Below are 49,306 nucleotides of genomic sequence, written 5' to 3' on the forward strand. Positions count from 1 at the left end.
GATTAAATCACTTTCAAAACTCCATCAAGCCCCGGCAATTGGGGCTTTTTGCTGTGCTATGGTGAAAATAGAATTTTGCGAAATTAAACGATATTAAGAACTTTAGACTTGATTTAATTCGGGAAGCGATTAAGCTTTTGATTGACAATCCATCCCTCTCTAATAGGGAGATTGCCAAACAATTGAACGTGACCGAGGCAACCATTAGATACTGGAAAAAACAATCATTCTGGGAGGTTGAGAGGGTAAAAATGTTAGATGATATGGCTGAGGCATTAAATTTAAAGGATGAACGGCGGCGGGAAGAATTTAAGGAATCTATCAGAGAGGGCAGGAGGAAATTAGCAATTCTACGCGAACAAATTTATGCAAATACCGCTAGGAGTATTAACATTTCCAGCAAAGCCTACGCCACAGCTTCTATGATGAATGATGCTCTAAAAGCCTGCGGTATGTTGACAAAAGCAGGAGCGCATACACACGGAAAACAGGCACTAGATGGCATCAAAACTATAATGGCTGTGGATGAACACCTCTATCAATTTGACCTTTTAATTGACCTTATGGACAGGCAGGATGAGGATGATGAGGAGGAATAGCGATCGCTCTCAAACTCGCTGTTATTCGTTATTAAAATTTTCGTGGGAAATTTTCCCACGAAGGCAGGGGGTCTGACCCCCCATGTCCCAATTAACCCTTGATCAACTTAGCTTTGTCTCTATGCAAGGATGAGCTTTGCAGAAATCCATTAACAATTGATAATCATTGGGATACCGCTCAATGATTTTAGGTGATAAATTTCTGAGTCGCTCCCGTTCCTCCTGGGTGCGTCGGATTGAATTAATAAGGTCTAATTTGTCCTCTTCAGAGTTTTCATCGGATTTTAATTCATCAATTATTATTCCGATGGCATCAATTATTTTGTCATCAGTATCGGGTTCCGGTTCCGGTGTCGGTTGTGGTGTTGGTTCAACGTACCCAACACAAGCAATGTGGGTCAAAGGGGGTAATGGTTCGGCACTGGTTAGCTCTGCAAGTGTGGGTCGGCAATCATCGGGAAGGGGTTCCGGGGTTGGTTCTGGTGAGTGCTCACCGGAAACTGTAGAGGAATTCAAAACTGTAGAGGAATTTGTAGAGGAAACTGTAGATGAATTTTTCCCGATTTCATCAGGGTTATAGCTATTTGTAGAGACTGTAGAGGAATTTGCTACCTCTTCAACTGTAGGAGGGGAAGCTTGCGCCTCTACAGTTTGATATTGAGTTAGATCATCCAATGGTGATGAATGTAGATGATTGGTTTCAAAATTATTTTTTTTATTTTCCTCTACAGTCTCTACACTTGGCTGAAAGTCTTGTGGTTGATGGATTTCTCCCTCTACAGTTTCCTCTACAGTTCCTCTACAGTTTGCAAAATCCTCTACAGTTTGACTTTTTTTGGATGAATTGGATGAAAATTTTAACCGTGACCCAGAACCCTCTGTTGACCCGTACCCTAGTTCAGCCAATTGGATGAACATACCCCTAACTTGATCAGGAGAATCCTTTTTAAACGCCCAGTCAAACTGCTTTACATCCCTTGCACTGATAGCAGTCTGGCGTTTTTCGGCTAATTCGATAATCTTCACCAACTTAGGAGCCAATTCATCTTGAGAGCATTCCCCATAGAGGTTCTCGGCTTCACCGATGTAGAAGCGTACCAGTTTAGCTGCGAGGTTTAGGGTTTTTTTACTGACAACAACATCCTCTACAGTTCCTCTACTCTCTACTTGATGGATGATGTGAAGTAGTCCTGCTATCCTGCCGATTTTGCCCGGTGCTTTCCCCCATAACGCTTGCACAGCTTGAGTTTTGGCTTCTATCCGGCGCATTTCACAAGTATTGTAGAGCCGTCTCATTGCCTCCTTAGCTTCTGGAGATAATCTCAAGTGAAGTTCTGGGAGCGTGGCGATCGCTTTATAGAATCCAGCCAGTAGAGGTGTAAGGTCAATTCTTGCGCCTGGGTTCTTTGGAATTATCATTGGGGCGAGGGGCTGGCTTATCAAGTTGTATCGAGCCCATCGTCCATTAAAATCGGAACCGTCGTTAAATTGCGAAAATACTTTAGGCTGAATTCCCCCAATAATAGACAATAAAACATCCTCCTCAGTCGATGCCATATCGTCTTTTAATGCTTCTCGTTTGCCGTCCCCTTCATAATAAGAAAGCTCATCCTCCTCTAGTCCGATGTTGTAGGTTGTACCCTTGTTCTTAATGTTGCCCGCTAATTCATCAGCAATGATAAGCACTCCCCAGCCGTGTTTCGCGTGCTTATCTAACATATCCCTCAACCCCGCTCTCGATCCTCCTGAAATAGATAATTGACGTAAAATAGGTTTATCCTTGGGTTTATCCTCTTCTGGGAGCGATTCATATTCAAGCATTTCCTGTTTATATTTTTCCTTTAATTCCCGTTGGTAAACCTTTAAAGGTTCTGATACAATTTTTTTAATTAACGGTGATTTCTTTTGACTTGGTTCGGCAACAATTGCATTAAATACAATTAATGGTTGTCTGAAGTCCGTATAGTCCAATAAATCAATGTCACTCCTAACATTTTGCAAACCTGAAACCGCCGACAAAAATACAGATATAGCCAACTCTGGACGCAAACCAAATCGCTTTGAAAGTTCGGTTATTTTAGATAAGTTACCAGATAGATATTCTGATGAATCAAGCTGTCTATTTTTGTTCTCGAAAATTTTCTCGATATCTGATTTAGTATCAGCTTGTGATTCCTTGTCCTCGATTTCCTCACAATATTCTCGGTAGGCATTCTGAATCTCTTTAGGATTAGCATTGCATTCTCTAGCAATATTGTTGAGTTCTAATCTTAGCTTAGATTTAGATAGGGTTTGTTCGCTTAATTGTTTGAATTTCTCCTCAATATCCTCAGTATTCAATTGTTGTTGTTGCCCTTTGAAGGGGATTACATTTGATGGAGGTTCAGGTTTTAACGCTGCGGTTCCTGATGTTTGGTAGGTAGATTTTGAGCTATTTCTTAATGATGTTTCTGCGTCTTGAATACTTTGAATTGCTCCCTCCAATAGCTTCAGTAATTCGGTTTGGGTTGTTTCAGGATGTTCTCTAATAAAATCTACGATATCGCCACGTTCCGGGGCTTCACTCCAAAAATCCTTTGTAGAAATAACAATTGTATTGAGTCCAACCTCTGAAGCCCATTCAGAAAACTCCTTACACTCCTCTAGTCCTACACGATCATTGTCCGCAATTAGCACAACCCCAGAAACCGAAGCATTTTTTAACGCTGTAAAATTTCTCTTAACAGATTCCTCTCCCTTCTCACTTCCCATCCGAGACAACCCTACTATCCCCAATGCTCTAAGAGCTTCTACACAATTCTCACCCTCTACCATTAACGCCCATTTATTTTTACCGAACTCTACAGCCTCGTTTTGTCGGTAGAAGTCCCAAGGTTTATTGCCTTTTTTCTTAATAGTATTCCCGTTATCGTCAACATGATATGGGAATAGGTGTTTGTGATCTGGTTTCTCTCTATGGGGAAGAGTGAATTTAATTCGATTATTATTAGCATTATAACGCTCAATACGCTCTACCCGTTGCGTTTCGGAATATCGATAAATCGTTTTTACTTCAGTTATATCGTCGGCAATTTTACTTATCTTAACCTCGACATTATCAGGAGGATTATCAAATGTCGCTATTGTTAATTTAGGTTTTGCTAGGGGGATGATTCGTTGCTGTTGCTGTTGTTGAGGGTTGTCATACTCGATAGGAATATTAAACATTCCAGCAAGCCCCTCGACTGATTCCCTAAAATTTTCAATCCCAGTAAGCTTTTGATAAAGCTTGATATTATCTCCACTTTTACCACAACCAAAACACTTAAATCCTTTACCATTAGTCAAGTGAAAGCTAGGTGTTTTTTCTTGATGAAACGGACACAGAGCAACGAATCCACTCCCTGACTTCTTCAGTTCTAATCCTAAGTTTTCTGCTATTTCAGTGATAGGAATTTCTCTAATTATATCAACTGTGTTTTGATGAATCCGGGCGTTAACTGTTGCGTCGTTTGTGCTATAATAGCTCATAGTAAGATTCACTCCTGTAGTTAGTCAACAATTGACAATTAAATAAAACCAAACCCACCAAGCCGCGACGCTTCGGTGGGTTGTTCGTTGTTATTGGTGATGGTGAACGTAGCGATCGCCATTTCCGTTAATCCCCATAATTCCGGTAGGGATTGTGGAAATTGTGTTACAATCTGAATTATCAAGGGAACATGAAAAACCTGATCTAGTCCGCTAGTATCCGGTAGATAGCCCAGAATATCGGATAATTTGCCAAAGGGAGCTAAATTCTTAATATGAGAATCATTCCCGTTTTTAAAATTCCCATATATATTTGATTTTTTTTTCCCAGAGAATGCCACTCTGAGTAATAATAATATTATCATGTGTTGAAAAGGCGTACTACCTTGTACGCGGTAGTCCTAAACCCCTGAAACCCTTAAGCATCGAAGTTTCCAGACCAGAGTGCTTAAGTAGTATGGGAGTTAGGCTTAACAAGATAAACGAAATTTAGAAGCCGTGTAACTATTTTAGTAGTTATGCGGCTTCTTTATCGAGAGTTTTAATTAAATCCCTAATCAGTTGGGATTTTGACTTCCTAGTCTCGATTTGATTTTTTTTGAGAATCTGATCGAGATCATGTGAAATTTTTAGTGAGAGGTTGATAACGTGGTTGACTTCTTTTCCGACCGGATGTGGCATAGTAACAACTATCCTAAATAATTACTACTTGGATTATAAACCAAGCTTTATCAATTCAGGTAGTATTGCATCATTTTTTGTGGCGAGTGATCGTATAGAGGTCATAAGATGAACGAAAAATATCCGTTTGATGCGCGATTCATGAGCAAAAAATTTCGCTTTATAAACCGTTGCAGAATGTCTGGGATGGCGACCGCCAAAAGCATGGATGAGTTGGTGAGCGATTCAATATACACAGAATATATACAGATTAGTGCATGATTTGAAATTAGTGATCGCCTTCACCCTCATTCATGCTCAGTGGCGGTCAATGTTCGGTCGAGATACACAATTTTGTAAATTTTTTGCACGCCATTAACCAATAGCCAATAATCGCCATAAATAGCCAATAATCGCCGATCCAAAAAAAAAGGCAAAAGCCGGAAACCAGTGCAAATAAAGGTATTTTGACTTTCTATTTAAAGGTGTCTACAAAACTACGGTTATTGTTCATAATTCCTGAAATACCCTTGCCACAGTGGTTTAGGGATTTCAGCAATTGAGATCCCATCTGTGCAATTGTTAACAACTTAAGCTACTTTTGCTGATAGCTTTCTCCTCAAATATTCAGCCAATAGCAACGCCTCAGCCCTAAAGGGTTCCCCTAGAGCAAACAAAAAAACCTGACAAATCACAGTTGCCCAGTGTTTGGGGTGATTTTGTCAGGTTTTCTTCTGTGGTTAATCATAGCATCTTCTTCCTCAAATCATCAAGCTCAAATGATCAAAAAAAATCTCCCGTAGTTACGGAACAGAATGTCTAAAAACTCGCAATCTGAGGCGATACCTAGCGATCGCACCCGACAATCCGGGGTCAATGCCAATAAAGTTTTGATAGGTAGTCATAGAGTTTTGGGAGTTTGCGGAGTTTGCGGAGTTTGCGGAGGAACCTAATAGAGTCAAGTTGGGAAAATTTCCCAGCTTGACCGTATGGTTGATTTATAAAATTTCCTTATAGTTTCACTACATTTTTGCTCATGTTTTGGTTAGATTTACTGATATCTCTAAAAGCACTTTAAAAGCAGTTTGAACGGCCATTGAGATACCTCCCACAGTCTCCACTTCTAACCCCATATTGAACAAGATAATCTTCATAGGTTTTCTGAGGTCGAGGGGGTGTAACAATCTTGTAATTCGGTGCAAACCTCTCACGGTCAAGACAACCATCACCGCCGTTATTGTTAAGGCAAAACCAAGCTTCTGATCCTTCCTCAACGATGATAGGCTTCTGAGGTTTCCTGATAACAACTAAAGGCTGTTCCGATGGTTGAGTAGGTGTTATCCCCTTCTCAGGTTTTCCTGTGGCTTGTGACTGCAATCTAACCCCGTTTTGATAATTGGTGAAGGTGAAGACTCCAAAACCTATTAGGGCTAAACCAACGCACCCGATAACAGAGAATTTTAATATTATTAAATCCTGACTAGATTGTGTATTCGACTTCGACAAATCTATTCCATTCATATTAATTAATCCTGTATTTTCAACCTGTCACAGCATGACCGGGCGTAGTGTCATGCCTTGTCATAAGCCCGGTCATAGGGGTGTTTTTTGGGGTATCCAGTGACACCGGGTGACAACCGGACAACCCACTGTGAAAGGGTGACAACGTATGACAACGGATTGTGACAACCGGACAACTAAGTGGGAAACCCGTATACAAAAGACACTCTGACCCTTCCCCCAACTCGTTCATAAATGGTCATCCCGTGACCATTTTTTTCTAACCATTCAAAGGCATATTTGACCGCATCGGATGACAAATCACGCCCAACCGATGAACGTTGGATATCACGGATTGATGCTGATTTATTGACCTTGCAAAACTCCAATATCTGCATAAAACGGTCATCTGGGTTGGTATTGTTCTCTGGAGTTTTCTCTAGTTTCCTGATGTCAAACGAGGGTGAAGGCGTGGCAGTTTTGGGGGATTGCTTGGGTGTTTCTTGTTCCCTCTCAACATAATTCTCTACGGTTTCAAAGTCGGGTATTGATGTTTTATCAAGGAACCTAGGAGCGATTAAACTTGATGGAGCATTGCCTTTTTTGCGGTATTGGGAATGATGCGAATGAGTTGGGTGTTGTGCGATGGTGTGAGGGTTTGACCCTGAGATAACAACCGGGTAAGCTGTGTTCTGAATATAAAGAAAGCGGGGGTCGTCATGTTTCCAAATATTTTGTATCTCACCCCTAGCACTTGCACCGCACAACACTAATAAAAAGTTATTTCTGAACTTCCCATCAATCCCTATGGCTTCTGTGTTGTGGCTTTGCATGAACCCAACTAAACAGATATCAAACTTCCGGGCGTTGGATAACTTTCTGATTGCATAGGAGAAGGTTTTAACCCGTTTTTCCTTGCCGGGTAACGGGTTAATTGTGTCCAGTTGGGATAACTCGGATATGGTGTCATTAATTTCATCCAGACAGATGATCATCGGGTTGCCGTCTTGGTTTTTTCGGCGCTCTACCTCGTCAATAAGCCAGCATAGAATCTGATAAATGCTTTCAACATCCGACTCAATCCTTGGGAATCCCATCTGTTGCCAGATAGGGTTTTTACTGGCATGGATATCTAAAACAATCACTTCCGCAGGACGGACGGCGGTTAACTTCCCGACAACAAACCCGGCTCCGAGTGAAGTCTTGGCGCTCCCGCTATTCCCACCAATTAGAATTCCAGAAGCTTCGTCGCTCAAACCTTCCCAGTTGTAGAAGTCCAAAGCCTCTGATTCTGGAGAATCTGACATCATCCCCATGATGTGATTGTGGATGTTTAAGTCTGGCATTCTCGGAACTGGAAACACAGCCTGCTTATAACGCTCAATGATTGCAGCTTCCCCAATATCGAATATCTGATCCGCCGTGTCTTGTCGAAGTGTTGACCGTTCCGAACGTTTCATCGCAGGGTAGGAAAGGATTGTTCCGATGGTTGACGCGATCGCACCAACACCAAAACCATAAAATTTGTTGGGACTAGGGAATGGTTGCGACAATCCCCAAATCATGCCCACTGTTCCAGTCAGTGTCCAGAGTGCGCTACTAATAAGAATGGGATTAGACATAAGCTGCAACACCTCCTAAAATGCAGCCAACAAACATAATGATTAAAATGCCAAACATAACCGCCTCTGATGTATTGAGTAAACCCACATAAGCCCTTCTCCCATAAAAGGAACCCAAGCCAATTAATGTTAAGAGGAATACAATAAAAAATACCCAGTACCAAGGGGTTAGAACTGGGTTAGAGCGACTGATTAAACCACATAACGAAACGGTACAAATTGACCCCACGAAGTACCCGACAAAATTTAATATCCTAGCCATAAATTAATCACCTCCCTTTTAATTTGTCTCGTTTAGATTGCAGTCCATTCAATGATTCATTTACCCTTTGGTTTGATTGTTTTAAAGCTTCTTTGTAATTAGCTTTAATCGTTGTGTAGGCTGCGGTTTGAGCATCTAAAAGGCTTTGAGTTTGGGTGACAATTCCGTACTTCTGGGAATCAGTAGAAGCAGTCAAACTGACAACTTTTTGCATTTCCTTTGCTGTTAATAATTCAGCTTTGGACAATACCTTTAAATTTTTGCCGAACTTCTTAACGTTCTTAGCGTTCTGTTTGGCGTTCTTAGCAATTTGACTGCTTTGTTTTACCAGTTCATTGTCGATAATCCAGCCCCTATCATTGGCTTCTCGGACTAACTGGGAACTGGTGTAAAGGTTGTTATCATTGGGGGTGAAATTATCCGGTGTAAGAGCGTTCTCATTAAGGTTAGGGAGGCGATTATTTTCACTTTCACCTCCCATGAAAAAACTTTTAATTGCAGAAAATATTCCCATGATTTACCACTCATCTCTAGGCGGGTTAGGTGTTTCTGTTGGCTGTGGAGTTGGCTGTGGAGTTGGCTGTGATGTTGTTGTTGATGTTGATAATTGAGTGTTGAAAATTGACAACGCAACCATCAGACCGAGAAAGAACAAGATTATATTTTTCATAATTAAAACTCCTAAAAGGGTATGGGGTCAAAGTCGGTGTCAACGTTTGGTTTTTTCTTGGGGATAGGACGTTTTCGTTTGAATTCCCATAGAAAAATATCATCAGAATCAAAATAATCAGCATTCCATCGGGAGATACAAATAAATCTGGGATTGATTGAAATCGAATACTTGCAAATACGGAGATAAAAATCAAGGTAAATCATCTTAAAAACTCCCTAAACACTGCATGACCAAACCATCATAGTAGTCGGGTGTAATGGCTTCTAATTGCTTCAAAATGCGCTTGAACTGTGTTAAAATGTGTCTCATCGATAATTCCTCAAAATTATTGTTTTGGCAGTCAGAGAGACGGTTCTCAATCAGTTGAACCGCCTTTCTTAATTGTTCTATTTCTGCTTTGAGACTTTCGACTTCAGCCCGACTAAATCCAGTTTGTTGTGTCGAATTGTTGTCGATTTCTGACTGCTTTGTTGGGCAACTGTTGCCTGTTTTCCCAAGTCCTTTATCAGTTCGTTTGGACGTTCCTTCCCCCGTTTTCCCAGTTCTTCAATGCGTTGTTGAATTGAAGTTTGGAAGTCTTCAGCTAACAAATTTTGAAGTCCTACAACTTGCTTAATTCCCTCCATTTGTCCCTGTAATAAAGTTTTAGCAAATTCAATATTTCCGGCATCTGCAAGGGCTTGAGCATTGTCTCGTTGTTGTCGGATATATTCATCGACTAAACCATTAGATAAACCACCAACGGCAGAGATATGGTTCATCATGTCTTCTGCAACTGGATTACTTAGAGCGAGTTCCTTTAATGCCGCCAAATCAGAACGGGTAATCGCTTCGGGTTCTAATCCGAGTTCGTTCACCAAGGCTAAAGCCCCGTCCCCTAACTCGTTTTCGATATCCTCCCAATTAATAAAATCCTCTGAGTCCTCAATGCTGAATGATTCCGGTGCTTCTGTTTTGGGGACTGTTCCGTTAAGCTTTTGGGGTTTGTTTCCGGTTAGGTGTTGCGCGATTGCCACGCCTTCACCTTCCGTTAAATTGTCCGGGTCAAGTCCCAAGTCAATAGCGGTCTTAATTAACATTTTTTCGTTAACTTTAAGCTGCTTCGATAAGCTTTGCAGAGTCGATAATTGAGTCGGTTTGGTGTTGTTGTTGGATGACATTTTTATAAGCCTCTAAAGTGAATAATTGACTGTTCTCGGTGATGTAATTCTGGTAGGCATCCGGTGGTAATTTTCGAGTTTTGATGCCATTTCTCCAGTCGTTAATAATCTCTAAGCAATAAGCTTGAAAGTCATTCCAGGGGGAACCCGGATTGTAGAAGCGTCGGAAGTCTGGGGAGTGTTTTATCAATAACTCCTCCCACTGGCTTAAGGTTGTTCGACTGCGGTTTAATTCGGTAGCTAGTTCCTTTTTGTCGATGTAAGGAATGTCACCCCGTCTAGTGGTTTTGAGTTTAACCCGCCTTCCTTTGGGAATGATTTCGGGTTCTATTGTTGCGGTCAAATTAAGTCACCTCCTATGGGTGATTAGTGGTGAATAAATGCCCTTTACCATCCCCCACAGGGTAAGGCTAGGTTTGCTATAGGTTTGTCGAGGTTCGGTGTCTCAGTGGGTTCTGAGTGTTCTCTGAGAGTGCATTCAGTGGTATCTCAGAGTGCTAGTTAAGCTATGAATTAAAACATATCACATAATTGTATGTTGTGTAAGTAACTATGTAAGTTGTAATAAATGTTTACACACTCATGCTCTAGGTTGCGTGGTGAGGTGATAATAAAGGGGTAGATATGTTAACTGTGCTATGTCTGATAACCCATTCTCAAGAGTCCGTCTCACCGTATTTTTACCGTTATGGGTTAGGGATGCCCTTAAGCAGTATGTTGTCCCGTTGCGGGTGTCGATGTCCCAGTACATTGCCGATCACATTGAGGAGGTGGTAGTCAACGCTGGATACAAAGCCCCCAAACCTCTTACTTATGAATCGATAGCCCAATTAGTATTAGATAATTTTGAAATTTTAGAGGATTCAAAAATATCTAAAAAACGATTAAAGGAACTTGCTAACGGTGAACATCCATCAGAAATAGAACTTTTAAGAATTGCCAATACAATCGGGTCAACAGAGGATGAACTGATAGAACTTTGCAAAAAATGTCCCAAAAAGGAGAAGACAACCAATGGAACTTAAGGATTATTTACCCTGTGGGATGACTTTAGATTTAAGCAAATCAATTCCGGTTATTTGGGCTAAAACGAGAAATGATGCTGAGGATTTCTTAGAAGAATCTATTAAAGATTTAATTAAAAGTGCGGTCAACCTTGGGCAACCTATACAACTCCGATGGAAAGGGTGCAAACGACCCTTTAATATATCACCCAAACTCGCTAATTTACATAATGAAGAAAAGCAAGTAAACCCATTAAAATTAAACGATAAGCTTATGATTGAATTGGCTTCTAAGCAGGACATTGATAACGCAACTAACCGAGACTTGTTAGTAGCAATAGAGGACTGTTCTGAGTCCGCAGCAATCACCCGTATTAGAGAATCTAAAGTATTAGCTTGTTCAAATCTTATACAGTCAACCAACGGGAAGCCACCGGATGAGGTTATAGGAAGTAGTTTAGATTCACTCTGGCATCCAGACCAATTAGACCGACTGATGAACTTTTTGGAACAGGACGGCAGGGTAGAAAATTATGAGTATTGGTGTTGGAAATGGCACTTGGAAAACGGATTATGGGTTCGTAAACGCCAAGATTTAGCGGCTAAAATATTTCAACTCGTTCAATTTAAAGGTGTTCAGTGTCGTCTATCGTTGGGTGTCACTCCTGTATGAATCTGCGACTAGAAGGAACTGAACCGGAACTAGAACGGGCTAAACAGTTCTATGAGTCGTTGCAGTCTCAGGGAATGGTAAAGCTTAACCAATGGTCAAAGCCTTACCCAAACCGCAAAAGTCCAGGCTTCAGAGTCTACATTGAACTAGAGATATTAAGCGATCGCCCAATCAGAACCCAAGACGGCGGCTACATCATCCGGTGAGGAGAGTAAACCGCCAAAGTGTAGACCTGATAAGCATTCTATCCGTTTTTGAAAAGTTGACTTTTGTTATATAGGACATTAATAGCAAAAGTCAACTTTTTTTCTAAAAATTTAACCATTACTCAACTTGTGTAATTGATTCAAGTCGGGGTTCCCTCTCCAGTTAAATTTTAAAAGTATAATTCCACCATTACCGTCAGGAATCTCACGCTCGTCTTCACCATTAAGCGGATACTTGATATCATACCATTTCCCCCTATCCTCCAATTGTTTCATTTCAATTGAAATTCTTCTAAAAAAATCCCTTGATTTTGGGCTTGGGGTCGATTCTACATCATTAGCCAATTGAATAATCGTTTGATGTAATGAGTACATCACTTTAGTCCCTCTAAAAAATAGATGTTCAATCCTAAAATAACAAAATTTCTGGCACACTCAAGCGTAACGGCGGGTTCTGTTCAACTCTAGACTGAGTGATTAGAATTCCAATTCTCAATCACTTAGGGCAGTGACTCACAAGCAACGCCATCCTTATCACCGTCCAGTTTGAAGGGGTCGTTAGGAAACGCTTCTAAAACCCGTTGAGCTTCAGATTGGGTTTTGAAGTCACCGCAATCACAATCAGACTGGGTGCAAGCGGGTAAATTCGACTGAGTGGGAGTGGGACTGGGGTTAACGTTCTCTGTTTCCCCTTGATGTCGAAACACCCAAGGCATGACCGGATTCTGTTGATTCCAGTACCCTAACCGTTGTTGTTTGGCTTTAGCTTCAGCGTTTAAATAATTATCTTTATTAGCAGAACAGCCGTTAAGATATTGACGATAAACAACGGCTTGACCTTCTGAAACCATTAATAAATTAATGTTTCTACCAGTGTTACTCGTTACCACTTCCCCAACAGTTCTGCCATATTTATCAGTATCAATTTCTCGGATTGTAACTTGAGTTCCAATCGGTAAAATTTGTTGTAAACGTTGCCTTGATTGTTCCCCCCAAGGTGTTTGTTTCATTTCGGGAGCATCAATACAACCGAATCGAATTGTAATAGCTTTGTTATTAACGTTAGCTCTAATTGTATCCCCATCACCGATACTGATAACTGTTCCCAAAAGTTGATTATCAAGTTGTGCTAGTGCGACATTTTGAAACAATAATAATAAAGAAATTAAACCTATAAATAGTTTCATAATTTGTTAACCTTCCATGCTCCTTGATTCCCAATCTTACCCGCTCTGACAAACTCCCACCCGCCCCGGTGGAATATTTCACCTTTGGGTTTAACTCCTATCAGTGACTCTACCTCACTGGTAGACAGAATCCAGCCTTGTTTACTCGCTTTCTCCAGTTCCTCATGAAACCACAGGGGGGAACGGGGTTGAATGTTAGCGGCTATAGCACCCACCAACCTCTCAAGCATGACCATCGGACTGTCTTCTGCTAAATTTACAGTGTCTATTGCTGAGTAGACAGTGGAAGCTTCAGAGGTGTCTATCTGACTGTCTATCGAGGTGTAAATTTGTGGACTAGACAGGGGTGTGAAAGTCCCTAATGTTCCCCCACTTTTTAGGTGTTCGGATAGCTGGTCTAGGGTTTCAATTTGTTCCGGTGTAGCATAAGCGTGACCTCGCTCATCCTTCGGTAGTGTAAGGTTTGCAGCTTTTATCCAATCATAGATTGATTGCCGTGTTTTCAGCCCGTAGCGTTCCTGTAGTTCCTTGATTTTCATCTGTCTACTTGGGTGTAAATTTACAGTGTCTATCAGTTAGTTTACACCTGTCTATCAGTTAGTAGACACCAAATTGATGTCGCTGGATCAGTACGGGACTGCTACCAGGGGACAGAATAAACTGAAACTGTTACTATGTATGGCTTTTGCGGTTTCTGTTGCACAAAATTACACGAATCTCGGTTTCGTGCCAAAGGGGGCTTATGATTAAGGTTGTGTACTCTGGGAGTCGCCAGCGAAACCATAGACACGATTACAATTTCTAATCACCAATGGCCGTAAAAAAGACTGAACTATATAGCTCATTATGGGCGGGATGTGATGAATTACGGGGGGGTATGGATGCTTCCCAGTATAAAGATTATGTCCTTACCCTGTTATTTATGAAATATATTTCTGATAAATATGCAGGCGACCCCAACGCGGTTATTGTTGTTCCTGATGGCGCATCGTTTAAGGATTTATTAGCCCTAAAAAATAATAAGGAAATCGGAGATAAAATTAATAAAGCTATTGGTAAATTAGCTGAAGAAAATGGCTTAAAAGGTGTCATTGATGTTGCCGATTTTAACGATGAGGATAAACTCGGCAAGGGTAAGGAAATGGTAGATCGTCTCTCGAATCTATTAGGGATTTTTGAGGGGATAGATTTAAGTGCTAACCGTGCCGAAGGCGATGATTTACTAGGGGATGCTTACGAATATCTGATGCGTCATTTTGCCACAGAATCCGGTAAAAGTAAAGGACAGTTTTATACTCCCGCAGAGGTGTCACGGATATTAGCTAAAGTAGTCGGCATTACTCCCGAAACCATGCAGGATGCAACGGTTTATGATCCTACTTGTGGCTCTGGTTCTCTATTGTTAAAACTTGCCAATGAAGCGCCTAATGGCTTAACGATTTACGGTCAAGAAATGGATAACGCAACGGTCGCTTTAGCAAAGATGAATATGATTCTGCACAACTACCCAACGGCAGAAATTTGGAAAGATAACACCCTCTCAAATCCGGGCTGGAAAAACCCCGATGGTAGCCTCAAAACCTTTGATTTTGCAGTCGCTAATCCCCCTTTTTCCTATAAATCTTGGAGTAATGGTATCAGCCTTACCCATGACGAATTTAATCGCTTTAACTATGGCGTACCCCCGGAGAAAAACGGCGATTATGCGTTTTTGCTGCATATTCTTAAATCCTTAAAAAGTACAGGAAAAGCCGCGATTATTTTACCCCACGGGGTTCTATTTCGAGGCAATGCTGAGGCGCGTATTCGTAAAAATTTAATCACCCAAGGCTATATTAAAGGAATTATTGGCTTACCCGCCAACTTATTTTATGGGACGGGTATTCCTGCCTGTATTATTGTAATTGATAAATCTACGGCTGCCACTCGCCAAGGTTTATTTATGGTAGATGCCAGTAAAGGCTTTATAAAAGATGGCAATAAAAATCGCCTCCGCAGTCAGGATCTCCATAAAATTGTGGATGTGTTCAATCATCAAATAGAACTGCCTCGTTACAGTCGCATGGTCAGTTTAGAAGAAATTGCTACTAATGATTATAACCTCAATATTCCCCGTTATATTGACTCTAGTGAACCCGAAGATATTCACGACCTCAGCGCCCACTTAAACGGGGGAATTCCTAACGTTGATATTGATGCGTTAGAAAACTATTGGCGGGTATTTCCGAAATTGCGGAGTGTGTTATTTACACCGAGTCAAGACTCAGGATATAGTGAGAGTTTAGTAGAAGCCAGTCGGGTCAAAACAACTATTCTCAATCATCCTGAATTTACGGCTTTTTCCCAGCTAACTTTAGCCCTTTATCAAGGGTGGCGAAATGATTACGAAGACCGATTAAAAAATATCGCCATTGGGGATAAACCCAAAGCACTCATAACCCTATTATCTGAAGATTTACTTAAGCGATTTGTTAAAGCTGAATTACTAGATAAATATGATATTTACCAGTTATTGATGGACTACTGGGAGGAAACCATGCAGGATGATGTTTATATCCTGGTACAAGAGGGTTGGAAAGCGGGGAATGTGATACGGAAGTTGGAGGCAAAAAAAGGGGAGAAGTTGAAAGAAGCACCGGATTTAATCATCGATAAGCAAAAGTATAAAGCGGATTTAATTCCCCCCGATTTAATTGTGGCGCGATATTTTGCTCAACAACAGCAGGAAATTGATCAACTGCAAACAGATTTAGATGCGATTACTCAGGAATTAGAAGCCTTAATTGAGGAGCATACGGGGGAAGAGGGGGCGTTAGTTGATGCTCAAACGGATGCGGGAAAGGTGACAAAAAATAATGTTAAAAAGTTAATAGATGGCAGTAAACAATTATCAATCTTTGAGGATTTAGAGTTATCAACTGAACAGGATGATGGTTTAATTTTACAGCAATGCTTAAAGCTGTTTGAGCAAGAGGAAACAATGAAGAAAAAGCTCAAAGATGCTCAAACAACATTAGATAAGGCGGTATTTGCTCAGTATCGAAAATTAACAGAGGATGAGATAAAAACGTTGGTGATTGATGATAAATGGGGGGCGACGTTAGAGGGGAGGATTATGGGAGAAATTGAGCGGGTAACGCAACAGTTAGCCAGTCGAATTAAGGAGTTAGAAGAACGTTATGCTGAACCTTTACCGCAGTTAATGGATGAGGTTGAGGTTTTATCAAGTCGAGTTGATGAGCATTTAAAAAGGATGGGGGTGTCATGGAATTAATTAATAATTATCAATTGCCAGAAGGGTATAAAAAAACTGAGGTGGGGGTGATTCCTGAAGATTGGGAAGTGGATAAGTTTATAAATATTACTGAAGTAATTACTTGTGGTGTTGCTGCTACACCTAAATATGTAACGGAGACAACAGGAAAACCTTTTTTATCTGCACAAAATGTTCAAAATGGTAGAGTTATATATGATAATTATAAATTTATAAGCAAAGAACTTTTTGCTCAAATTACGAAACATAATAAGCCAACAAAAGGAGATATTCTTTATACAAGAGTAGGTGCAGGAATAGGAGAAGCTGGTGTAATTGAAGATAACTTTGAGTTTGCCATATATGTTAGTCTAACTTTAATCAAGCCTAAATATCAAAAACTAGATAGTTATTGGATTGCCTACCTTCTTAATAGTGGACGATATAAATTTTTGGCAAGAAATGGATTATTTGCAGGTGCAGGTGTACAAAATTTAAATGTTGAAGTTGTTAGAAATTTTGCCATACCTCTCCCACCCCTTCCAGAACAAAAAGCGATCGCACAAACCCTCTCTGATGTAGATGCCCTAATTGCCGCGCTGGATAAACTCATCGCCAAAAAGCGCAACATCAAAACCGCAACCATGCAGCAACTCCTCACGGGTAAGACACGCTTACCGGGGTTTGGTGAGGGAAAGGGTTATAAAAAAAGTGAGGTTGGGGTAATTCCTGAAGATTGGGAGGTTAAACAACTACCCGAAATAGCTTGGTTTCAAGAAGGCCCTGGTGTTCGTAACTATCAATTTGCACAATCTGGCGTAAAACTGCTTAATGGAACTAATATTTTTAGAGGTAAATTAACTCTGGATACAACTAATCGATATATATCAGTGAGTGAAGCATTTGGCAGTTACAAGCATTTTCTGGTTGATGTTGGAGATATTCTAATCGCATCTTCAGGGGTTACAATAGACAAATTTCATGAGAAGTTAGCATTTGCGCTACCTGAACACTTACCACTCTGCATGAATACCAGCACCATAAGATTTAAAGCTAATTGTCATAAAACCACTAATCAATATCTTTATTTTTTCTTGCAGTCTGATTTATTTAAAGCTCAAATTGGAAAACAAGCAACTGGTTCGGCACAGTTAAACTTTGGGCCAGCGCATCTAAACAAGGTAAGTGTCGTAATTTCTCAGAACTCAGAAGAACAAAAAGCGATCGCTCAAGTTTTCTCAGACATAGACAGTGAAATCACCGCATTAGAAAAACGTCGCGCCAAAACCCAATCTATTAAACAGGGAATGATGCAAGAACTATTAACCGGGAAAACACGCCTTAATTTTGAACATCCCCTGCGCGGAAAAGTCATTCACTATGAAGATCCCTACGAACCCGTAACCCCAGATAGCAACAACTAAAATTAACAGCTTATTATTAATTACTCAAAAGGAAAAAATCAACTTATTTTTAGGATAAAATACCATGAGCAACGTCGGACAAAGGGAAACTATAACTCAAAATCGAGTGATTAAACTCTTTCAAACCCAACTCGGTTACACTTATCTGGGTAACTGGGAATATCGAAAAAATAACCGCAACATCGAAACCGAAATATTAAGCCAATGGTTAAGTAACCAAGGCATTAACAACACCTTAATTAATAACGCTTTGGAAAAACTCGATAAAGCCGCCACCTTGGGAGAAATCCAAAACCTTTATGATGCTAATAAAGCCGTTTATAGCTTACTTCGCTACGGAATTAAAGTTAAAGAAGGAGCCGGAGAACAAAAACAAACTATCTGGTTAATAGACTGGGAACATCCCGAAAATAACGACTTTTCCCTAGCAGAAGAAGTCACCGTTAAAGGCAAACTCAATAAACGCCCCGATATTGTTCTTTATATTAATGGTATCGCCCTCGGTATCCTCGAACTCAAACGCTCTATTGTTTCCATTAGTGAAGGTATCCGCCAAAACCTTGATAACCAGAAAAAAGAATTTATCCGCCCCTTTTTCACCACCCTACAGTTAGTTATGGCGGGAAACGATACCCAAGGACTCCGCTATGGAACTATCGAAACCTCAGAAAAATATTACCTAGAATGGAAAGAAGAAAACCCCGACTATAATCACCAAACAGATTCCTTAGATAAAAAATACCTGTCTAATTCTATCTATGAAAATGGGGATAATTTATTAGATTGTGCTTTAATTCGGTTGTGTAATAAAACCCGATTTATAGATTTTATTCATAACTTTATTGTCTTCGATAAAGGCATTAAAAAAACCTGTCGCCATCACCAATACTTCGGAATTAAAGCCGCCCAAAAACACATCCAACGAGGGGAGGGAGGCATCATCTGGCATACCCAAGGCTCAGGAAAAAGCTTAACAATGGTCTGGTTAGCCAAATGGATACGGGAAAACACCACAGATGCCCGAATTTTAATTATTACAGATCGTACCGAACTAGACGACCAAATCGAAGGCATTTTTCAAGGAGTAGATGAGGAAATTTATAAAACTAAAAGCGGGAGTGATTTAATCAATACCCTCAACCAAACAAACCCCTGGTTAATTTGTTCTTTAGTTCATAAATTTGGCAACCGGGAGGAAACCACCCAAAATCAAGCCACTGATGAATTTATCAAAACTCTGCAAATTCCCAGTGATTTTACCCCCAAATGTAACATTTTTGTCTTTGTCGATGAATGTCACCGTACCCAGTCAGGAAAACTTAACACCGCCATGAAAAAGATCCTACCCAATGCCGTATTTATTGGGTTTACAGGTACACCTTTACTCAAACAAGATAAACAACGCAGTATTGAAATTTTTGGTAATTATATCCACACCTATAAATTTAACCAAGCCGTAGCTGATAAAATTGTACTTGATTTGCGCTATGAAGCCCGCGATATTGACCAAAAACTGACCTCCCAGACGAAAATAGATCAATGGTTTGATGCCAAAACCAGGGGGTTATCTGATTTAGCAAAAACCCAACTCAAACAGAAATGGGGAACGCTGCAAAAACTCCTTTCCAGTAAGTCCCGCCTTGAGCAAATTGTTGCTGATATTTTATTAGATATGGAAACCAAACCCCGTCTTATGGATAAACGGGGTAATGCCATGTTAGTTTGTGGCAGTATTTATCAAGCTTGCAAAATTTATGAACTGTTTAGTCACACGGAATTCAAAGACAAATGTGCGATTATTACCAGTTATAAACCTGCCCCATCTGATATTAAAGGAGAAGAAACCGGAGAAGGACTCACCGAGAAATTAAACCAATATGCCATTTATCGGAAAATGTTGGCGGACTATTTCAACGACTCAGAAGATAAAGCCATGTATCGAGTAGAAGAGTTCGAGAAAGACGTTAAAAACCGCTTTATTCACGAACCCGGACAAATGCGCTTATTAATCGTTGTTGATAAACTCTTAACCGGGTTTGATGCTCCCCCCGCGACTTACCTTTATATTGATAAGAAGATGCAAGATCATGGTTTATTTCAAGCCATTTGTCGCGTCAATCGTTTGGATGGAGACGATAAAGAATATGGCTATATTGTCGATTATAAAGACTTGTTTAAAAAACTAAAAGGGGCAATCACAGACTACACCAGTGGCGCCTTAGAAGGTTATGATGCAGACGATATCGTAGGACTGTTAACAAATCGCCTGGAAAAAGGAAAAGAACGCCTCGACGAAACCCTAGAAATGGTTAGAGCTTTATGTGAACTCGTCCCCCTTCCTCGTCATCGCCAAGATTATTTACATTATTTTTGTACCCCAGATACCCGCGATAAAAATGCCTTAGCTAATAACGAACCGAAACGAGTTGCTTTATATCAAGCTGTTAATGCTTTAATTCGCGCCTATGCCAACCTCGCCAATGAGATGATAGAGGCGGGTTATACTAACACTGAAGCTAACAATATTAAAGCAGAAGTTGAGCATTATAGCAAGATGCGAGATGAAGTTAAAATCGCCAGTGGGGATTATTTAGATATGAAACTCTACGAACCCGCCATGCGTCATTTGCTAGACACTTACATCCACGCCGAACCCAGTGAAATTATCTCAAACTTTGAAGATTTAGGCTTAATTCAATTAATTGTAAATAACGGGACAAGTGCGATAGAAAATTTGCCAGTAGGGTTAAAGAAAAATCCGGGAGCCGTTGCCGAAACCATTGAAAATAACATGAGAAAAATTATCCTGGATGAAAGTCCCGTTAATCCTAAATATTATGAGGAAATGTCAGAATTATTGGAAGCTTTAATTGAGCAACGCCGACAGGAAGCCATTAGTTATCAAGAGTATCTGGAACAGGTCAAACAACTGGCAAAACAAATCATTCAATCCGAAGGGTTTGCTGAGTCTAATTATCCTCCCTCTTTAGATACTCCGGGGAAGCGTTCGCTCTATGATAACTTAAGAAAAGATGAAGCTCTAGCCCTCTCTATTGATACGGCTGTACGCTCTACTAAAAAAGAAGGTTGGATCGGCAATCGTTTTAAAGAACGGGAAATTGAGAGAGCCATTCGCGCAGTTATCGGTGAAAACAATCTTAATGTCCCCGATATCCTAGAGCTAGTGAAAAACCAAAATGAGTATCAATAAACTGGACAATCAAACCAATATAATTATCCGAGACATTCCGATTCAAATTGTGCGAAAGTCCATCAAAAACCTGCATATTGGGGTTTATCCCCCAGATGGTTCTGTTCGTGTTGCTGCACCCCTACAATTAACCGATGATAATATCCGGTTAGCCGTCATTTCTCGACTGTCTTGGATTAAAAAACACCAAGCCAAATTCCAAGCGCAACCCCGACAAACGAAACGCGAAATGGTGGCGGGTGAAAGCCATTATGTTTTTGGACATCGGTATCGAATGGAAGTCATTGAACGCCCCGGACAGCACGAAGTTGTTATTATTAATCATAGCACCATTCAGTTATTTGTTAATCCGGGTACATCTTCTAAAAATAGAGCCTTAGTTTTAAGGGAATGGTATCGAGAACAACTTAAATTAAAAATACCAGATTTACTCAATAAATGGCAATCTATTATCGGCGAACAAGTGGCAGATTGGGGTATTAAAAAGATGAAAACTAAATGGGGAAGTTGCAATATTAAAGCGCGTCGTATCTGGTTAAATTTGGAGTTAGCCAAGAAACCCATTGAGTGCCTTGAATATGTCTTAGTCCATGAATTAGTTCACCTGTTAGAAAGACATCATAACGAACGTTTTCAAGCTTATATGGATCAGTATTTACCCCAGTGGCGACAATATCGTGAGATTTTGAATCAGGAACCCTTGGGGGATATTTAGCTAAAAGTGCTGTATGGCGAAGCTGTTACCAAGTGCAAAGTAGCAATTCAAAGCCCCTCTCTGTAAGGGTTACAGCGATTGCTTGTAATAATTTGTTACAACCTGTCCCATTTTGCACGTATCTCGGTGGCTACCCGAAAGACTGATTTTCCTAAACCTGTGGAAGATCAAAGTTTTTCCGGGGCGGTGAGTCGGGAAATAAGCTTATTTTGTCAGAGGATATGGAGACAGGGGAAAGCATTGATAAAGTGGCGATCGCTCCCTTGACTTGCTCCGGTTGAATTTCTAAATAATTCTGCAATTGTTCAAGGTTCCGATGTCCAGATATCTCCTGAATGGTTCTGAGTGGGATGCCAGCGTTGCTCATCTGGGTTAGGGCCGTCCGTCTCATACTATGGCTACTGGCTCCATCAATATTCACTCGCTCAAATGCCTTTCTGAGAACCCGTGAGGCAGAGTCAGGGTTAATATGAGTGGTCTGATCCTCTCGAAAAATACCACCGGGAAACAACCAAATTTTACCCGCTTCTGGCTTATATCGTTCTAAGTATCCTCTCAGTTCATCTAGTACCGGAATCGTTCGAGTAGCGAGTTTCCTTTTGGTGTTGGACTTCCTAAAAGTTAGTTCCGGTCGGACATGACCGCGACGATCATAAACGTCCTGAGTGTATAGGGTAACAGCTTCATTGATTCTAACGGCGGTGAACAAACAGACAGCAAAAATCACCCTATCTCTGAGATTGTGCAAGCCCTCGTTAAATAGGATCTGGATTTCATCATGGCTGAGTATCTTGGCTTTCCCGTGTCTGTTGACCTTCACTAATCACCACACCCGTTAAGGGAATTGTTAGGGCGTGGGTGTTGCGATCGCAAGTGGGATTAAAAAATCAATCCTTTTCTATCAGTGCTTTTACCTTCCTGACTGTGTTAACAGATACCCCGACTTGTTCCGCAGTTTTCCGCAGTGATAACCCCTCATCCAGTGCTGCAATGATTTTCTGGGATGATGGCTTGTTTAAAAACTCCTCTACACTCTCAGGGGTAGGGGGTCGTCCAACGTTCTGACCCCATTTTTTAGCCCGTTCCATTCCTAATTTAATAGCTTCAGAGCGTCGCTTTTGCCGTTCCTGTTCTGCAATTAATCGCTCGACTTTATTAAGATTTTTATTTAAAATATCCTCTTCAATAGAAGATAAAACTTTAGGTTTCATCCTTCTTAAATCACTCAATACAGCCTTAGCTTCCTGTTCATTAAAAGCAAAGTATTCAGTCAAGCTTTCGATGGGAAAGTTAAAGGATTCATATTTATACTTAAAATATTTCTCAACGTTACCCCGATGTTTCCAAGTACCTAAAACCTTAACACTGAATGATTCATAATGCTTGTTTAAATCTCGTCTAACTTCCTCTATACGGGCTTCTACATCCCTCTGAGTTACTCCTATTTTATAGATTGTTCGCTCTGAATTCTTAATATTAATTTCTAAATAATAAAGTTGATTTGATAGGACTTTTCGGAATTCAGCCCGATAGATTTCTAAATCACTCAAGCATTGATTAAGGTTCGGAAAGCTTTTCCGGTAAGCTTTTTCCGCATCGCCTTCTAATTGCTGAAGCTTTTCTAGTATCAATGTCTCCTGAACTTGGTTAAACAAATTTAACGATAAACCACAAACCGGAATTTTACCCAGTTTTGTGAATTGGTATAAGCCTCTAAATCGATTAAATTCTAATAGTTTGTCTTTGATGAAAATGCTAGGTACTTCATCTTTATAAATTCCTAAATCCTGAATTCCGTAGCGATTCCAAAGGTCTTTAAGTTGTTGAAATTCCTTGGGAGTAAGGTTAATGTTAAAGCTGTCATATAGAGGAAGATAGGGTATTTCTCCCTCTCGATTCACCTCACGGCAAGTTTCTTGAGTATGAGCAAAGTGGTGAACTTTGATTTTCCCCTTCTTAGCGGTCAAGGTTCCATCGCAATATGGGCATTTTAGATCTGTTTTCCCTCGTTCAACGTCATCAATAGATATTAAGCTTTTGTCCGCGTCGATGCCGTATTTTAGCCACATTAGGGATACCCTTTAATTGATACACCGATTTCAGAAGATTATGGGGTTATGCTCCTGATTCTAGTGTATCAATTAAAGGTTAAGCTCAATCCTTTGCCTTACCGAGATAAACTGACCTGTGTTTCCCCCCACTCCAAAACCTGAGATACAAATACGGCCCACAACCGTTAATCGTTTTCTTCTCAATGCTCCCTCTACCAGTCCCCCCGCCGTTGCCATCGTTGGTGTTGGGAGTGTGGCGTTCGCTCTCCTCTGAAAGTTCATCTAAAGCCAATAGTCCATCAATCAATTCCCGTCGCTGTCCAGGGGAAAGGGTAACAGCCCACTGGATGACCCTCTCAATCGTTAGGGGTTCATCAGTCTGCTTACGTCGTGCCATAGTTCTCGTTTAGGGTACGTTTTTACTGGGTTTGAGGGGTGTTGTTGTACCCTAAATGTTTGGGTGTTGGGTTCATTTAGGGTACGGTTTTATTGAGTTTCAGAGTTTTTGTGTACCCTAAAAAAATGAATCCCACCGCAAAGGATGGGATTGAAACGAGAACTAACCCAATTGGTCAACAACACTCGGATACCATTTCAATTGCTGTCTGATTGCGTCTTTAGGGCCTTTCTGAGCGCTCAGGATTAACTTGCTAAACTCCATCCCTGATCCAATAGGCAACCAAGCGGGTTCCTTTCCAGGGTTAGGCTGTTGTAATCCTTTTTCAGCCAAAATCCTATTGACTTTAATTGCTGAATGTTTTTGTCCTGTTTTCTGTTCGAGAATTAACCCGATTTCCGTAGGAGTTAAAAGCTGTTCCGTCACCTCAACGGCTAGATTTTTCTTAGCATCTTCCATCGCTGGAATCAAAGCGGGGTAGGTTTTCCCAATGTTATTGGCAATGATTCCAGATATTAATTTAGGGTCAACATTAGTCGGTTTGAATACTGCTACTAAGGCATCACTAATTAATTGAGGTGATGGTAATTCAACGGGTTTTGAATTGTAACTACCTGTTTGACGGATGGAGGGGAGAACCTCACCAGTTACCCATCGCTTGAACACCTTGGCTTGTTTTTTCCGAGACGAGAGAATTAACGAGTACAGTCCTGACTCGTTGACACAACACATTTTCTGCTCACCGCCAAGGGTGGTAATTGAAAAGATACCCTTTTCATCTTCGTCCAGTCGGGTTAAAGCGTGGGATGGACTAATAATTTCAAGGGCATCACAGACATCGGCAGCTACCCACCAGAGTTGATTATCTTCAAAAGTGATCCGAATTTCTGTAGACTTGAAATTGAAACTTGTTAAAGTATTATTCATGGTGAACCTCACTAATCGAGTGTTTACATTCCCTGAGTGTTTCAGCACTGCGAGGGATTTTTCTATTGTAATAATTATAGCAATTAATATCAAGAAATGTGTGGATTAATTGCTATAATTCTAATTAATTAATCGTCTTCATAATCATTGCTATCATCATCGTCATCATCAAAAAGATAGGAGCGGTCTATCAGTTCCGCAGCGCAATACTTCTCAAACTTATAAGCCCGTCGATAAGCTTTTGCATAAGGTTTAGTTCCCATTGGGGGTGTTGTGAATTCCTCACCAAATAAAGCGACTAGAATCTTCAATCCTTTCAATCCGTTGGCAAGGGTAAAGGGTAGCAGTGTCATAAACTTCCCTTCTCGGATGTGGTAAAGTTGCCAGTCGTTTTCTGAAGGAACTAAACCCCAATTCCCCAACTTAAACCCGTAAACTTCAATCCATTCAATAGGGGTTGTACCATCGAATTTAATAGCACGTTCAAACTTGCAGAATTCAGGTTCTCCAACATCAATTAACTCGATATTGTTGATGATAAAGTCCTCTGCTAGTTCCTCACTCTCAAGGCAGTTTTGCTCGAATCTGTTCATTGCTTTTAGTATTGGTAGTAATCAATATCAATGTCGAGTTTTTCAATCAGTTCATTAACGTCCTGAAGTGCAAAGGATAGCTCTGGATATGCCTCTAAGCAGTCATTCCGCAGTAGTTCCTCAATTTGTCCATAGAGATAATCCAAATCACACTTAAAGGCTTCCTTATCCCTCAATTTCTGAGAGTTAATCGGTTTGATTTCGTTTTTCATAATGTTGATTTGTGAAGGGTTAGAAGGGGGAACATTCCCCCCCAATTGATTACAGATTAAAGTGACGTTGGGACGTGATGAAAAGCGTTGTAGCCACGTCCTTAATAGCTTCCGGTGGCAATTCTAAATCCTTTTCTAAATCTAAAGCTTTAGCTTGTTCCAAACAGAAGCCATAAAGCCCGGTCATGTCTTTGATATAAGTAGCGATTGCTCGTTTTTTATCATCACTCATTGGCTCATAATTGCTGTTAGCTTTTCCGTTGCCATTGCTGTTACCATTGCCGTTAGTTTTTGCGGTTTGTTCATCTTCTAAAAGCTTGTATTTTCCGTTATCGTCAAGGATTAATCGCTGTTCGCCTTTGGTTAAGCTTTTGAGTAATTCCGCTTTCTGGGTGTTAGCATCAGCCCAAATTTTAATCTCTTCTCCACCGCAATCGAAAACAGCGTTTACCTTCTCCCCATACTTGGTGTCGAGTATTTTTCCTGCGGGGTATTTAACGACTGCATTTAATAGTTTACCCATTGTTTTAGTCCTGTTTAATTGATGTTTTGTGAAGCGTTAGAAGGGGGAATTTCACCCCCTAGATTGTGTTTAGAAGCCTAAGTCAGCCTTAGCTTGAGCGTATTCTTCCGGTGTGTAGAATTCCGGGTGAGCAAGCGTGTCCATTGACTGTTGAAAGGCTTTACATTCGGCTTGATAACGCTGCATCCAAAGGTGTTTATAAGCAATTAACCATTTATTATTCTGTGTGGATTTCCAGGCGGAATTTAAAACGGTTCCTTTAGAAGCTCGTAAGTAGAAAGTTGTTTCACCGTCTAAGTTTTCCTCTACCCATCCGGTGCGGGTTTCAGTTGTACCGTCAGGATAGGTCATCTGGATCGTGTCGTATGTCGTACCGTCAAAGTCAGAGGTGTAAGATTTGACGATTTCAGTTGTAATCGCGACTTGATTGATTTGAGCTACCATTGTTTTAGATCCTTTTATTAGGGTTTGTAGGGAGATAAGCGGGTAAGTTGTCCAGACAGACCGCTTATCTCTTGGTTTTTGTAGAGGCATTTGTCTTACCTCTATGTCTTACATCATAACTAATCTGTCTTACTCTGTCAACCTGTTTTACAAGTTTTTACTTTAGTCTTACTTATATGTCAGACAGCAAGTAAGACATTTAACTTATCAGTCTTACACTTAGGGGGAATAGTCCCCCTGTGGTGTTCCTAGCCGTTATTCAGGGGGATGGACTTAGCCGCGTGTTCCCAAGTGCTGCGTCGGGTTAAACTGCCTTGCTGACGGGTTTTATTGTCGTCTTGGTAACTTCTCACCCATCGTTTCAGGGTGTCTAAGTCAGCCGTTGACGGATTAAAGCCTGATGATCCAACGGATGCAAGGGGACGGGGTTCGATATCAGATTGGCTTTCAGATTGGGTATCAGATTGATTGTCAGATTGATTATCGGGTTCAGTGGCTTCTACCGTTATCGCGTTGGGTTCCGGTTCAGTTGGGTTAGTGGGTTCTGATTCAGTTTGGTTAACGGTTTCCGGTGTTTCTGGGAGGATAGCGATCGCTCCGTTCTGTAAGCTGTCCAAGGCAGTCCAGAAGGTTTCGATCAGGTCATAGCGTCCCAACGATTCGGCGGCGTTAATGAAACTTTGGGACTGACTCAAGGCACTTTCGGCGGCTCCCTCTAACGTCAGGACTGTCTGGAGTTCGGCTTCTAAATTGGCTTTATTGTTCCGCAGTTCCTTGAGTTGGACTTCTAATTCGTCAATCTGGTTTTGAATGTTGCTAACTGAAGTGGTCAAACTGTTAATGTGTTGAGTGAAAAGCATTGTCTTACTCCTAAGCTGTTTACTGTGTGGCGTTCTCAGGGTTTTTGTTGCGTCTTACCCCGATGTCTTACATCATATCTGATTCTGTTTTACTTTGTCAACCCGTCTTACAATCAATCTTACTTATAGGTAAGACATCATGTAAGACAAATTGACTTATCAATCTTACTAAGCGCCTAACGGAACTAGAAACCCAACATCTACCAGGGAGTTAACAAACGTCTCAAAGCTTGTGATATCGAGGGTTTTACCTGAGTATTGCCGTTCGGTTTCCTTCTGCCATGCCATGAACTCCTGAAGGCTATTGATAGGGGTATGCGCTCGGCAGTTGTCCCATAGGGCTTGGGTGATTTGTTCCGGGGTTCCGGTGACGGTTAGCGAGTCGTCAAACAGTCTGTAGGTTGCCATTGCTTGTGTCCTCTCTATTAGGTTTGTTGGGGGGAAGATAACCCCCCTTTGATTATTAAGCCAGTTGTAGCCGCCGTTGTCTGTAGAATTGGGCGATATTGTTGTTAGCAAAAAGTGAATCAAAGTCTGTTGCTGTAGCGGTTTCCGGTGTTGCGTTAGTACAGAAGTCTAACAGAAACTTAACCCAGTTCGTAATTTTTGTAGCGTTGGTTGATCCTGCGTGATGTCTGAATTCGATTGTCCGGTGTGTCCGGTAGGATTGTAGATTGAGTTTGCTATACCGTGTTGTTTGTAGTCTTACCAATTCATTGATTGTCTGACACTCATCTATTAAGTCGGTTCTCATGGTCGAGGCTAGGGGTTGACAGTAGATGTTTGAGGTTCCGCGTCGTGAACGGGGTTGAATGCTATCAAGGTTTTGTGATTCATTCCCTAGCCAGCGTTTGATTGTGGATTTTACCCGGTCAACACCCAAGGCATCAGCCCCGATGTGGACGTGCAAGCCACAGTTCCGATTGACTTGGCATCCTAGACGGGTTAACACTTCACAAACCTTTCTGAGTTCGCTTAACCCTTGCTCCCCTGACAGGATAGGGCTTACAACCTCATAACCGCAGCTAGAATCAGTGATAATTTTCCAATGATTGCGGGTGATATGGTTGTAACCCTCAACCGCAGCATTGATGCCTTCCGCTTGTAACGCCGTTGCGATCGCGCTCCGGTCAACAGTGTTTAGAATCTCGATTTCAACCCCAAAGGTTAGCTCACCGCTTTGTAAGACCCGTTGCCGTTCCTGTTCGGCTCTGATACCCATAATCCGGTCATACTCAGCTTGTAAGATGACTTTCTTCTGATTCAGTTTGATAGTGGTGTAGCCTAAGCTTCTGTAGCGTTTGAGTTCGGTCTGTAGCGTTCTGTAGTTCATTTGTTTTACTCCGTTGGTTCCTTGTCTTACCTTTATGTCTTACATACTAACGGATTGTTTTACTAGCTGTCAACCGTCTTACAATTAGTCTTACTTATGTTGTTTTACATATCCTAATGAGTCTTACTTATATGTCTTACAAACTGTCTGACATCGTGTAAGATGATGGTAAGGTAAGACAAATGTAAAACAACGGAGTAAAACAATGGCTACCAACAAACTGCTCAACTTCAGATGTCCAGATGAACTGCTTACAGCTATTGAAGCTTACGGAGTAGAAAAATATCCATCCCAACAGGGGAAACTAGGGTACGACCAATCCAAAACCATCAGAGATATCCTAGTCGAAGGACTAGCGGCATTAACCAATGGGGAAGTAAGACTAGATAGGGATGAGATTGTAAAACAGAATCAGAACAAGTCAGACAACTGCATCGACTTAGAAGCAATCACGGCTCAAATATCGTCCCAATTTGAGGAACGCTTTATTAGATTAGAGGAAGCTCTCGCGGGAAAGTAGCAGCCCTCACCGATGAACTGGACGCGGTGAGGTTGGAACTAAAACAGGAGCAAGCTTTAAGGAATGCGGCTAAGGATGAGTTACAGCGATTAGAAGCCCGGAAGGATAAACATCTCAGCGAACTAGCATCAGAACTGGGTAGCGTAAACGCTATTAACAAAAGGCTTGAGTCGGAACTCGACCGGGCGCGAGGGGAACTGCTAGGGGGAGAAACGGCGATCAATAATCTTAAATTTGAATTAATGGAGAAGGATAGAGCGATCGCTACCCTTCAAACCGAACTCGATAATCGTCTAGCAGAAGCCGCTAAGAATGAGATTTTTCTCAGTGAGGAATTGCAGCTATTCCCCACACCGGAGGAACAAGCCACCGTTACTCCACCACCGGAGGAACTAAGCGGCACCAGTCAACCGGAACCGGAACACCTAGAGGAAGCGGAACCAATTACAGAAACTACTGTATTTGAACCGAGGGAAGCCACACCGGAGGAACCGGAAAACGACACTACAGAAGTGTTACAGACTGAAGTACAGCCGAAACTCTTAAACCCGAAACAACTTGCAGAATGGATTAATAAAAACTGTAATCCTGAGAAACCAATCACTGATCAAAATGTCCGAGATTGGTATAACCCCAAAAAAACCTGTGAGGAAAAACGGCTTGAGAACGAACAAAAATACGGTCACAAACTCGACCACAAGGACAAAAAAGGAACCCTTTGGTTTACGGTAGGCTAGGATTAAGTCACCTTCAAAACTCCATCAAGCCCCGGCAATTGGGGCTTTTTGCTGTGTTAAATTAAAATTATAAACTTACGACGTTAAACGACATTAAGAAGCTTAGAGTTGATCTAATTCGAGAAGCAATCAAAATCCTTTTAGAATCCCCCGAAACAAATAATCACGAATTAGGTAGGCAATTGGGGGTATCAGAGAGGGTAATTAGATATTGGAAAAAACACCCAGCTTGGCAACAGGAACGGCAGAAATTAATCAATGATCGTGCTGAAGCAATGGGCTTAAAGGATAAGCAGGAGCGTGAGGAATATCGGGAAAAACTGAAGAAACAGCGTCAACATTTAGAGATTTTGATGGAACAAGTTTACGCAAACGCTATGAGAGCGCTCAATATCTCTAATCAAGTTTTGGCTAGAACTTCAACGATGAATGATCCATTAAAGGCTTGCTCAATAGCTTTAAAATCCGGCGCGCATATTCAATCCAAAGCGTCTATACAAGGCATTACAGCTTATATAGACATTATGAATCACCTCTATCAAGTCCATATTTTGATTGAATATTTTGAAGGATTAGAGGAAGGGAGCGATCGCTAAATCGGTTCCGTTTAGTTCCGTTTAGTTCCGTTTAGTTCCGTTTAGTTCCAATCTACTCTCATCTAGTCTCATCTAGTCTCATATAGTCTATTTTGGACTACTCCCATATACGCCCATATACGCCCATTATTTTTTCAGCCTAGGGTGAGGGGTCAGACCCCCCAAACTTAGAGTAGATTAGAGTAAATTAGAGTGTTTGCTCTAATCCCCCTTAACCGATTTTGCTTTATCAAAGGCTAGATTAAGAATTTGCATCTCGATAGTGGAGTCAAACCCGCTTGAATCCGGGTGATATTTCTTAGCCAATTCTCGGTAATTATCCTTGATTTCCTCCAAAGTTGAATCCGGCGAACATTGCAGAATCTCCCACCAATCAAGCTTAGTATTCCGTCCTATTTTTGCCTCAGTAGTTTTGTTTTTTCCGGTGCGATATTGCTTCCCAGGCTTGCCAAATTCAAGCTCTAAATGGTGTTTAATCCATTGGGCTTTAGTCCGTTCATTCAGGGGTGCAAAAGGCTCTAAATACTCAAGGAATAGCTGTCTGTTATAGTCGTTATCTTTACCCCCAAACACAGCACCGAATAGCCAATCATTACATAAAAATGTTTTACCATCGCTGTTATGCTTATCACTAAAAGTTTCCCAAAGTTTGTCAGGCGGTTGACTTTTAGAGAATCGGGTTTTACGTTGACTCCGGGCGTACTTAACTTGCTTTAAAGTCGTCTCATCAAACAACTCCCCAAACTGTTGTTCAAAGGCTTCTGTATCATCTTCTGGCTTGCTTCCCCCTGGAAATTCAAACCCACACTCAGGGCAAATTTTAGCGAAAATACTAACCATTGAATGACAATTATCACATTCCTTAAGCATTGAATCGTCTTCTGGTTTTGGAGTCGGTTCTAGGGTGATTAAGAATTTTTTATTGAGCATTCCCAACCGTTTAACATTCCCCCCAAAATCAAGGATTAAGCAGTCTGTTTTATTGGGTGAAGTTCTTAAGCCACGTCCTGCCATCTGAACATACAACGCTCTGGATTTAGTAGCACGGGCTAGGACAATAAAACTAATTGATGGAACGTCAAAGCCTTCTGTTAGGCATCCGATAGAACTAATAACCCGTATTTCACCGGATGCTAATTTATCAAAATACATTTGTCTATCTTTAAATGGTGTACTCGCGTCAAGGTGCACTGTGGGAATACCCGCCGCGTTCAACAGTTGTGTCTGAAGTTGGGACTGTTCAACCCCAGCGTTAAATATAATCCCAGTCCGTCCCTCCCCTAACTCTAAAATTTGTTCTACAACCTTCTGAGGAACCTCTGAAGCCATAAACGCGGCTTGCATTTGCTGTTCCTTGAATTCCCCTGATTTGTTGGTGTCTAATTTGCAAATGTCCACTAACCCCCCATAACCAAAGTAACGAGGTCTAGCCAGATACCCCCGATCTATCAGTTCCCCAATTCCCGGCCCTTCTGCTATTGCGTCAAAATGAAGTCCAAAGTATTCATCAGTCGATTTCAACCGCCAAGGGCTTGCACTGAAGCCTAAGTGAACCGCGTTGAGGGTGTGGCTTTTAATTAGCTCATAGTGCTTGTAGAACGCTGTACTGTGGCACTCATCCAAAATTATCAGATCTAAATCATTTGGGGTTGCTCGATTCTGAAGGCTTTGGAGTCCGGCAATTTGAATCATGCGATCGCGCTCCTCCCGATACCCGGCTTTAATGATTCCGATATCATCAGGATTAATCCCAGCTTTTATCATTGCAGTCCGTGATTGTTCTACCAAAAAATCACGGTGAACTATCAACATACACCGCTTGTTTCTGCTTAGGGCATCACTCAATATTGATGATAAGATTGCCGTCTTACCCGCACCCGTTGGAGCATAGACTAAAATTCGTTTTTTACCTTGCCGTATTAACTGATATATAAGGCTTTTGAGTGCTTTTTGATAATCCCTTAATTCAAAAGGTTTGGGGGGATTTAATAGATTTTTGGTAAAGGAATCCTGGGATTGTCCCCCGGTGAGGAGGTCAAACAATGTTAATTGATTCATTTTTCTGTCCTAGATATTGTTAGTAATTAAGCTGTTTCTATTTGTGGTGAAATCGGTAGCAGTTCCGATAGCAATTTTGGAGGGATGAACCGGAGCACCGCGCCCAATAACTTGCAGAGTATCGGGATCGGAGTCGTGGCTAATATTCGCCTGAATTGCCTTTCCCCAAAGGCTTTAGCCGTCGTTATGATTTCTGAGACGACATCGACGGGCGTAATTTGTCCAGTTTCGAGGTCAGAAACGATGTTGGGTAGGTACTCCTCAGCAATCCAGCGACTCTCATCATCGAGTTCTGAAAGTTTAGTTTTGCTATATATAGCCTCTAATAACAAAACTAAACTTTTTTTCAAATCCCTGAAACCTATACCCAATCGCTCTTTTAGGGTAAATGTAACCGTTGATTTCGCTTTACCAATTGCCTCAGCAACCTGTTCAATAGTTAATGTTTTCCCTGACTTCATAGACTCCCATAGGGCTTGAATAATCCCCCGTTCGGTTTGGGTTCCCTTGGAAGCCGCGCCGGGTGCAATATCATAAACATCCTCAGTGATGACGGTAGCAGTCGGGTAGGCGAGTCGGATGGCGCTTATGGTGCTTTCATCCAGATCCGCGACTAGATAGCAGTGCAATTCTTCTGATGGTCTTTGATGCGCTCTCAACCGTCCAACGCACTGAATTAATTCGGATTGAATTTTGCGTTTTACCCAAGCCCCGTAATGTCCAGTCAGTTTATCGGGTGTGGGAGAATACCCGGTTAGGGTTTGGTACTCCCCTGCGACTTGACCAAGGTTAGGGATAGGGGAACCAATACTTGTTAATACTTGAGTGCTAAGGAATCGGTTAGATCCGCGAGTATCCCTGTACCAGTAACCCAGTTTCACGGTTTGGGCATCGTATTCAGATATTGCAGATTTATGGTCAATCAGTCCAATGTTTTGCCCTTGATGACGTTTTGCGATCGCTCTCTGAGCAAAACCAATCCGATCCTGCATTGTTTCCCGGCGTTGCTTACTCGCTCTTAAGCCATCGATGATGTGAATAGTTAGGTTAGGTGTTGGACGTTTGACCTCTGAAACCTCTAGGATTTCATCAGGACTAACCCCCAAACTCAAAGCTAAATCTTGCTTAGATTGAGTCGCATCTAAGAAAATAGAAAACCCTGCATTTTTAACGATGTTTCGATGACGTTTGGATAGCTTGGTGATAGTAAGCTTGCCGTTATCAATCGATAAATTAATCCGTTCATTTCCCAGTAAGCAATCAATTAAAGCAGGTAGCCAAGATGGGATTACATTATCTTTAATTGCTTGCTGTTTTTCTTCCGGTGTTTGTAATCCGTTGATAAATTTTGCGTAATTTTCAAAGATTTTATAGCACTCATTTCTTAGATCAATTAATGAAGGCGCGATAAAATCCTCACCGATCACTTTAGTGGCTGTAGGCTCCCCATTAATCATTTCATAATGCCAGATAGGAGTACCCCAAACATTATCCGCTTTCAACCAATCATCTGCATATAGCTCCCAAATTAATTGATTTAATTCGTCAATTGTTGGCATTAACTTCATCACGTCCCGATGATTAATTCCGTACTTATGTTTCTCGGTTGTGATGGTCTGTAACGCCTTGTAGACAGCGACTAAGACCGGGTGTAATACTTTGAAAATACGTTCATCATCTCGAAGTTTCAGCTTGCCAACTATCTTTAAAATATCATCGATTTTGACACTAATTTGATGGGTATTAACCAGGCTTAAATCATCAAGAGTTAAGATGTCATCGGATGCAGGAGATATTGAGTTAATGTCAGCCCGGATTAACCTTTCATTGGTTAAGGTGTGCCGTCTGTTTTCTAGGAACGTGCAGCCGTTAAAAAGCAGTGGGCATGATTGACAAATCGGTGAATCTTTCCCCCCATAAACACTTAATCCCAAGTCTGCAACCGTTAAGAAAGTATTAGTTTCTGGACAGTTAGAAGGTATATCAGGGGTTTGATTAGGTTTGGCTCTTACAACGTGAGGATTACCCATTGCTGTAGTCCGGCTGTAGTCATAATTTAAACCCGGATGTCGAGCTTCGTGGTCAACATAATTAATTTCTACTGTTTCGGTAGTTGGGTTTCTGTGGTCAGGAGATAGGTAAAAAATCCGGGTTTTGTTGTCTTTGTCATTGGGGTCAATTCCAAAGGTTTGAAGGTTAATTAATCCAGATTCGTGAGACTTCCCATAACCCGCAGGGGTTGTGTCCAGTGAAAATTTAAAACCCCGTTCTCTGGCTTCTGCAAATAATTTCCGCCGTTGCCCTTCATTAAAAAAGATTTTAGGGCATCCCATCTGTTGCCATTCCTCCACCATTGGCAATTGTCCAGGGATATAGGATAGCGTGGTTAGGGGTTGAGGTTTCCAGAGAACAATCGCGCTACTGTTAACCGTTGTTTGTTGAACAGTTTCTACTGGTTTTGTTGTAGGGTTAACGGGTTTAGTTTTCCGGTTGAACCGACCATAAAAGCGTTTAACAACGTTGACTAAATCTTTTTCTAACTGTGGCTGTTTGAATCGTCTATCCCATTCATCCTTAGAGATTAGATCGTTATTTTTGCGACTGCTTTGTTGAGCTAAAAACGCCTTTAATTCATCGGAATTATCCCACTCCTCAAAAGGAATAATCCGGGCATTATTAAAGGTGATAGTGTCAATTTCGTCAACGTCAATCTTATCTGATTTCGGCTTATCCTCTTGACCCCAATCCCTGACACAGAGAGTGATACCGTGCTTTTTAAGGAATAAGAACGACTCCCGATAAGCGTACATTACATGATGGTTAAACTTGCATCCGGTATCAGGATTCAGGATGTAAGTGTCGAACAATCCACTATCAATAATCTCCTTAAATTCATTGGGGGAACCATGCCAAGCTGTACCACCAGAACCCAACACATTAATATTGTGTAAATGCGCTGCAATCAATGGCTTAAGGGTTCCCTCGATAATGTCGAGGATTCTTGAGTTATTTAGTTTTAAAAACTGTAAAGGACGTTCTTTAGAAACACGGCGCTCTGAACACCCAGTTAACCAAGGGTATTTAGGAATTTCTTTACCCTTTTTATCGAGTTCACCCCGATGGTCGGTGGCAACTTGTCCCCCCGTGATTTGCCCTTTAATGTTGCGAGTAAAAACAATAAATCCACTATCACCATTAGTTAGGGTTCCTCTGTCTCCCATACCCGGAAAACTGGGATTAATCGGAATTGAATTGAATTCCTGGTAACGGTCAACCGATACAGAACCGATACTATCAATTTGAGAATCCGATAAACCTCTACCCCTCAAAGCTTTACGATGACGGGTATTTAATCCTAGTTGCTTCTGAATTTTCCGGGCTTCTGTGTCCAGTTGCTCATCGGTTAGGGGTTTGAGGTTGCTGGGTTTTGTGGTTTTCTCGATTTGGGGACGGTATTCTGTTTTATTTTGGTTCCCTGAATCAATCCCCCAAACAGACCCCATCCCACCGCGCGCCTGTTTCTTGTATTCCCAGCCATTAATAGTCCATTGGGAGTCAGCCCGAATACAGGTAACGACTCGACCCGAATGTGAGATAAGGCAACCGTGATCCTTTTGACAGATAGGGCAAGGATTACGCTTGCTCGAATAAAATCCTTTACCGCTCGACTTTGACCCAAACCCTCGACTTAAATCTTGGTAATCCATTAGCCCTCACCCCCTTCTGAAGCTTGGGTGAGTGTGGCGATCGCCATTCCCCACATTCCCCGTGTAGATTTAGGGGATTGTGCTAGAATGTGAATTATGAAAGAACCATGATCTAGTCTGCTAGTATCTGGTAGACAGGTCGGAATATCGGATAAATTGCTAAAGGGAGCTAAATTCTTGGCACAAGGATCATTCTCATCCCCCCCTAAGCGGGTTATGAATCGAAAATTAATTGATTTTTTTTGCCCAAAGGATGCCAGTATAGGCAATAATATATTTATCATTTAATTTGCGTATTACCTACGCGATACCCCCAATCTGCCGACTGTTCAAGAGTCGCAGGTTAGGTTTTTTACAAAAAACAATCATTTGAGAGAGCCGTGTAACTATTCTAATAGTTACGCGGCTTCATTTTCGAGGGTGTGCAGCAAATCCCTAATAATTTGGGATTTTGATTTCCTGGTTTCGGATTGACGAGCTTTGAGAAGCTGATCGAGGTCAGGGGAAATTTTTACTGAAATGTTTACAACGTGATTTAATTCTTTGCCTGCTGGGTGCTTCATTTTTACACCAATTAAAATGTGCTACTCAAATTATAAACCAAGCTTTATCAATTTAGGTAGTATTACATTATTTTTGTGGCGAGTGATCTTTAAAGCTCGGAAAATGAGCAGAAAATATTCGTTTGATGCGCGTTCCATGAGCGAAAAATTTTGCTTTATAATCAGATGCTAGTTGTCTGGGATGGCGACCGCCAAAAGCTTAGACAATTGGCGAATTATTCAACATACACAAAATGTACACAAATTAGCATCTGATTTGGGATTAGCAATTGCTTTCACCTTCATTCAATCTCTAGCAATGCAAAATGTATCTCGACCAAACATTTTATATCCGGCATTAACTAATAGCCAGTGATACTACGAGTATCATTCTTTTAGACGACATTAGACAATATTAGACGGTATTAGACGACATTAGACTAAGCTGATCTCGATTACGCTACTTTTGCTGATAGCTTTCTCCTCAAATATTCAGCCAACAGCAAAGCCTCAGCCCTCCCGTGATGCTTTTTTAACTTGAGATTATTGGCTTCATTTGGGAATAATTGCAAAGCCTTCACCCTCGATGATTCCTTATCCGTAGACAATCCATAGTATTTTTTCCAGCATTGGGGGGTGACGAATTCGACGGGAATATTTAACGCTGCAACGATGCCAAGCCATACCCCATAACCCATCCCGAAGCTGAACATTGAGGAAACACCTTGACCGGGCATGGCATGGACATTCTCTATAATAATGATGGAATTAAGTGTTACCAGTTGTTTAAGTTCAGAAGCCATTAAAGTTGGGTTTGGCTTGGTCTTGCCATTCTGCTTTATGGTCGGACAATCAATAAAGTGAATTCCGGCGGGTGAGATACTAGCGATCGCTCCCGATAGTCCGGGGTCGATTCCAATGAAATTTTGATAGGTAGTCATAGAGTTTGTGGAGTTTGCGGAGTTTGCGGATATTGGTAAAGGGTGGCTGTGAAAATTTCCCAGCTTAGGCGAACTCTAAATCATCCCCATCACTCCAGTGGGGAGAATGGAAATCGAAATATTTTGGGCTCTCATCATCCCACAGGACGTAAATTTCCCAGCGTTGATCCTTGGGATTGGGGGCCATCCAGATAATGAGCCCGTAATTAATTTGAAGCTTCAGATAATTTTCAGTGTCCAGGCGATCATCACAGATGTATCTATATTTAACTCTATCTCCCACCTTAAACTTAGGATTAGGAATTCCTAATTTGTTGCTAGTAAATTGAAACGGGCTAAATGCTTTATGCTGCGGTGAACGCTCTCTTAAAAAGGGTAAGTATGCCATTGCTTTTCCTCTAAATACAGTTGGGTTTACCGTTCAAATATCTTCCACAGTCCCCCCCGTTTCTCACCCCGTATTGAACAAGATAATCTTCATAAGTTTTCTGAGGTTTGGGGGGTGAAACTATCTTGTAATTAGGAGCAAACCTATCACGGCTGAGGCAACCATCACCGCCGTTATTCTGAAGACAAAACCAAGCTTCTGACCCTTCCTCTACAATAATAGGCTTCTGTGGTTTTTTGGTAATGATTGCGGGTGCTTCTGATGGTCTAGTAGGTGTTGTTAATTCCCGTCTACCGTCTCCGGGTTTAATTTGTTCCTTTGGGTCAGCCTTGACAACAGTTTTAAAACTAGCGATCGCAAACACTAACAATCCAATTAGGAGCAAGCCACCGCAGCCAATAACCGACAATTTAAGTATTATCAAATCTTGACGCGATAACCCGTTAGGGTTCCCATAGTCTATCTGATTCATGTTAATTAATCTCCTAAAGTTTGTTGTCACGGGTTCCTGTTGTCACGTTGTCACTACAGCTATATGACCGGGCATAAGCCAAGGTATAAAGGGGAATTCTAAAAACTGTGACAAGGCGTGACAACCCATGAATAGGGCGTGACAGCGTATGACAACGGATTGTGACAACGGGTGACAACGTGACAACTAATTAGGGGTAAACGATACCTTAACAGTCCCTCCTGTCTGTTCCTCTGATACTGTTCCGTGACCATTTTTTTCTAACCATTCAAACGCATAACGTATGGCTTGAGATGACAAATCACGCCCAATAGATGAACGTTGGACATCACGAACTGATACCGATTCCTTGCCTTTACAGAATGCTAGAATCTGCATAAATCGGTCATCAGGGTTAGAATCATTCTCTGGTTTCTTCTCAAGCTTTCTAATGTCAAAGGATGGAGAATTTGGGGAAGTTTTAGGCGGTTGTTTAGGTTTGGTTGGTTCATCATCAATAAAATTTTCTACACAATCATAGACGGGTATTGATGATTCACTTAGGAATCTAGGAGCGATTAAATTTGATGGAGCATTGCCTTTTTTCCTGTACTGGGAATGATGGGAATGGGTTGGGTGTTGTGCGATAGTGTGAGAGTTTGAGCCACTGATAACAACAGGATAAGCTGTGTTCTGAATATACAAAAATCTTGGGTCATCATGTTTCCAAATGTTCTGTATTTCACCCCTAGCAGAAGCACCACAAAGCACTAATAAAAAATTATTCCTGAATTTCCCGTCAATCCCTATGGCTTCAGTGTTGTGCGATTGCATAAACCCCAATAAACAGATATCAAACTTTCGAGCATTGGATAATTTTCTGATGGCATAGGAGAAAGTTTTGACCCGCTTTTCTTTACCTCCCAATGGCTTAACAATATCCAATTGAGCTAACTCTGATATGGTGTCATTAATTTCGTCTAGGCAGATGATTAATGGGTTGCCTTCTTGATATTTACGCCGTTCAACTTCGTCAATTAACCAGCATAAAATCTGATAAATTGACTCAACATCTGACTCAATCCTAGGGAATCCCATCTGTTGCCAAATCGGGTTTTTACTCGCGTGAATGTCAAGGACAATCACTTCCGCCGGTTTGACGGCCGTTAACTTCCCAACAACAAACCCGGCTCCTAAACTTGTCTTAGCAGAACCGGAGTTACCACCAATTAAGATTCCAGAAGCTTCATCGCTTAACCCTTCCCAGTTATAAAACTCTAATGATGGTTCTGTGGAAGGTTCCCCCATCATCCCCAAGATATGATTATTAATAGTGAGGTCTGGCATCCGGGGTGTAGGGAATACAGCCTGCTTGTAACGTTCGATAACCGCAGCTTCCCCAATGTCGTAAATGGTGTCGCAGGTATCTTGACGGATGATAGAGCGTTCTGTCCTCTTCATGGCTGGATAAGTTAGAGCCGTTCCGATTGACGCAGCTATAGCGCCCATTCCGAAACCATAGAATTTATTGGGTGAGGGATAGGGTTGACTCAATCCCCATATCATTCCTAATGTTCCCGTTGCAATCCACAGCCCGGAACTGATGGTTAAAATGTTAGACATACGCTGCAACACCTCCCAAGATGCAACCAACAAACAGAATGATTACTATCCCAAAAAGAACGGCTTCAGATGTGTTTAAAAGCCCGATGTAGCTCTTTCTGCCGTAATAGCTCAACAGCCCAATTAATGCCAATAAAAAAAGGGTGATAAACACCCAGAACCAACCTTGTAAACTGTTGTAATAACGGAACACTAACCCGGTGATACAAACCCAACAAATAGACCCGATAAAGTAGCCAATAAAATTCAATACCCTAGCCATTGTTTATCACCGTCCTCTTAACCTATCTCGACTAGATTTAACGTTGTTTAGTAGCTCGTTCATCCGTTGGTTATTGGCTTTTAATTGTTCCCTGTAGTTGGCTTTAGCTGCCTCTATAGCTGCGGTTTGAGCATTTAATAATGATTGAGTTTCCGTAACAATTCCATACTTCTGAGAATCATTAGAAGCGGTCAAGGTGATAATTTTGCTCATCTCCTTAGCTGTGGTTATTTCTCCTTTAGAAATTGCTTTAATGTTTTTACCGAACTTCTTAACGTTCTTAGCGTTTTTGGTAACATTTTTAGCAATTTCTGAGGACTGTTTTACCAACTCATCATCAACAATCCAGCCCCTCTCATTGGCTTCTCTAACGAGTTGGGATGATGTGTAAAGGTTGTTATCATTGGGGGTGAAACTATCAGGAGTTAAAGCGTTCTCGTTGACAGAAGGGAGGCGGTCAAGGTTGTTTTCACCTCCCGTGAAAAAATTAGCGATCGCTGATAGAATGCCCATTTACCATTTCTCCCCTTTCTCATGTTCCAGCCATAGCCGTTGATTGTCTATAGTTCCTTGCTGGTAAGCGTTACGGGTTTCTAGTTGATCGGAATGTTGAACGATTAAAATAACTAAACCCGTCATAATACCACCAATAAAAAACCAGAAAAAATTATCGCTATTCATGTTTAATTCTCCTAAAAGGGTATGGGGTCAAAGTCATCATCATCGTCAGTGGTTTCAATCGGTTTAGGTTTAGGTTTGAGTTGTTTTTTTTGGGGGAAATCAAATCGGAAGATAGGGTATGAATCAAAATTAAATCCATCCCACTTATCAATCTGAATAAGCTTAGGATTGATTGAGATTGAATATCTCTTGATTCTGAAATAAAAATCGAAGCTATCCATCTTAAAACCCCCTTAAATACACAATCCCAGGCATTCCATACTTTGAATATCGTATTGATTAGGTGCAATACTTTCAAAGTGTTTAATTAACCGCTTAATTCGTGTTAAAATCTTGTTCATGTTGCAATAGTCCTCAATGTTTTTACAAGTCGAGAGACGGCTCTCTAGCTGGGATACCGTCTCTTTTAATTGTGCTAATTCAGCCAAGATTTGACGTTGAAATTCTGCCGAATCTTGTCCGTGTAAGCTTGGGTTTTGGCTTGCTGTTGTTGTGCTTTTTGAGCCATTTCTCGTGGGAGATTGTTCGGGTCTGTTCCCTTTCCCAATTGGTTGAATTTGTCCACGATTGAAGCCATAAACTCATCGTGATTCTTGTCGCTAATCTCCTGAAAGGTTGCCATATTTTCCGCCATTGTCCGGCGGTAAGTATCTGCAAAAGTGGCAGTGTTTAAATGTGCAAGTAATTCAGCTTGTGCCGCCGTTTTCCCTATCTCGGAATCAATAAAACCCTGTTTGATAGAGCCGCCGTTTTGGACATTTTGGGCAACATTATCGGCGGCTAAATCTAAATCATCGGATTCAGCAATCAATGACATAGAATCCAGTTCCTCCGGTTGGGCGGGTTCCGGTTCTGTGGGTTTCCCGTTGATGGCCGTTGGCTTGGTTCCGGTCAAATGATTAACAATGGCTTGCGCTTCACCTTCACTCAGATTGTCCGGGTCAAACCCTAAATCAATGGCGGTTTTAATTATCAGTTTCTCGTTAACTTTAAGCTGCTTCGATAAGCTTTGCAGAATTGATAATTGAGTCGGTTTTGTGTTGTTGTTGGATGACATTTTTATAAGCCTCTAAAGTGAATAATTGACTGTTCTCGGTGATGTAATTTTGGTAGGCATCAGGGGGAAGTTTCCGGGTTTTTATTCCCTCTCGCCAGTTGTGGATAATCTCTAAGCAGTAAGCTTGAAAGTCATTCCAAGGGGAACCCGGATTGTAGAAGCGTCGGAAGTCTGAGGAATGTTTAATCAACAGTTCCTCCCATTGACTTAAGGTAGTTCTACTGCGGTTTAGTTCCGTTGCTAACTCTTTTTTATCCACATAAGGAACAGTCCCACGTTTTGAAGTTTTCAGCTTAACCCGTCTCCCTTTGGGGATAATTTCGGGTTCAATAGTTGCGGTCAATTTTCAACACCTCCGATGATGTGTTAATGGTTAATAAATGCCCTTTACCGTCCCTCCTAGGTAGGTCAGTTTAGCTATTAAGTTATCGAGGTTCAGAAGCGTTTAAGAGTTATCTGAGAGTTCATTGAGTGGTATCTCAGAGTGCGTCCTAACATCTATACATTAGATTGTACTTTTGTACTCCCGTAAGTACAAGAGGGTAATTGTAACAAATTGTTAAGGAATGTACTATAGGGACGTACATCACCCTTGAACGTTAGACTGGTACTAAAGACTGAGGTGATTAAATATGAGGGAAAAACCCGGATATAAGCCAATATGCTTTTATATCGAAACCGAGAAACACAAGGAACTTAAAATCAAAGCTGTCCAATCTGAGACAACCTTAAATGATTATGTTGCAGATATCGTGTTGAGGTCTATGGATGACGTGGACACCCAAGATATAGAAGGTGATTGTTGTCAGTTTCTTAAGGAATTATTGAACGGTAAAAAGCCTAAAAATGGCTTAATCGTTAAAGTTGCACATCTACTAGATGTCAGACCAGAGAAACTTAAGGAACTGCAAGAACGGTATATCCAAGGGAGTAACTCAGATGTTGAAGTTGCTGCAATGCCCTAAAAGTCAGATAGCAATAGGACGTGAAACGGTTAAATTTACTTTACCATCGCGTTCTCAAGCATTAGATTTTGTTGACAGTCAAACCGATTTGATTGTCCGTTTTTTGCACCGTTGGGGGTTACGGGAAGCAACAATAAGCTATCCATCTTCTAATGGTGTAGAAAAATCAATCCCTATCCCTGCAACTCTACAAACTTCAGAGGAACCAATGATAAAAGGATTAACAAATACTCAATGGTTGAGAGTAGCTGAAGAAATATTAAATGAGTCACGTCCGACATTTTTGGTGTCCATGACTCAGCATAAAAATGTTCTCGTAAATTCGGCGGCTTGTGACATGATGGGATGTTCAGCAGAGGAATTATTAAGCCGTGATTTAGCTCCCCTCTGGGTTCCACCGGGTCAACTCAAACCCATTAGTTACAATGTCCAACTTCCTCCACATCTTGAGGAATTCCATCGACTCCTAAAACAACAATCGGAACTAATAAATCATACTTTTAGTAACTGGAAACCCGCAGGTGATAACACTGATGCCCATTGGGTTGTCTGGAATGACGATATCCGATTTGTAGAACTGGACGGCAACCCATATCGACTGATGAGAGTTAACGGCTTTGATGAAGTGAAAGTATAGGAGCAAAAACCAATGGCTAGACTAATCCCAGAATCAAAATTCAACCGTCTACAGGAAATAACCCATCAACTCCAGGCCCTCACAGATGAACAATCAGAAGCGGGTCAGTTAGTGGATGAGTTAGACCGAATTCTCCTAGACTCGGATATCGAGCAAACCTATTCAGATGTCGCAATCGAGAAGGGAACCCACAAGCTCAAACCCATCACCGGGGCTTATATCGTTTAATGTTGTCTACCAGATTGCGATCGCTGGACACCTAACCCTAGCTCCGCACCCTTAAACCCTGACTCTGTAAGCTTTTGAGGGTATTAACTGAAATCAAACCTTTACCACTCGCACAACCCGGTAAGTGGATAAAAAGCTTACAGCGTAGGGGTTCCACTAATTCGTGGATCTATTAAGGGACTTTTTATCATAGTTAGCAAAAAGTCCACGTTGGCACGGGTAACAGTTCCGGCGGGTGATGTCTGACTCCTGACTGAGTGACTGGAGAGGGTACAGCCAATGGTTAACCGTGTCTACAGTCAAGCGACACCATTAATTTTTAGGATTTTGCTTTGAGCGCTCGCTTAAACGTTTACCAAACTTTACACAGTCGGAAACCCTCACCCAGTAGGGTGTTGAGGGGTGAAGGTTCCGATAAATTATATTATGCTAACCTAAGCAGACTCTTTAGTTAGAATTGGTTCACCAGTTGCCACAACCCTGCTACAACGTCGCGACGATTAGGGAATGTTTCACCGGGTAGTTGTGGAGTTTCCCAGTGAGTACCGCAGTTTTTAGCGATTCCTAAAAGCATTCCATCGTTGTAGATTTTGGTAGTTTTCTCGTCAACTTCTGTATATTCAAAAGTCGGATTATCCGGTTCATTGTCTTGGGATTTAGTTGGCAACAAATCAATGGACTTATTACCGAGAATGATTAACCCTTCCTCTGCTAATTTTTCAAGATAATCCTCTAAGTCTGAAGCCTTCAAGCTGTTAAGATGATGAGCCAATAACTCGCCTTTAGAAATGAACTTTACACCATTGTTTTGAAGGGTTTGAATGACATTCCGAACATCGTCTAAGCTTATCCCTGTAGGCTGTTCATCGGGTTTAAAGGAATAATTTAGATTGCTTAATCGTTCCCAATTTGTGCTTATATCGCTACCATACCAAAGGACTGAGAGGCAATATTTGAAGCCTTCCAACTGTTCATCATCTTTAACAAAAACTGCACCATTAAACGAATCATTAAACCACTTTGCCCAAGCAATCATTAATCGTTTGTTATCGAATCCGATTAATAGGGTGTCATTCCGTCGATAAGCTTGATCATTCAATCGGGTTTTAGGTGGTTTGAGTTCAGTAGAAACGGTTGGAACTGCTACCATCAACCGGACGGGTTCAGGAGTTGGGTTAGAGGGTTCAGGTTCACCGTCCGTATGCTGTGGGTAAAACTCATTAATGATGTTATTTACAGTTATTTCATCAGTCACAGGTGATAACTGAACAATCCAATCATCTCCAGATTCGTTAATATCAAATTGTTCAACGAATCCTTGACCTATACAATCCTTAACAATGTTTTCTAATTCGCCTTTATAACGTCGTTTCTTGGGTATAAAAATGCGAACTGATGACCCATTATCCCAATAGGTATTTGCTTTGAATAGCAAACTGTTTCCGCGTTGCTCCGGTGTCACAGGCAAGCCCAAACTGTTAAGAATTGGTTCCTCAGTTGGCTGTTCCTCCGGTGTAGTTTCTGGTGTCGATTCCGGTTCGAGTTCACCATGAATCTGTGGGTCAAAAGGGATTATATGAGAGTTGATTTTTGTATGGTTATCCGTTGTTTTTGGTTGCTGCGGTTCCTCAACGTTGAACACAATCCCTTCAATTTCCATTAGAAGGTTAGACGGCTCGATGTTGGCATCTTCCATTGAGCTAACTAAACTTTTAACCCGATTAATTACATCAGAATATTCAGCCATGATTGAGTCTAACTGACTTTTGCGGTAGGTTAAAAGTTCAAGTTGAGAGTTTATAGAGTCTAGTTCAAGTTGTAAGCTGTTCATTGTTTAATCCTTGTGTCGTGTTGTTAATTTGAAGCGGTTAGAGGGGGAATAATCCCCCTTTTATCGTGTTAGATTCCGAATCGTTTCTGAGTAGTAATAAACAAGCTCATCCCTGCTTTTTGTATGGTTTCGGAGTCTAAAGCAAAGGATTCTGATTCATCCATCGGGTCATGGGGAAAACGCTTGTTATAGGCTTTATAGGCGGTTTCGTGACAGAACGCTAAGAGGTCAGCTTGTTCAGTTATGAACTGTCCTATCGCTCGTTTTTTATCATCACTCAACGGTTCATAGTTGCTATTAGTTTTTCCGTTAGTTTTACCGTTGTCATTGCTGTTAGTATTGCCGTTAGGTTGGGTTTTTTGTTCATCTTCTAACAGCTTGTATTTTCCCCCGTCATCAAGGATAAGCTTATGTTCACCTTTGACTAAGCTTTTAAGCATTTCTGCCTTCTGGGTGTTAGCATCTGCCCATATTTTGATTTCCTCTTCACCCGCCATAAAAACAGCGTTAACTTTCTCCCCATACTTGGTTTCGAGTATTTTTCCTGCGGGGTATTTTACAATTGCGTTTAACAGTTTACCCATTGTTTTTTCCTCTAGTTTGTGAAGCGATAGGGGGTGAAATTCCCCCTATTTAATGTTAACAATTACCAACCAAAACCTAAGTCAGCCTTAGCTTGAGCGTATTCTTCCTGACTGTATTGTTTAGGGAATGCTAGGGTGTCGAGTTGTTGGTTAAAGCGGGTACATTCAGCTTGCCAACGTTGGAACCACAGTTGACGGTAATTAGAGAACCATTTGTTATTTTTTGAAGTTTTCCAGGCGCTCGAAATAATCCGTCCGACTTGGGTATTTAAAAAGTGGGTTTGTTCTGTTCCGTCGAGGTTGTCCTCTGTCCACATTTGACGCTGTTCTGTTGACCCGTCCGGGTAGACGGTTTCTACAATGTCAACCCGTGTCCCGTCGAAGTCGGTGTATGTGTAGACGATTGAGCTTGTAATCGTTGCGTTGATTTGAGCTACCATGAGATTAATCCTCATTTACAAAGTGGGTGATTGGTAGAGGCAACCGGGAACCGTGCAAAAGTTAATCCGGTTGTCTCTGTTGTTTTATGGACATCAGAGAGTTTTTTTTGAATCACCGCTACGTCTTAAACTTCACGGCTCCCAGCGTCAGGGTTTGCTTTCCTCTCATCTGTCTATAATCTAAAGATAACAGGTACTACCCGTTACTGTCAATCATTCACCTATTAAACTTCCTGATAGTACCTGCTACTAATACCAGGTATAACTTATCTATCAGTTAGTATCGGGTTCCTACCAGATACCACGCCTAGGATTGATATCTGATAGGGGTTATGGGGTTGTCAGTGGTTAGGAGTTCAGAAGTTTTTTAGCTGCGGTTTCCCAAGTAGAACGTCGGGTTAGGGTTCCATATTGCCGGGTAGTATCGTCTTCCCAGTAACCCCGGACATATCGCTTAAGGTCATCCAGTGTGGCATCAGAGGGGTTAAACGCTGCACTACCAACCGATAGGGGGTGTTTTCCGTTTTGGGGGGTAGTGTCCGGTACTGTGTCAGGTAGAGTATCGGGTAAAGTGTCAGGTTCTACCGGGTTAGTATCCGGTACTGTATCGGGTTCCTGTTCAGTGGCTTCAGTGACTTCTACCGTGATAGTGTCAGCTTGTACCGGGTTGTTATCGGGTTCTATCGGGTTAGTTGGTTGAATGTCCGGTGTTGTTTCGTTTTCCGGTGCTTCTGGGAGTTTAGCGATCGCAGCGTTCCGTAAGCTATCCAAAGCAGTCCAGAAGGTATTAATCAAGTCATTCCGGTTCAGAGATTCGGCGGCGTTAATGAAGCTTTGAGCTTGGTTAAGCGCTGATTCGGCGGCTCCCTCTAACGTCAGGACTGTCTGGAGTTCGGCTTCTAAGGTTGCCTTATCGTTCCGCAGTGCTTTGAGTTGGGCTTCCAGTTCATCAATGCGGGTTTGGATGCTAGAAATGCCAGACTGAAGCTGTTGTGCGTGTTGTGCAAAAAGCATGGTGTTGTCTCCTAAGTTTTCAAGGTGCTGTAGCGTCCAGTTGGTAGGGCTTGCGTCGTTCCCTTCCTCAACCGATACCCCTATCCTACCCGGTACTACCCGCTACTGTCAAGGGGTGACTGATAGGAATACCTGATAGTACCTGAATGTACCCGATACAATCTGCTTATCTGTCAGTTACTACCCTTTATTGTCTGTTAGTATAGGGTAGTACCCGATAGAACCCGATAGAGGAAACAGCCATGAGTAAAACACAAGCCAAAACCGAGGGGATTAACCAACAAATCGTAAGGGCTGACTTAAGAATCCCTGTTGATATCTACGCCCAACTCGAAGCCATCGCTACAGAACAGGGAATGAAAAAGCATCACATCACTGGCCGTCCGATGGTAAGCCCCGTAATTTTGGAATTGATAGAGTTAGGATTACACCATTATTCGTCTCAGAATCGATTGGGGGGTGACAGTACCGGGTTAGTACCTGATACTGTACCGAGTAAGCAGTTGGACATTGAAGCGTTAAAGGGTGAGTTGTTGGGTCAACTCCGAGGGGAACTGGTAGGGCTTGCTGAGGAATTGGCACAAAAAAAGTAACAACCCTCACATCGGAACTTGACCGGGTGAGGGAGGAACGGGACGCAATCAAAAGCGAGTTAAACCAATTAAAGGATGAATTGGCTGCAAGGGATGGATTTATTGATAATCTCAAAAGCCAATTAGAGGAGAAGAAAACAGCGATCGCAACTCTCAAAACCGAACTCAAAAAATTAGAGGATAATCTAGCAGAAGCCACACGAAACGAGACTTTTCTGAGTGAAGAATTGCAGCGATTCAAGTATGGGGTTGTACCGGGTGAGGAGCCACATGGCGAACAATTGCAATTATTCCCACCGGAGGAACAAGCCGCCGTTACTCCTGAACCGGAGGAACCGGAAAACGACACTACAGAAGTGTTACAGACTGAAGTACAGCCGAAACTCTTAAACCCGAAACAACTTGCAGAATGGATTAATAAAAACTGTAATCCTGAGAAACCAATCACTGAT

The 49,306-nt window shown here is 41.5% G+C and carries 55 protein-coding genes; 16 read left to right on the top strand and 39 right to left on the bottom strand.

The annotated features are described in order from the left end of the window. The first annotated feature begins 128 nt into the window (after positions 1-128). Positions 129-599 carry a winged helix-turn-helix transcriptional regulator gene (locus IQ236_RS16870; protein ID WP_407676158.1) on the top strand — a complete coding sequence of 157 codons (471 nt, stop codon included), beginning with the start codon at positions 129-131 and terminating at the stop codon, positions 597-599. 102 nt (positions 600-701) lie between these two features. On the opposite strand, the gene IQ236_RS16875 is transcribed toward IQ236_RS16870, so the two are convergent. The 8 genes from IQ236_RS16875 to IQ236_RS16910 all read right to left on the bottom strand — a co-directional run bounded on the left by IQ236_RS16875 (position 702) and on the right by IQ236_RS16910 (position 10,329). Continuing rightward, positions 702-4,109 carry a DUF3987 domain-containing protein gene (locus tag IQ236_RS16875; protein ID WP_193870370.1) on the bottom strand — a complete coding sequence of 1,136 codons (3,408 nt, stop codon included), beginning with the start codon at positions 4,107-4,109 and terminating at the stop codon, positions 702-704. Between the two features lie 38 nt (positions 4,110-4,147). Next, the gene (locus IQ236_RS16880) at positions 4,148-4,474 is read right to left on the bottom strand and encodes a hypothetical protein (RefSeq protein ID WP_193870371.1); all 327 of its coding nucleotides are present in this window, start codon (positions 4,472-4,474) and stop codon (positions 4,148-4,150) included. Between the two features lie 1,369 nt (positions 4,475-5,843). Further along, positions 5,844-6,290 (bottom strand): hypothetical protein, encoded by a 447-nt coding sequence (locus IQ236_RS16885; protein ID WP_193870372.1) that lies wholly within the window; start codon positions 6,288-6,290, stop codon positions 5,844-5,846. Between the two features lie 176 nt (positions 6,291-6,466). Then, complete coding sequence (locus tag IQ236_RS16890; protein ID WP_193870373.1) at positions 6,467-7,891, bottom strand: hypothetical protein; 1,425 nt, start codon at positions 7,889-7,891, stop codon at positions 6,467-6,469. Continuing rightward, complete coding sequence (locus tag IQ236_RS16895) at positions 7,884-8,153, bottom strand: hypothetical protein (protein WP_193870374.1); 270 nt, start codon at positions 8,151-8,153, stop codon at positions 7,884-7,886. Before IQ236_RS16895 ends, IQ236_RS16890 begins: the two co-directional genes overlap by 8 nt. A gap of 7 nt (positions 8,154-8,160) precedes the next feature. Further along, on the bottom strand, positions 8,161-8,667 hold the full coding sequence (locus IQ236_RS16900; protein ID WP_193870375.1) for a hypothetical protein: 507 nt from the start codon (positions 8,665-8,667) through the stop codon (positions 8,161-8,163). A 545-nt stretch (positions 8,668-9,212) separates the two neighbouring features. After that, a complete protein-coding gene (locus IQ236_RS16905; RefSeq protein WP_193870376.1) occupies positions 9,213-9,986 on the bottom strand; it encodes a hypothetical protein in 774 nt (257 codons plus the stop codon). Continuing rightward, positions 9,919-10,329 carry a hypothetical protein gene (locus IQ236_RS16910; protein ID WP_193870377.1) on the bottom strand — a complete coding sequence of 137 codons (411 nt, stop codon included), beginning with the start codon at positions 10,327-10,329 and terminating at the stop codon, positions 9,919-9,921. Before IQ236_RS16910 ends, IQ236_RS16905 begins: the two co-directional genes overlap by 68 nt. 295 nt (positions 10,330-10,624) lie before the next feature. Between IQ236_RS16910 and IQ236_RS16915 the strand changes: the two genes are divergently transcribed. Genes IQ236_RS16915 through IQ236_RS16925 form a run of 3 tightly spaced genes read left to right on the top strand, consistent with a single transcriptional unit; the run spans position 10,625 to position 11,869 of the window. Continuing rightward, on the top strand, positions 10,625-11,011 hold the full coding sequence (locus IQ236_RS16915) for a hypothetical protein (RefSeq protein WP_193870378.1): 387 nt from the start codon (positions 10,625-10,627) through the stop codon (positions 11,009-11,011). Beyond that, positions 11,001-11,663 (top strand): PAS domain-containing protein, encoded by a 663-nt coding sequence (locus IQ236_RS16920; protein ID WP_193870379.1) that lies wholly within the window; start codon positions 11,001-11,003, stop codon positions 11,661-11,663. The genes IQ236_RS16915 and IQ236_RS16920 overlap by 11 nt, the downstream gene beginning before the upstream one ends. Then, positions 11,660-11,869 carry a hypothetical protein gene (locus IQ236_RS16925; RefSeq protein ID WP_193870380.1) on the top strand — a complete coding sequence of 70 codons (210 nt, stop codon included), beginning with the start codon at positions 11,660-11,662 and terminating at the stop codon, positions 11,867-11,869. The genes IQ236_RS16920 and IQ236_RS16925 overlap by 4 nt, the downstream gene beginning before the upstream one ends. A gap of 111 nt (positions 11,870-11,980) precedes the next feature. Here the strand turns inward: IQ236_RS16925 and IQ236_RS16930 are convergent, their stop codons facing one another. The 3 genes from IQ236_RS16930 to IQ236_RS16940 form a co-directional block, all read right to left on the bottom strand. Then, on the bottom strand, positions 11,981-12,247 hold the full coding sequence (locus IQ236_RS16930; RefSeq protein ID WP_193870381.1) for a hypothetical protein: 267 nt from the start codon (positions 12,245-12,247) through the stop codon (positions 11,981-11,983). 122 nt (positions 12,248-12,369) lie between these two features. Beyond that, entirely contained in the window at positions 12,370-13,056 is a 687-nt protein-coding gene (locus tag IQ236_RS16935; RefSeq protein WP_193870382.1) for a thermonuclease family protein, read from the bottom strand. After that, positions 13,053-13,595, bottom strand: coding sequence for a MerR family transcriptional regulator (locus IQ236_RS16940; RefSeq protein ID WP_193870383.1), 543 nt, complete (start codon positions 13,593-13,595; stop codon positions 13,053-13,055). Before IQ236_RS16940 ends, IQ236_RS16935 begins: the two co-directional genes overlap by 4 nt. A gap of 272 nt (positions 13,596-13,867) precedes the next feature. On the opposite strand from IQ236_RS16940, the gene IQ236_RS16945 reads away from it, so the two are divergent. The 4 genes from IQ236_RS16945 to IQ236_RS16960 all read left to right on the top strand — a co-directional run bounded on the left by IQ236_RS16945 (position 13,868) and on the right by IQ236_RS16960 (position 21,659). Next, complete coding sequence (locus IQ236_RS16945; protein ID WP_193870384.1) at positions 13,868-16,330, top strand: type I restriction-modification system subunit M; 2,463 nt, start codon at positions 13,868-13,870, stop codon at positions 16,328-16,330. Then, positions 16,321-17,733 carry a restriction endonuclease subunit S gene (locus IQ236_RS16950; RefSeq protein ID WP_193870385.1) on the top strand — a complete coding sequence of 471 codons (1,413 nt, stop codon included), beginning with the start codon at positions 16,321-16,323 and terminating at the stop codon, positions 17,731-17,733. Before IQ236_RS16945 ends, IQ236_RS16950 begins: the two co-directional genes overlap by 10 nt. Positions 17,734-17,797: 64 nt before the next feature. Continuing rightward, positions 17,798-20,944, top strand: coding sequence for a type I restriction endonuclease subunit R (locus tag IQ236_RS16955; RefSeq protein WP_193870386.1), 3,147 nt, complete (start codon positions 17,798-17,800; stop codon positions 20,942-20,944). Beyond that, positions 20,931-21,659, top strand: coding sequence for a M48 family metallopeptidase (locus IQ236_RS16960; RefSeq protein WP_193870387.1), 729 nt, complete (start codon positions 20,931-20,933; stop codon positions 21,657-21,659). The genes IQ236_RS16955 and IQ236_RS16960 overlap by 14 nt, the downstream gene beginning before the upstream one ends. Before the next feature lie 151 nt (positions 21,660-21,810). Here IQ236_RS16960 and IQ236_RS16965 read toward each other — a convergent pair whose 3' ends face one another. From IQ236_RS16965 to IQ236_RS17010, 10 genes are all read right to left on the bottom strand, one after another. Then, positions 21,811-22,479, bottom strand: a complete 669-nt coding sequence (locus IQ236_RS16965; protein WP_193870388.1) for a tyrosine-type recombinase/integrase — start codon at positions 22,477-22,479, stop codon at positions 21,811-21,813. Positions 22,480-22,546: 67 nt separating this feature from the next. After that, positions 22,547-23,728 (bottom strand): GIY-YIG nuclease family protein, encoded by a 1,182-nt coding sequence (locus tag IQ236_RS16970; RefSeq protein ID WP_193870389.1) that lies wholly within the window; start codon positions 23,726-23,728, stop codon positions 22,547-22,549. Positions 23,729-23,813: 85 nt separating this feature from the next. Beyond that, positions 23,814-24,107 (bottom strand): hypothetical protein, encoded by a 294-nt coding sequence (locus IQ236_RS16975; RefSeq protein WP_193870390.1) that lies wholly within the window; start codon positions 24,105-24,107, stop codon positions 23,814-23,816. A gap of 162 nt (positions 24,108-24,269) precedes the next feature. After that, entirely contained in the window at positions 24,270-25,034 is a 765-nt protein-coding gene (locus IQ236_RS16980; protein WP_193870391.1) for a BRO-N domain-containing protein, read from the bottom strand. 128 nt (positions 25,035-25,162) lie between these two features. Beyond that, positions 25,163-25,627 (bottom strand): hypothetical protein, encoded by a 465-nt coding sequence (locus IQ236_RS16985; RefSeq protein WP_193870392.1) that lies wholly within the window; start codon positions 25,625-25,627, stop codon positions 25,163-25,165. A 5-nt stretch (positions 25,628-25,632) separates the two neighbouring features. Further along, on the bottom strand, positions 25,633-25,839 hold the full coding sequence (locus IQ236_RS16990; protein ID WP_193870393.1) for a hypothetical protein: 207 nt from the start codon (positions 25,837-25,839) through the stop codon (positions 25,633-25,635). Positions 25,840-25,888: 49 nt separating this feature from the next. After that, complete coding sequence (locus tag IQ236_RS16995; protein ID WP_193870394.1) at positions 25,889-26,362, bottom strand: hypothetical protein; 474 nt, start codon at positions 26,360-26,362, stop codon at positions 25,889-25,891. A 69-nt stretch (positions 26,363-26,431) separates the two neighbouring features. Beyond that, positions 26,432-26,806, bottom strand: a complete 375-nt coding sequence (locus IQ236_RS17000; RefSeq protein ID WP_193870395.1) for a hypothetical protein — start codon at positions 26,804-26,806, stop codon at positions 26,432-26,434. 248 nt (positions 26,807-27,054) lie between these two features. Continuing rightward, positions 27,055-27,666 (bottom strand): hypothetical protein, encoded by a 612-nt coding sequence (locus IQ236_RS17005; RefSeq protein ID WP_193870396.1) that lies wholly within the window; start codon positions 27,664-27,666, stop codon positions 27,055-27,057. Positions 27,667-28,129: 463 nt separating this feature from the next. Next, positions 28,130-28,999, bottom strand: a complete 870-nt coding sequence (locus tag IQ236_RS17010; protein ID WP_193870397.1) for an amidoligase family protein — start codon at positions 28,997-28,999, stop codon at positions 28,130-28,132. A gap of 205 nt (positions 29,000-29,204) precedes the next feature. Here IQ236_RS17010 and IQ236_RS17015 point away from each other — a divergent pair, with 205 nt between their 5' ends. From IQ236_RS17015 to IQ236_RS17025, 3 genes are all read left to right on the top strand, one after another. Further along, on the top strand, positions 29,205-29,519 hold the full coding sequence (locus tag IQ236_RS17015) for a hypothetical protein (RefSeq protein WP_193870398.1): 315 nt from the start codon (positions 29,205-29,207) through the stop codon (positions 29,517-29,519). 32 nt (positions 29,520-29,551) lie between these two features. Beyond that, positions 29,552-30,256, top strand: a complete 705-nt coding sequence (locus tag IQ236_RS17020; RefSeq protein ID WP_193870399.1) for a hypothetical protein — start codon at positions 29,552-29,554, stop codon at positions 30,254-30,256. 182 nt (positions 30,257-30,438) lie between these two features. Further along, positions 30,439-30,852, top strand: coding sequence for a hypothetical protein (locus IQ236_RS17025; RefSeq protein ID WP_193870400.1), 414 nt, complete (start codon positions 30,439-30,441; stop codon positions 30,850-30,852). A 201-nt stretch (positions 30,853-31,053) separates the two neighbouring features. On the opposite strand, the gene IQ236_RS17030 is transcribed toward IQ236_RS17025, so the two are convergent. The 14 genes from IQ236_RS17030 to IQ236_RS17095 form a co-directional block, all read right to left on the bottom strand. Beyond that, positions 31,054-32,910: a DEAD/DEAH box helicase family protein gene (locus IQ236_RS17030; RefSeq protein ID WP_193870401.1), complete on the bottom strand. Its 1,857-nt coding sequence runs from the start codon at positions 32,908-32,910 to the stop codon at positions 31,054-31,056. Between the two features lie 26 nt (positions 32,911-32,936). Next, positions 32,937-36,617: a hypothetical protein gene (locus IQ236_RS17035; RefSeq protein WP_193870402.1), complete on the bottom strand. Its 3,681-nt coding sequence runs from the start codon at positions 36,615-36,617 to the stop codon at positions 32,937-32,939. Then, positions 36,617-36,901 carry a hypothetical protein gene (locus tag IQ236_RS17040; RefSeq protein WP_193870403.1) on the bottom strand — a complete coding sequence of 95 codons (285 nt, stop codon included), beginning with the start codon at positions 36,899-36,901 and terminating at the stop codon, positions 36,617-36,619. The genes IQ236_RS17035 and IQ236_RS17040 overlap by 1 nt, the downstream gene beginning before the upstream one ends. Before the next feature lie 114 nt (positions 36,902-37,015). After that, the gene (locus IQ236_RS28365; RefSeq protein WP_193870404.1) at positions 37,016-37,180 is read right to left on the bottom strand and encodes a ribbon-helix-helix protein, CopG family; all 165 of its coding nucleotides are present in this window, start codon (positions 37,178-37,180) and stop codon (positions 37,016-37,018) included. A 434-nt stretch (positions 37,181-37,614) separates the two neighbouring features. Further along, the gene (locus IQ236_RS17055; protein ID WP_193870406.1) at positions 37,615-38,100 is read right to left on the bottom strand and encodes a RuvC family protein; all 486 of its coding nucleotides are present in this window, start codon (positions 38,098-38,100) and stop codon (positions 37,615-37,617) included. Positions 38,101-38,164: 64 nt separating this feature from the next. Continuing rightward, complete coding sequence (locus IQ236_RS17060; protein WP_193870407.1) at positions 38,165-38,488, bottom strand: hypothetical protein; 324 nt, start codon at positions 38,486-38,488, stop codon at positions 38,165-38,167. A 10-nt stretch (positions 38,489-38,498) separates the two neighbouring features. Then, on the bottom strand, positions 38,499-38,960 hold the full coding sequence (locus IQ236_RS17065) for a hypothetical protein (RefSeq protein ID WP_193870408.1): 462 nt from the start codon (positions 38,958-38,960) through the stop codon (positions 38,499-38,501). A gap of 186 nt (positions 38,961-39,146) precedes the next feature. Beyond that, positions 39,147-40,562, bottom strand: a complete 1,416-nt coding sequence (locus tag IQ236_RS17070; RefSeq protein ID WP_193870409.1) for a hypothetical protein — start codon at positions 40,560-40,562, stop codon at positions 39,147-39,149. Beyond that, complete coding sequence (locus IQ236_RS17075) at positions 40,555-40,824, bottom strand: hypothetical protein (protein WP_193870410.1); 270 nt, start codon at positions 40,822-40,824, stop codon at positions 40,555-40,557. The genes IQ236_RS17070 and IQ236_RS17075 overlap by 8 nt, the downstream gene beginning before the upstream one ends. 6 nt (positions 40,825-40,830) lie before the next feature. Then, complete coding sequence (locus IQ236_RS17080; protein WP_193870411.1) at positions 40,831-41,337, bottom strand: hypothetical protein; 507 nt, start codon at positions 41,335-41,337, stop codon at positions 40,831-40,833. Beyond that, positions 41,338-41,505, bottom strand: coding sequence for a hypothetical protein (locus IQ236_RS17085; RefSeq protein ID WP_193870412.1), 168 nt, complete (start codon positions 41,503-41,505; stop codon positions 41,338-41,340). 11 nt (positions 41,506-41,516) lie between these two features. Then, positions 41,517-41,726 carry a hypothetical protein gene (locus tag IQ236_RS27810; RefSeq protein WP_228041692.1) on the bottom strand — a complete coding sequence of 70 codons (210 nt, stop codon included), beginning with the start codon at positions 41,724-41,726 and terminating at the stop codon, positions 41,517-41,519. A gap of 194 nt (positions 41,727-41,920) precedes the next feature. Next, positions 41,921-42,562: a hypothetical protein gene (locus tag IQ236_RS17090; RefSeq protein WP_193870413.1), complete on the bottom strand. Its 642-nt coding sequence runs from the start codon at positions 42,560-42,562 to the stop codon at positions 41,921-41,923. Next, positions 42,495-42,905 (bottom strand): hypothetical protein, encoded by a 411-nt coding sequence (locus tag IQ236_RS17095; protein WP_193870414.1) that lies wholly within the window; start codon positions 42,903-42,905, stop codon positions 42,495-42,497. Before IQ236_RS17095 ends, IQ236_RS17090 begins: the two co-directional genes overlap by 68 nt. Before the next feature lie 289 nt (positions 42,906-43,194). Between IQ236_RS17095 and IQ236_RS17100 the strand changes: the two genes are divergently transcribed. From IQ236_RS17100 to IQ236_RS17110, 3 genes are read left to right on the top strand one after another with little or no spacing between them, the layout of a single operon-like run. Next, positions 43,195-43,527 carry a hypothetical protein gene (locus IQ236_RS17100; protein ID WP_193870415.1) on the top strand — a complete coding sequence of 111 codons (333 nt, stop codon included), beginning with the start codon at positions 43,195-43,197 and terminating at the stop codon, positions 43,525-43,527. Next, positions 43,502-44,164, top strand: coding sequence for a hypothetical protein (locus IQ236_RS17105; RefSeq protein WP_193870416.1), 663 nt, complete (start codon positions 43,502-43,504; stop codon positions 44,162-44,164). Before IQ236_RS17100 ends, IQ236_RS17105 begins: the two co-directional genes overlap by 26 nt. Positions 44,165-44,176: 12 nt before the next feature. Next, on the top strand, positions 44,177-44,392 hold the full coding sequence (locus IQ236_RS17110; protein ID WP_193870417.1) for a hypothetical protein: 216 nt from the start codon (positions 44,177-44,179) through the stop codon (positions 44,390-44,392). Between the two features lie 451 nt (positions 44,393-44,843). Here IQ236_RS17110 and IQ236_RS17115 read toward each other — a convergent pair whose 3' ends face one another. From IQ236_RS17115 to IQ236_RS17130, 4 genes are all read right to left on the bottom strand, one after another. Further along, complete coding sequence (locus tag IQ236_RS17115; RefSeq protein ID WP_193870418.1) at positions 44,844-46,223, bottom strand: hypothetical protein; 1,380 nt, start codon at positions 46,221-46,223, stop codon at positions 44,844-44,846. A gap of 68 nt (positions 46,224-46,291) precedes the next feature. Next, on the bottom strand, positions 46,292-46,807 hold the full coding sequence (locus IQ236_RS17120) for a hypothetical protein (RefSeq protein ID WP_193870419.1): 516 nt from the start codon (positions 46,805-46,807) through the stop codon (positions 46,292-46,294). A 62-nt stretch (positions 46,808-46,869) separates the two neighbouring features. Continuing rightward, entirely contained in the window at positions 46,870-47,247 is a 378-nt protein-coding gene (locus IQ236_RS17125) for a hypothetical protein (protein WP_193870420.1), read from the bottom strand. A 348-nt stretch (positions 47,248-47,595) separates the two neighbouring features. Next, positions 47,596-48,261 (bottom strand): hypothetical protein, encoded by a 666-nt coding sequence (locus tag IQ236_RS17130; RefSeq protein ID WP_193870421.1) that lies wholly within the window; start codon positions 48,259-48,261, stop codon positions 47,596-47,598. Positions 48,262-48,503: 242 nt separating this feature from the next. Here IQ236_RS17130 and IQ236_RS17135 point away from each other — a divergent pair, with 242 nt between their 5' ends. Together IQ236_RS17135 and IQ236_RS17140 are read left to right on the top strand one after the other, a co-directional pair. Continuing rightward, a complete protein-coding gene (locus IQ236_RS17135) occupies positions 48,504-48,854 on the top strand; it encodes a hypothetical protein (RefSeq protein ID WP_193870422.1) in 351 nt (116 codons plus the stop codon). 26 nt (positions 48,855-48,880) lie between these two features. Continuing rightward, positions 48,881-49,306, top strand: a 426-nt coding sequence (locus IQ236_RS17140; protein WP_193870423.1) for a hypothetical protein, incomplete at its 3' end; no start/stop codon positions are given.

This window comes from Planktothrix mougeotii LEGE 06226 (assembly GCF_015207485.1).
In the GTDB taxonomy this organism is placed as follows: domain Bacteria; phylum Cyanobacteriota; class Cyanobacteriia; order Cyanobacteriales; family Microcoleaceae; genus Planktothrix.

Excerpts from the sequence above, each read along its gene's own strand:
- IQ236_RS16875 (WP_193870370.1), bottom strand. The coding sequence starts at position 4,109 with ATGAGCTATTATAGCACAAACGACGCAACAGTTAACGCCCGGATTCAT.
- IQ236_RS16880 (WP_193870371.1), bottom strand. The coding sequence starts at position 4,474 with ATGATAATATTATTATTACTCAGAGTGGCATTCTCTGGGAAAAAAAAA.
- IQ236_RS16885 (WP_193870372.1), bottom strand. The coding sequence starts at position 6,290 with ATGAATGGAATAGATTTGTCGAAGTCGAATACACAATCTAGTCAGGAT.
- IQ236_RS16890 (WP_193870373.1), bottom strand. The coding sequence starts at position 7,891 with ATGTCTAATCCCATTCTTATTAGTAGCGCACTCTGGACACTGACTGGA.
- IQ236_RS16895 (WP_193870374.1), bottom strand. The coding sequence starts at position 8,153 with ATGGCTAGGATATTAAATTTTGTCGGGTACTTCGTGGGGTCAATTTGT.
- IQ236_RS16900 (WP_193870375.1), bottom strand. The coding sequence starts at position 8,667 with ATGGGAATATTTTCTGCAATTAAAAGTTTTTTCATGGGAGGTGAAAGT.
- IQ236_RS16905 (WP_193870376.1), bottom strand. The coding sequence starts at position 9,986 with ATGTCATCCAACAACAACACCAAACCGACTCAATTATCGACTCTGCAA.
- IQ236_RS16915 (WP_193870378.1), top strand. The coding sequence starts at position 10,625 with ATGTCTGATAACCCATTCTCAAGAGTCCGTCTCACCGTATTTTTACCG.
- IQ236_RS16920 (WP_193870379.1), top strand. The coding sequence starts at position 11,001 with ATGGAACTTAAGGATTATTTACCCTGTGGGATGACTTTAGATTTAAGC.
- IQ236_RS16925 (WP_193870380.1), top strand. The coding sequence starts at position 11,660 with ATGAATCTGCGACTAGAAGGAACTGAACCGGAACTAGAACGGGCTAAA.
- IQ236_RS16935 (WP_193870382.1), bottom strand. The coding sequence starts at position 13,056 with ATGAAACTATTTATAGGTTTAATTTCTTTATTATTATTGTTTCAAAAT.
- IQ236_RS16940 (WP_193870383.1), bottom strand. The coding sequence starts at position 13,595 with ATGAAAATCAAGGAACTACAGGAACGCTACGGGCTGAAAACACGGCAA.
- IQ236_RS16945 (WP_193870384.1), top strand. The coding sequence starts at position 13,868 with ATGGCCGTAAAAAAGACTGAACTATATAGCTCATTATGGGCGGGATGT.
- IQ236_RS16950 (WP_193870385.1), top strand. The coding sequence starts at position 16,321 with ATGGAATTAATTAATAATTATCAATTGCCAGAAGGGTATAAAAAAACT.
- IQ236_RS16955 (WP_193870386.1), top strand. The coding sequence starts at position 17,798 with ATGAGCAACGTCGGACAAAGGGAAACTATAACTCAAAATCGAGTGATT.
- IQ236_RS16960 (WP_193870387.1), top strand. The coding sequence starts at position 20,931 with ATGAGTATCAATAAACTGGACAATCAAACCAATATAATTATCCGAGAC.
- IQ236_RS16970 (WP_193870389.1), bottom strand. The coding sequence starts at position 23,728 with ATGTGGCTAAAATACGGCATCGACGCGGACAAAAGCTTAATATCTATT.
- IQ236_RS16975 (WP_193870390.1), bottom strand. The coding sequence starts at position 24,107 with ATGGCACGACGTAAGCAGACTGATGAACCCCTAACGATTGAGAGGGTC.
- IQ236_RS16980 (WP_193870391.1), bottom strand. The coding sequence starts at position 25,034 with ATGAATAATACTTTAACAAGTTTCAATTTCAAGTCTACAGAAATTCGG.
- IQ236_RS16985 (WP_193870392.1), bottom strand. The coding sequence starts at position 25,627 with ATGAACAGATTCGAGCAAAACTGCCTTGAGAGTGAGGAACTAGCAGAG.
- IQ236_RS16990 (WP_193870393.1), bottom strand. The coding sequence starts at position 25,839 with ATGAAAAACGAAATCAAACCGATTAACTCTCAGAAATTGAGGGATAAG.
- IQ236_RS16995 (WP_193870394.1), bottom strand. The coding sequence starts at position 26,362 with ATGGGTAAACTATTAAATGCAGTCGTTAAATACCCCGCAGGAAAAATA.
- IQ236_RS17000 (WP_193870395.1), bottom strand. The coding sequence starts at position 26,806 with ATGGTAGCTCAAATCAATCAAGTCGCGATTACAACTGAAATCGTCAAA.
- IQ236_RS17005 (WP_193870396.1), bottom strand. The coding sequence starts at position 27,666 with ATGCTTTTCACTCAACACATTAACAGTTTGACCACTTCAGTTAGCAAC.
- IQ236_RS17010 (WP_193870397.1), bottom strand. The coding sequence starts at position 28,999 with ATGAACTACAGAACGCTACAGACCGAACTCAAACGCTACAGAAGCTTA.
- IQ236_RS17015 (WP_193870398.1), top strand. The coding sequence starts at position 29,205 with ATGGCTACCAACAAACTGCTCAACTTCAGATGTCCAGATGAACTGCTT.
- IQ236_RS17030 (WP_193870401.1), bottom strand. The coding sequence starts at position 32,910 with ATGAATCAATTAACATTGTTTGACCTCCTCACCGGGGGACAATCCCAG.
- IQ236_RS17035 (WP_193870402.1), bottom strand. The coding sequence starts at position 36,617 with ATGGATTACCAAGATTTAAGTCGAGGGTTTGGGTCAAAGTCGAGCGGT.
- IQ236_RS17040 (WP_193870403.1), bottom strand. The coding sequence starts at position 36,901 with ATGATAAATATATTATTGCCTATACTGGCATCCTTTGGGCAAAAAAAA.
- IQ236_RS28365 (WP_193870404.1), bottom strand. The coding sequence starts at position 37,180 with ATGAAGCACCCAGCAGGCAAAGAATTAAATCACGTTGTAAACATTTCA.
- IQ236_RS17055 (WP_193870406.1), bottom strand. The coding sequence starts at position 38,100 with ATGACTACCTATCAAAATTTCATTGGAATCGACCCCGGACTATCGGGA.
- IQ236_RS17060 (WP_193870407.1), bottom strand. The coding sequence starts at position 38,488 with ATGGCATACTTACCCTTTTTAAGAGAGCGTTCACCGCAGCATAAAGCA.
- IQ236_RS17065 (WP_193870408.1), bottom strand. The coding sequence starts at position 38,960 with ATGAATCAGATAGACTATGGGAACCCTAACGGGTTATCGCGTCAAGAT.
- IQ236_RS17070 (WP_193870409.1), bottom strand. The coding sequence starts at position 40,562 with ATGTCTAACATTTTAACCATCAGTTCCGGGCTGTGGATTGCAACGGGA.
- IQ236_RS17075 (WP_193870410.1), bottom strand. The coding sequence starts at position 40,824 with ATGGCTAGGGTATTGAATTTTATTGGCTACTTTATCGGGTCTATTTGT.
- IQ236_RS17080 (WP_193870411.1), bottom strand. The coding sequence starts at position 41,337 with ATGGGCATTCTATCAGCGATCGCTAATTTTTTCACGGGAGGTGAAAAC.
- IQ236_RS17085 (WP_193870412.1), bottom strand. The coding sequence starts at position 41,505 with ATGAATAGCGATAATTTTTTCTGGTTTTTTATTGGTGGTATTATGACG.
- IQ236_RS27810 (WP_228041692.1), bottom strand. The coding sequence starts at position 41,726 with ATGGATAGCTTCGATTTTTATTTCAGAATCAAGAGATATTCAATCTCA.
- IQ236_RS17090 (WP_193870413.1), bottom strand. The coding sequence starts at position 42,562 with ATGTCATCCAACAACAACACAAAACCGACTCAATTATCAATTCTGCAA.
- IQ236_RS17100 (WP_193870415.1), top strand. The coding sequence starts at position 43,195 with ATGAGGGAAAAACCCGGATATAAGCCAATATGCTTTTATATCGAAACC.
- IQ236_RS17105 (WP_193870416.1), top strand. The coding sequence starts at position 43,502 with ATGTTGAAGTTGCTGCAATGCCCTAAAAGTCAGATAGCAATAGGACGT.
- IQ236_RS17110 (WP_193870417.1), top strand. The coding sequence starts at position 44,177 with ATGGCTAGACTAATCCCAGAATCAAAATTCAACCGTCTACAGGAAATA.
- IQ236_RS17115 (WP_193870418.1), bottom strand. The coding sequence starts at position 46,223 with ATGAACAGCTTACAACTTGAACTAGACTCTATAAACTCTCAACTTGAA.
- IQ236_RS17120 (WP_193870419.1), bottom strand. The coding sequence starts at position 46,807 with ATGGGTAAACTGTTAAACGCAATTGTAAAATACCCCGCAGGAAAAATA.
- IQ236_RS17125 (WP_193870420.1), bottom strand. The coding sequence starts at position 47,247 with ATGGTAGCTCAAATCAACGCAACGATTACAAGCTCAATCGTCTACACA.
- IQ236_RS17130 (WP_193870421.1), bottom strand. The coding sequence starts at position 48,261 with ATGCTTTTTGCACAACACGCACAACAGCTTCAGTCTGGCATTTCTAGC.
- IQ236_RS17135 (WP_193870422.1), top strand. The coding sequence starts at position 48,504 with ATGAGTAAAACACAAGCCAAAACCGAGGGGATTAACCAACAAATCGTA.